The organism is Shewanella sp. 10N.286.52.C2 (genome assembly GCF_002874545.1).
GTDB lineage: Bacteria > Pseudomonadota > Gammaproteobacteria > Enterobacterales > Shewanellaceae > Shewanella.
In genome coordinates this window covers 1-57,671 of the sequence record NZ_MCTV01000022.1, presented here as the reverse complement: position 1 = coordinate 57,671, position 57,671 = coordinate 1, and the positions used below count along the sequence as shown (strand labels likewise).

Here is a 57,671-nt window from a genome sequence, read left to right as displayed (position 1 = left end):
GAGCTAAAAACATATTCTAAACCGAGTTTCATACTTGTGCTAAACAGGTTAGACTCGGTTTTTTTATTTGTATGGAACTCCCATGGCGCCTAAAGCTACCGTCTATAAAGCAACAATTCAAATCGCTGATATGGATAGACATTACTATGCCGATCATCAACTTACCATTGCCCAGCATCCTTCAGAAACGGATAGCCGCATGATGGTGAGAATTTTAGCGTTTATTATGAATGCGTCGGACTCGCTGCAATTTAGCAAAGGGCTTTGTGTTGAAGATGAACCTGAGCTATGGGAAAAAAGCTTATCTGATGAAATCAATTTATGGATTGAATTTGGCCAAGCTGATGAGAAGTGGCTGCGTAAAGCTTGTGGTCGGTCAAAGCAGGTTCAGTTAATCACCTACAGTGGTCGCAGTGTGCCTATTTGGTGGAAGCAAAATGAACAAGCACTGCAACGCTATAAAAACTTAAGTGTATTTAATATAGCTGAAGAAAGTGTTGCAGCAATGGAAGTGTTTGTTAACCGCAACATGAAATTGCAGGTGAGTATTACTGATGGCGAAATTTGGTTGTCTGATGAAGCCAATAGCCTGATGGTTCAACCTGAGCGTTTAAAGTAAGGTCAACCAAAGAGCTTATAATTGTTTTAAACCTTTAAATTATACATTTTGCACTATAATTTACAGGTTAACCTGTCTAAATTAAGCCGTCGTATACCACTATCAAGTTTGCCTATGCCAAAACCTGATAGTGGCAAATTAAACTATGAAGTCATTGCAAGTGATTATAATTTAGAAGCTTTAATTGTAATAAGCTTGATAACTTCCCTCAATTAGACTCGATAACACCCAGAAATATCGGTTGTTTTGTCAAAAAAGGAAGTTTTTAATGAAAACACTAAATTTATATTCAGTTGACAAAGTCGATGAGCTTGCCCGCCCTGAAGTGTCTGAGCATATCAATATTTATTCAGCCGCCGCTGCGGTGTTTACTGATTTTAGCCAGCTAAAACCTTTTGTAATTGAAATGAATACCGCTGCGGTAGACGTTGAACATTTAATGAAACAATCCCATGTCAGGTTAAAAATTGTCATTGATCAACAAGGGCATTTTATGGGGCTGGTGAGTTTACAAATGCTTCATAGCCAAGAAATGCTTAAGCAGGTCGCCGCAGGTTTTTCGCGAGATCAACTTTTATTGAGTGACTTTATGTTGCCAAAAAATAAGCTAAAAGCCATTGATTATGTGGAACTGGTTAAAGCGCGAATTATTGATGTCATTGAAACGCTGAAGCATTCCCAGCATCAGCACTGTTTAGTAGTTGACGAGCGAGCCCACGTTATTCGTGGCTTAATTTCGGCTAATGATATTGTGCGAACCTTAAAACTCCCCATTGATGTGAATTTAAATCCCAGCTTTATGGAGATTGCCGATAATGTCGAAAAACTGAAAGCCGCGAGTTAACCGCACTTAACGTCGATTAATCAAGGTCAATTAATCAAGGTCAATTTATCAAGGTCAATTTATCAAGCTTGATGTGTTGTTTTTATATCAGTAAAACAATAATGTGTAATGATTAAGCATGATATTTACACGGAGCAAGGATGCAGATCAGAAAAGCACAGCGCCATGATGCCACAGTGGCATTTGATATTCGAAACCAAGCAATACTAAGCCAATGCAAAGGGCATTATGATGACGCAATGCTGGTAGCTTGGACGGATGGTGAGCTGCCAATAACATTTGTCGATGCATTTTCGGAGCATGGCTATGTTGCTGTGGTCAATGATGCAGTGGTAGGTGTTGGCATGATTGACGTTAACCATGATGCCGGCAAAAGTTTCGCTGTTGCTACTGGCATGGTCGATGGGATGTTTGTGCACCCCAGTACTTTTGGTCTAGGTGTCGGCAGGGCGATGTTACAACAACTCGAAACCGTCGCAATTGAAGCAGGCTGTAAAAAATTAATATTGGATGCTTCTTTAAATGCAGCTGATTTTTATCGCGCTTGTGGTTTTAAAGGTGACAAGCATTCAATTTACCATTCCCCAAGAGGCCTTGAACTTGCTTGTATACCAATGGAAAAGTTAATCATTAAATGAGCTAATTAATCATCAGTTGGCAGATTTTACCCATTAAAAAGGGCTTCAATAGAAGCCCTTTTAATTGGGTGACTAACGATTAATCTACGATACGCAGTAATTCGTTAATACCCACTTTTCCGCGCGTTTTCGCATCAACCTTTTTAACGATAATAGCAGCATATAAGCTGTAAGTGCCGCACTTAGAAGGTAAGTTACCAGAAACAACAACAGAGCCTGCAGGTACACGCCCGTAATGTACTTCACCTGTTTCACGGTCAAAAATACGTGTGCTTTGGCCTATGTATACGCCCATTGAAATAACACTGCCTTCTTCAACAACTACGCCTTCAACGATTTCGCTGCGCGCGCCAATGAAACAGTTATCTTCAATGATAGTAGGACCTGCTTGTAGTGGCTCTAGAACGCCACCAATGCCCACTCCGCCAGATAAATGTACGTTCTTACCAATTTGTGCACAAGAACCCACAGTCGCCCATGTATCGACCATAGTACCTTCGTCAACGAATGCACCTAGGTTGACATAAGAAGGCATTAATACGGTATTTTTACCGATAAATGAGCCTTTACGAACCGTTGCAGGTGGTACAACACGAATTGCTTCTTCTTTGAAACGTTCAGCTGTGTAGTCAGCAAACTTCTGCGGCACTTTATCAAAGTACTTGGTATCACCACCGTCGATAACTTGATTATCAAAGATACGGAAAGAAAGCAGTACCGCTTTCTTTAACCACTGGTGTACATGCCATTCGCCATCAATCTTTTCTGCTACGCGAGCCTGACCTTTGTCTAGCATGCTAATAACAGTTTCGATATCTGCACGAACACTTGGCTCTACCGTGCTAGGTGTGATGTCCTGACGAGCCTCAAATGCAGCTTCTATGCGTTGGCGTAATGCCTCCATTACTTTCTCCCGATTAGTTTATTGTGGTAAAGGTGTTGAAAGCGCTCCTAAGAGGGCTTCAGATAGTTGCGCTTGTTGCGTTTCATTGAGCTCGCTGCCGGCATTATTTTGTAAGATAAAGAAATCTTCGGCGCGCTCTCCAATGGTGGTTATTTTAGCTGATAATAAGGTGATATCGCAGCGATGCAGCACTTCTCCGACGCTGGCTAATAAGCCCGGGAAGTCTAATGCGATTAATTCCATCATACTTGTATCATGGTTAGTCCCAGGTAGGAAACTTACTTGGGTACGAACATTAAAAGGTTTCATGATCCGTGACAGCTTTCTAAATTTTGACGGTTTAGGTTTTTGTGCTGCTAACGCCTTCTCAAGTGACTTTTTAATCGACTGAATGCGGGAAAGTTGGCTGATTGGTTCGCCATCTTGCTCTAGGATAACGAATGTATCTAAGGCGTAATCATCATTTGATGTCATAACGTTAGCATCATGAACATTAATGTTTTTATTGTCTAACACCGCCATAACAGTGGCAAATAACTTGGGTTTATCTTTGGCGTAAACAAACAGCTCGCTGCCACCACGGGTCGTATGCTTTGAAATAAGCACCAATGGTTTTTGCTTGTCGTGTTTCAACAAGGCTTCTGTATGCCATGAAACCTGATTAGGTTGATGACGTAAAAAGTAATCGTCTTTAAACCTTAGCCATAACGCATCAATATTTTTTTGTTTTACGCCACGTCGTAGCAGCTCTTTTTGCGCTTTTTGTTTGGTTTCTTGGACTCGCTCAGCCACATCAATGGGCTTTTCTTTGCCTCTGGCTAACACGCGCTGAGTTGAAAAATATAAATCCCGCAGTAACGAGCCTTTCCAATTATTCCATGCTTTGTGGTTTGTCGCGCAAATATCGGCCACAGTTAAGCAATATAAATAACTTAAATGCACCGCATCTTGGACTCTATCTGCAAAAACGGCCACCACATCAGGATCTGAAATATCACGGCGCTGTGCGGTGACTGACATCACTAAATGGTTTTCAACCAACCAAGCCACTAAACGGCCGTCATGATCGTTTAATCCATGAAGCTTACAAAAATCCAGCGCGTCTTTAGAGCCTAACTTACTATGATCGCCGCCTCGTCCTTTAGCAATGTCATGGAATATAGCGCCTAAAACTAATAAGCCTTTTTTAGGCAACTGATTAATTAAAATCGCGCCTAAGGGGAATTCATCTATCTGCTCAGTTTGCGAAAAGCGGTCAATGTTGAGCAGTAAGCGGTGAGTGTGCTCATCAACCGTGTACGCATGAAATAAATCAAACTGCATTTGACCTTCGATGTTACGCCATGCGGGTAAGTATGAAGATAATATGCCGTGTTTATGCATCAAGGATAAAGCTGTTATGCCACGAGGGTGCTTTAAAATACTCATTAAGCATTTTCTGCACTCTGGGTTATCTTGTAGTGGCCCCTTAAGGCCACGTCGTGCTTTACGTAAAAGCCGCAGCGTTGGGGCATAAATGCGTTGGATATTAGAATTTTTGGCCACTAACAAAAATAAATTAATAATTTGTTCAGGTTGTTGCTCAAACAGTTGATTATCGAGCACTTCAATGAAGTGACCACGGCGCTGATAGTTTTCATTGATTGGCTGAATGGTTAACGGCGCAGTTTGATGCAAGGTTGCACGCTTAAATAACTGCAGCAACATCTCATTTAATTCCATTACCCGTCTTACTGTGCGGTAATAGCGTTTCATCATTTGCTCGACCGCGAGCTGAGTCCCATCCTCATAACCCATTGCTGCGGCAACTTGTCTTTGTAAGTCAAACAGCAGCCTATTTTCATCTCTGCCAGCAATCATGTGCAGTGAAAAACGCAGTTGCCAGAGAAAATCCTGACATTCCAGTAACTCGGTTAATTCAATGGGCTCAAGAAAGTCGTAGCCGACTAATTCTTGTAATGACGCGGCGTCAAAGTGGCGCATAGCCACCCATGCTATAGTTTGAATATCGCGTAAGCCACCGGGACATGACTTGATATTGGGTTCTAAATCAAAGGCATTGGCTTTAGCATGTCGATATTGCTGTTCTTGTTTTTTTGCAAGAAAGAATGTGTCAGAAGGCCAAAAATCATGTTCACGAATCGCGTCATATAATTGATCAAATAAGCTTTCGTCACCTGATAACAATCTAGCTTCAAGCAGGTTAGTAGCAGTGCTGATATCGCTAAGGCCAAGCTCAAGGGTTTGCTCAATGGTGCGCACACTGTGACCGATCTCTAAGCCAGAATCCCAAAGGTAAGTGATAAATTGGCTGATAAGCTCTTGGGCTTGCAGGTTCTTGGCTTCGGTTTGGGTCAGGATCAGTAAATCAATATCAGAGTGGGGGTGTAATTCACCGCGGCCGTATCCACCCACCGCAATGAGCGCAATCGTCTGATCATTAGTATAAAACGATTGCCAAGCTTGTTTTAATAGCTCATCAACAAATACACATCGCTCTTTGACGAGTTCAGTTATTGGCTGCTTTTGAGCAAATTGCGCCAATAAGCGCTGGTTTAGATCGACTAGGGTGTTTTTAGCTACCAGCGCAGTGTTCATTGACGTCCTTTTTACCTAAAAATTAAAGCGTTCTTGGGAATTCTTCTTCATTACGTAGTGTGAGTACTTCGACTCCGGTTTTAGTCACTAGCAATGTGTGTTCCCATTGTGCTGATTTTTTACCATCTGAAGTGGTCACTGTCCAGTTATCTTCTTTATCTAAAACCGTTGTGTAGCGTCCAGCATTAATCATTGGCTCGATTGTGAAACACATGCCTTCTTTTAAAACCGTTTTGTCGTTGTTTTTATAATGGACCACTTGTGGCTCTTCGTGAAAGCCTTCACCGATGCCGTGACCACAATAATCTTGCACGATTGAGTATTTGTCTAAACCAGATTTACTGGCTTTAATGAACTTTTCGATAGCAGTGCCAATTTCACCTAACTTAGCACCCGGCTTGACTTTCTTAATGGCTAAATAAAGGCTTTCTTGAGCAATACGAACTAGACGTTTGTCTTTAGGGCTAACATCACCAATTAAAAACATTTTAGAGGTGTCGCCATGAAAGCCATCTTTGATCACTGTGATATCGATATTGAGCACGTCACCGTCTTTTAATATGTAAGGGCCAGGAATACCATGACACACGACTTCATTTACCGAAGTACAGATTGATTTTGGAAAGCCGTGATAGTTCAGCGGTGCAGAGATAGCTCCATGTTCTTCAGTGTATTTAGCACAGATTTCATTCAACTCATCTGTCGTTACTCCCACTTTTACATGTGGGGCTATCATTTCTAACACGTCAGCGGCTAATTTACCTGCTACACGCATTTTTTCGATTTGTTCTGCTGTCTTGATAACTATGCTCATGAATTTTCTCTTACCGTTGTCGCTGTCAAAAAAGCGCATTTAAAATGTGGCAAAATTTGTACTTTTTACCCAGTTATGATATAAAGCGCGCCGTTATGTATAAGTCTTAACGAAACATAAAAGTGAACTAAGCATCAAAGCTTTCTTCACTTATTGCTTCACTAAGAGTAAAATATGGCGGCCATTATACATGTTATAGATGGCAATTTAACTAAATACTAAATCACACACGTATCGACACATTCTTCGGGGTGCTCTTAGTCTATTTTAGGCAAGGGTCGAAGGTATGGGATCCGTGGAGGTCTAACCCCCCAAATTAAGGTATATAAAATGACTACTGTTTCAATGCGCGACATGCTTCAAGCTGGTGTTCACTTCGGTCACCAAACTCGTTACTGGAATCCTAAGATGAAACCTTTCATCTTCGGTGCACGTAATGGTGTTCATATCATCAACCTTGAGCACACTGTACCAATGTTCAACGAAGCTTTAGCTTTCATTAGCAATGTTGCTTCTAAGAAAGGTAAAGTTCTTTTTGTTGGTACTAAGCGCGCTGCTGGCGAAGCTATCAAAGAAGCTGCAATCTCTTGTGACCAGTACTACGTTGATCACCGCTGGTTAGGCGGTATGTTGACTAACTGGAAAACTGTTCGTCAGTCAATCAAACGTCTTAAAGAGCTAGAAAGCCAGTCTGTTGACGGTACTTTCGACAAGCTTACTAAGAAAGAAGCGTTAATGCGTACTCGCGAGCTAGAGAAGTTAGAAAAATCTCTTGGTGGTATCAAAAACATGGGCGGCTTACCTGACGTATTATTCGTTATCGGTGCTGACCACGAGCATATCGCTATTAAAGAAGCTAACAACTTAGGTATCCCAGTTGTTGCTGTTGTTGATACTAACTCTGCTCCAGATGGCGTTAACTACATCGTTCCTGGTAACGATGATGCTATGCGTTCTATCCGTTTGTACACTTCTTCTGTTGCTGCAGCTGCTAACTCAGGCCGTGGTCAAGATTTAGCTGTTCAAGCTGAGCAAGACGGTTTCGTAGAAACTGTTTAATAAGGTTGATGGTTACCATCTCCCTTATTTGCCAATAATTAATTGGTGAACAGGGGCCTTTAGGCCCCTGTTTTATAGATGAAATATTAAACGAATCAAATTTGAGGACTTAACAATGGCAATTACTGCTGCCCAAGTTAAAGAACTTCGTGACCGCACTGGCGCTGGCATGATGGACTGTAAAAAAGCATTGACTGAAACTAACGGTGATATCGAGCTAGCGATTGATAACATGCGTAAGAGCGGTGCTGCAAAAGCTGCTAAAAAAGCAGGCAACATTGCTGCTGAAGGTACAATTCTAATCAAGCAAGCTGAAGGCTACACAGCATTATTAGAAGTTAACTGCCAAACAGATTTCGTTGCTAAAGACGGTAACTTCTTAGCATTTGCTAACGAAGTACTTGAAGTTGCTGCTGCATCTAAAGTAACAATCGAAGAGCTAAAAGCACAGTTTGAAGAAACTCGTGTTGCTTTAGTAGCTAAAATCGGTGAAAACATCAACGTTCGTCGTATCGAGTACATCGATGGCGCTACTCAAGCGACTTACCGTCACGGCGACCGTATCGGTGTTGTTGTAACGGGTGAAGCTGACGCTGAAACACTTAAGCACATCGCAATGCATGTTGCTGCTTCTAAGCCTGAATTCGTTAATCCAACTGACGTACCTGCTGATGTTGTTGCTCGTGAGCAAGCGCTTCAAGTAGAAATCGCGATGAACGAAGGTAAGCCTCAAGAAATCGCTGAGAAGATGGTTATTGGCCGTATGAAGAAGTTTACTGGTGAGATCTCTCTTACTGGTCAAGCTTACATCATGGAGCCTAAGAAAACTGTTGGCGATATTCTTAAAGAGAAAGGCGCAACAGTATCTAACTTCATTCGTTTAGAAGTGGGTGAAGGTATCGAGAAGAAAGAAGAAGATTTCGCTGCAGAAGTTGCTGCACAAATCGCCGCTACTAAAAAAGCGTAATTCAACATCTCTTCATACCCTAAAGCCGCAGCAACCGCTGCGGTTTTGTTATAATTAGGAAAAAGTTATGAGCACCAATCCAAAACCTGCATTTAGACGCGTTCTTTTAAAATTAAGTGGTGAAGCCTTGATGGGCGAAGAAGGCTTCGGTATTGACCCTAAAGTACTTGATCGTATGGCTCAAGAAGTCAAAGAACTGGTTGAGTTAGGTATTCAAGTTGGGGTTGTAATTGGTGGTGGTAATCTATTCCGTGGTGAAGGCTTAGCGCAAGCTGGTATGAATCGTGTTGTTGGCGATCATATGGGCATGTTAGCAACCGTAATGAACGGCCTTGCAATGCGTGATGCACTGCACCGTGCCTATGTAAATGCACGTTTGATGTCAGCCATTCCTTTAAAAGGTGTGTGTGATGACTACAACTGGGCTGAAGCAATCAGTTTATTAAAATCGGGTCGTGTTGTGATTTTTGCAGCGGGTACCGGTAATCCATTCTGTACAACCGATTCAGCAGCCTGCTTACGCGGCATTGAAATTGAAGCTGAAGTTGTACTTAAAGGCACTAAAGTTGATGGTGTTTATTCAGCTGATCCAATGAAGGATCCAGAAGCGGTTAAATACGACACCCTGTGCTTCAACGAAGTGTTAGAAAACGAATTTAAGGTAATGGACTTAGCAGCATTTACGCTAGCCCGTGACCACAACATGCCAATATTAGTATTCAACATGAATAAGCCAGGTGCATTGCGCCGTGTTATCATGGGTGAAGAAGAAGGCACGTATATTAGCGCTAAAAAATCAAGCTAAATCAGGCTTAGAAATTTAACTTGAACGGGTATCGACATAGGGCAACCCGTGTACCATTATCAAGGTGCCGTTCAGGTATTAAGTGTTTGTGACCAAAAGGATATTTAACGTGATTAATACAATTAAAGAAGATGCTCAAGAACGTATGAGCAAATGTGTTGAAGCAACTAAAAACCAAATGGCCAAAGTGCGTACCGGCCGTGCTCACCCAAGTTTACTTGATTCAATTCAGGTTTCTTACTACGGTTCTATGACACCACTTAAGCAAGTTGCTAATATTGGTATCGAAGACTCACGTACGCTAAATGTAACTGTATTTGATGCTACTATGGTGCAAGCTGTAGAAAAAGCGATTATGAGCTCTGATTTAGGCTTAAATCCAATGACTGCCGGCAACTCAATGCGTATTCCATTACCAGCATTGACTGAAGAGCGTCGTAAAGATTTCATCAAAGTGGTTCGTGGTGAAGCTGAAAATGGCCGTGTTGCAGTCCGTAACGTTCGCCGTGATGCTATCAGCGAAATTAAAAAGCTTGAGAAAGCAAAAGAGTGTACTGAAGATGATGTTCGCCGTAGCGAAGATGAAATTCAGAAGTTCACCGATGCTAGCATCAAGAATATTGATGGAATTTTAGCTGTTAAAGAAAAAGAATTGATGGAAGTCTAATTCTCCTCATAGCAAAGCTAGAGTTGAAGCGCCGTGTAAGGTTATACTACACGGCGTTTGTCTATTTGAAAGGGTTGTAATAGATGTCATCCACTGTTGGATTTGAGCCAGAAACACAATTAGATACCGATATTGATTCATCAGAGCAATTGCCTGGGCAATTATCTGATGTGGTTAAACAGTCGTTGCCTAAACATGTTGCCATCATTATGGATGGCAATGGCCGCTGGGCTCAGCAACAAGGTAAACCAAGAGTGTTCGGCCACAAGGCCGGTGTAAAGGCCGTGCGTAGGGCTGTCAGTGTGGCGAGCCAGTTACAAATCGAGTCGTTAACCTTGTTTGCTTTTTCCAGTGAAAATTGGCGTCGTCCTGATAAAGAAGTCAGTTTGCTGATGGAATTGTTTTTCACTGTATTACAGCGCGAAATCAAACTACTGCATAATAATCAAGTGTGTTTAAATATTATCGGTGATATCAGCCGCTTTTCTGCACGTTTACAAAAACAGATCCATGAAGCACAACAAAAAACGGCAGGCAATACTGGTTTAGTGCTTAATGTTGCTGCTAACTATGGTGGCCGCTGGGATATTTTACAAGCGACACAAAAGTTAGCGGATAAAGTCGCCCAAGGTGATTTAGCATCCGATGAGTTAACTGAAGATTTATTAAATCAACAACTGTGCATGCACGGACAAAATGAAGTTGATTTGATGATCCGGACAGGCGGTGATTACCGCATCAGTAATTTTATTTTATGGCAGGCTGCATATGCGGAGTTAGTCTTTACTGACACCTTATGGCCAGATTTCAATGAGCAAGCGTTTAAAGATGCCCTTGCTGTATTTGCCAGTAGACAGCGCCGCTTTGGTTTGACAGGCAGTCAAATCGAAGAAATTCGCGCTATATAAAGAATCAAGAGGCTAAACTTTTGTTAAAACAAAGAATTATAACAGTATTATGGTTACTTCCTCTCGTTATAGGGGCCATTTTCTTTCTGCCTGCAGAGTATTTTGCTTGGGTTTTGGTGCCGGTATTCATGATCGGCGCAAAAGAGTGGGGCAGCTTTATTGACCCTGAGTGTAAAGTGACCCAGTGGACATTTACCGTCACAGTCACCGTTATTTTATTAGCGTTAAACTTTATCGTACCTGTGGATGCAATGTGGCTTAAAGGCCAGTTACACCCTATTTTTGTCTCTATTATTGCTATTGGTGCTTTTTGGTGGTTTTTAAGCGCACTTTTAGTTATTTCATTTCCTAAAACTGACAGCATATGGAAAAACAGCCCAATGCTGAAGTCGATGTTTGGTCAGCTAACACTTATTCCCTGTTTTGTTGCCCTCATTACGCTCAAATCAATCAGCAGTAATGTTGACCCTTATTTTGGCGGCACCTTAGTCTTTTTAGTCATGTTAGTTGTTTGGGCCGCTGATACAGGTGCTTATTTTGCTGGTCGCGCATTTGGTAAGCATAAATTGATGCCCAATGTTAGCCCTAATAAAACCCTTGAAGGTTTGATTGGTGGCTTATTAGCAACCTTGGTCGTCGCATGTGGGGTGATGTATTACTCACCAGAACAAGAATTAGCTTTAGTGATTACCGTTACGCTGATAACCGCTTTAGCTTCAGCCTTTGGTGATTTATCTGAAAGCATGTTTAAACGTGCTGCTGATATAAAAGATTCAGGTACTATTTTACCAGGCCATGGTGGAGTACTCGATAGAATGGACAGTTTAACGGCTGCACTACCGATCTTCACTCTTATCTACATCGCATTCTGGATTTAATACAATGCAAAATATGGTCATTTTAGGCGCTACTGGCTCCATTGGGTCAAGTACGTTAAGTGTTATTAGCCAAAACCCACTGCAATATGCGGTTTATGGTCTCGTTGCCAATGCCAGCGTCGATAAAATGTTGTCATTATGTATCGAGCATAAACCAGTATATGCACATATGGTCGATGAATCTGCAGCTAAGGCGCTGCAGCAGCGTATACCTGCTAATATTGCCACTAAGGTGACAACAGGTGAGGATGCGTTATTAGGTCTTGTCACGGCTTCTGAAGTTGATACGGTTATGGCCGCGATTGTCGGCGCAGCAGGTCTTGTTTCAACCTTTGCCGCAGTTAAAGCGGGCAAACGGGTATTGCTGGCAAATAAAGAAGCCTTAGTCATGTCTGGCGAATTGTTTATGCAGGCTACAGTGCAAAGTGGCGCGACCCTACTGCCGGTCGATAGTGAGCATAATGCTATTTTTCAGTGCTTACCTGCCGATATTCAAGCCAACCTTGGGCACTGTGATTTAACCGCATCTGGTATTTCGCATATTTTACTGACAGGCTCTGGTGGCCCATTTTTAACCGCCGATTTAGCCGCGCTTCAATCCATGACGCCAGCACAAGCGTGTAATCACCCTAATTGGTCAATGGGACCTAAAATTTCAGTCGATTCAGCCACCATGATGAACAAGGGTCTTGAGTTTATTGAAGCGCGCTGGTTATTCAATACTAAGGCTGAGCAATTGAAAGTGGTTATTCACCCGCAAAGTGTGATTCACTCTATGGTGCAATATCGAGATGGTTCAGTGCTCGCACAAATGGGTAACCCAGATATGCGTACACCTATTGCCCATTGTATGTCTTTTCCTGAAAGAATTAACGCTGGAGTTGAACCTTTGGACTTTTTCAAAGTCCGAGAATTGAGCTTCTGTGAACCTGACTTCAATCGTTTCCCATGTTTAGGCTTAGCAATGCAGGCTTGTGAGCAGGGACAAGAGGCGACAACAGTACTTAACGCCGCAAACGAAATTGCCGTAGCAGCCTTTTTAGCTGAACAAATCAAGTTCACTGACATCGCTAAAGTTAATGAAGCGTGTTTATTAAAAGTGCCGCAGTCGTCGTTATCGACGATTGAAGATATTGTACAGTTAGATGCACAAGCACGTGCTATTGCTCATGAAGCAATTAAATCAATTAACTAGTTCTTAGGAGAACAATGTTAGATTTTTTATGGAACCTAGGGTCATTTATTGTCGCATTAGGTATTTTGATTACAGTTCATGAATACGGACATTTTTGGGTTGCACGCCGTTGCGGCATAAAAGTCGAACGTTTTTCTATTGGCTTTGGTAAAGCCATTTGGCGCAAGGTTGGTAAAGACGGCACTGAGTACGTTGTGGCGATGATCCCGCTTGGCGGTTATGTCAAAATGCTTGATGAGCGAGTAGAAGAAGTCCCAGAGGAATTACTCGACCAAGCTTTTAATCGAAAAACCGTTTGGCAGCGTATTGCGGTTGTGGCAGCCGGGCCCATGGCCAACTTTTTGTTCGCCATTGTTGCCTTATACCTTATGTACATCATTGGCGTACCTTCTTTAAAGCCTGTTATTGATACCACCAAAGCCAATACTCCTGCGGCGCAGATAAGCATTAAAGAGCCAATGCAAATTTTATCGGTATCTGGTCAAAAAGTCAGAAACTGGGAAGAAGTTAATTTAGCGTTAGTGAGTCACATTGGCGGCGATTCGTTAGAGATCAGTCTTACACCGCTTAATGCGGCCGTTACAGATGCCCAGCTTGGTCAATCCCATACGCTTGATATTAGCCAATGGACATTTGACCCCGATAAAGAATCGCCAATTAGTGCAATTGGTTTAGGTATTTATCGCCCAGCCATTGAACCTATAATAGCCTTGATCACCAAAGGTAGCGCGGCAGAATATGCTGGTATGCAGGTTGGCGATGAAATTACTGCCATCAATGGTAAACCATACCGCGATTGGAATGCGTTTGTAGATGTGATACAAAAGTCTGCCGATAAAACGGTGCAGCTAAAAATATTACGTGATAATCAAGCATTAACCCTTAATGTCACCCCGCAAGCACAAACCAATGCTGCAGGCCAAATGATTGGCATGGTCGGGGTAAGTCCTACTCAAATTGATTGGCCGGAAAGTATGCGCTTCCAGCTTGAGTATGGCATAGTAGATTCCTTCACAGCAGCCGCTGATAAAACATGGCAACTGGTGGTTGTCAGCTTTAAGATGATTGGAAAACTGTTTACCGGCGATGTGTCGGTGAAAAACTTAAGTGGTCCTATTTCTATAGCTCAAGGTGCTGGTACCAGTGCAGACTATGGATTTGTGTACTTTCTTGGGTTTATCGCACTCATCAGTGTGAACTTAGGCATCATTAATTTAATGCCTTTGCCAGTGCTCGATGGGGGACACTTGCTGTATTACTTTATCGAAGTGATTACGGGTAAGCCTGTACCGGAGAAGGTACAGGACATAGGATTCAGGTTTGGCGCAGCGATGCTGTTATTGTTGATGAGTGTTGCACTCTTTAATGATTTTTCCAGACTCTGAGCAGGGAACACAAATAATTAGAAGTGCTCTATGAGATTGAATAAACTTTTTGCCTCGATGATTTTAGTCGGCGCGTCATTTTCAGGCAATGGTATGGCGGAAACTTTCCAACCATTTGAAGTGACCGACATCCAGATTGATGGTTTACAGCGAGTCGCACTTGGTGCTGCCTTGCTAAACCTGCCCGTTAAAGTGGGCGATACGGTAGACCAAGTAAAATTACAGCAAGCCATTAAAAGCTTGTATGCCTCAACCAACTTCGAAACCATCAGTGTTAGCCATGAAGATGGCGTATTGCTTGTTTCCGTTAAAGAGCGTGCCACTATCAGTGCTGTTACCTTTGAAGGTAACAAAGATATTAAAGATGAGCAGTTACAAGAAAGCTTAGACGGCTCAGGTATTAAAATCGGTGAGTCACTTGATAGAACCATGTTGTCAGGCATCGAAAAAGGCCTGCAAGATTTCTATTACGGTGTGGGTAAATACGGCGCGAAAGTTGAAGCAGAAGTCATTAACTTACCTCGTAACCGTGTTGAACTTAAATTTAACTTCACTGAAGGCTTAGCGGCTGAAATTCGCCAAATTAACGTAGTGGGTAATACCGTTTTTTCAGATTCTGAATTAATTGGTTTACTTGAGCTTAAAGATTACGTTGCTTGGTGGGACTTATTTGGTGAGCGCCGTTATCAAAAGCAAAAGCTTGAAGCTGATTTAGAAACGGTAAAAACCTACTATCACAACCAAGGTTATATTCGCTTTGCGGTAACATCAACCCAAGTGGCAATGACCCCTGATAGAAAAGGCTTGTACATCACCATCAATGTTGATGAAGGTGATAAGTACGAGGTCTCTGAAGTTAACTTAACCGGTGATTTAATGGGCCGTGAAGAGTTGATGAAGGCTATCTTGCCGATCAAAGAAGGCGATATGTACAACGGTGGTGATGTTACCTTCACCGAAGAAATGTACAGCAAGTATTTAGGCCGTTTTGGTTATGCTTATCCTGAAGTAAAAACCTATCCAGAAATTAATGACGAAACCAAAGAGGTTGCATTAAACATTAATGTTAACCCTGGTAAACGTGTTTACGTGCGCTCAATTAACTTCAGCGGTAACACAGTTACTAAAGATGAAGTAATGCGTCGTGAACTACGTCAAATGGAAGGTGCGTGGTTAAACTCAGCTCAAGTTGAGCAGTCAAAAGTATTGTTAAACCGTTTAGGTTACTTTGAAACAGTTGATACTGAAACCGTACAAGTACCTGGCAGTGATGACTTAGTGGATGTGGCTTTCAATGTGAAAGAACAGCCATCTGGTTCATTTAACGCCGGTGTGGGTTATGGTACTGAATCAGGCTTAAGTCTGCAGTTTGGTGTACAGCAAAGTAACTTCTTAGGTACGGGTAACCAAGCGGGTATTAACTTAAATACCAATAAGTATTCTAAGAACGTTAACTTCTCTTACACTGACCCGTACTTTACTAAAGATGGTGTGAGCTTAGGCGGCAGTATCTTCTGGAACGAGTTTGATGCAAACGAGGCTAACCTTGAGCGTTATAAGAATAAATCTTATGGCATCGCGGTAAACTCAGGCTTCCCGATAAACGAAAATAACCGTTTAAATGGTGGTATCGGCTATCGTCATAACGCGATTTCAGAAATCTCTGCTTACGAACAAGCATTACGTTTCTATAATGTTTACCGTGAGTCTGATGACCCGAATTCTGATTTAGCCTTTGATAACTTTGAGATAAATGGTGGTTGGTATCGCAGTACATTAAACCGCGGCACCTTCCCAACAGATGGTTCATCGCAGCGCCTAAGTGCGAAAGCAACCATTCCAGGGTCGGATCTGCAGTATTTTAAAACTGACTTTGATACCAACTTTTACTTACCATTAACCCGTAACCACAGCTTTGTGTTACTAACGCGAGCGCGCTTAGGTTATGCCAATGGTTATGGTAAGTTTAATGATAATGATCAAATTTTGCCTTTCTGGGAAAACTATTACTCAGGTGGTAGTAGCTCATTACGTGGCTTTAAGTCTAATTCTGTCGGCCCTCGTTCGTTCTATTTATATCGTGGTAGTGAGCCATGTGCGCCAGATCCATCAGGTGACGGCTGTACACTGCCAGGTGATCCTAACCGAATTCAAGTGAGTTCTGGTCGTTCTATTGGTGGTAATGCCATTGCGACTGCCAGTGTGGAAATGATTGTTCCAACGCCTTTCTTGGATGAGGCTTATTCTAATTCAGTACGTACTAGTTTCTTTGTTGATGCTGGTAACGTATGGGATACCGAGTTTGATTATGACTCGTATAGATACCTTCCAGCGGATGAGTTTGACAAACTGGAAGATTATAGCGACCCAGGTCGGATCCGTGCCTCTTGGGGTATGAGCGTCCAATGGTTATCACCAATGGGACCTATGGTGTTTAGCTTGGCTTGGCCGATTAAAGAGTACGAAGATGATGAAACAGAGATATTTTCGTTCAACATTGGCAAAACGTTCTAAAACAAATACACTCAGCAAGTTTTGCTGATAATAACAAGGAGTCTATTTTGAAAAAGATGTTAAATCGCGCGTTAGTAACAATGGCATTTTTAAGTGCACCTATGATGGCACATGCTGAAAAAATTGCTGTGGTTGATATGGGCGAAGTATTTGAGCAACTGCCTCAACGTGAACAAATTTCACAGTCACTAAAAACTGAGTTTGGTGATCGAGTTGCTGACGTACAAAAAATGCAAGAACAAATGCGTACATTAGTTGAAAAGCAACAACGTGATGGCGCGTTAATGAGCGAAAGTCAAAAAACTGAGCTTGGACGTGAAATGGAATCACTAAAGTCTGATTTCCAATTAAAAGGCAAAGCACTTGATGAAGATATGCGTCGTCGTCAAGGTGAAGAGCAAAACAAGCTTTTAGTTAAAGTACAAGAAGCGATTAATACTATTGCTGCAAAAGAGTCTTATGACATCGTATTGCAACGTGGTGCAGTTATCTACGTTAAGCCAGATGCTGATATCAGTGATAAAGTTGTTCAAGCGTTAAGTAAAGGCAACTAATGAAAACCGTGACTTTAAAAGAGCTTGGTCAGCTATTAGGCGCATCTGTTAAAGGCGACGACACTTTGGTGATCACCAGTGTTGCGACCCTAGAAGATGCCGCCTCAGATCAACTTTCTTTTTTAGCCAATAGTAAATATCGTGCCCAGCTTGAGACCTCTCAAGCGGGTGCGGTGTTATTGAGTGAAAAAGATGCCGAAGATTACAGCGGCAATGCTTTAGTGTTAAAAGACCCATACGTGGGCTTTGCACGCGTAGCACAACTTTTAGATACCACCCCAAAAGTTACCAAAGGTATCCACCCCTCGGCACAAATCGATGCCTCAGCGCAACTGGGCGAGAATGTCGCTATAGGGGCTAATGTTGTCATCGATGCCAATGTCATTATTGGTAATGACGTACAAATTGCTGCAGGTAGTGTTATTGGCGAGCAATCTATCATAGGTTCTGGCTGTATTTTAAAAGCCAATGTGACTTTTTATCATGATGTGATTGTTGGTCAGCAATGTATTTTTCATTCTGGTTGCGTGATTGGTTCTGATGGCTTTGGCTATGCGAACGAGCGCGGTAACTGGATCAAAATCCCACAAACTGGTGGTGTAAGAATTGGCGATAATGTAGAAATTGGCGCCAATACCACAGTAGATCGTGGTGCTTTATCTCATACAGAAATTCATGATGGCGTTATCATCGATAACCAAGTTCAAATTGCCCATAATTGTGTTGTCGGCCAAAATACCGCTATTGCGGGAACCTCATTCCTAGCCGGTAGTGCGACTCTTGGTAAGTACTGTATTATTGGTGGCGGTAGCGGTATCGCAGGCCATTTGAAGGTTGCAGACGGCACCCATGTCTCTGGCAGCACCAATGTGACAAGCGAAATTCGTAAACCAGGTTTGTATTCATCTGCTACAATTGCAATGGATAACAAATCATGGCGTCGCAATACTGTTCGTTTCCGTCATTTAGATGAATTATTTAATCGCGTCAAAGTGATTGAAAAGAAAATACAAGATTAGAAGTCATGGCATGATTGCCATTGCGAGGAATTAGCGTGTCAAACCAATTAAATACCATGGATATTGAAGAGATCCTTCAGTATCTTCCTCATAGATACCCTTTTTTGTTAGTTGACCGTGTTCTAGATTACACCGTAGGTGAGTCTTTACATGCGATTAAAAATGTCACCTTTAATGAGCCTTTTTTCCAAGGTCACTTCCCAGTTAAACCAGTAATGCCTGGTGTATTAATCATTGAAGCGATGGCCCAAGCAACAGGTTTGCTTGCATTTAAAACCATGAGTCCAGATCCATCACCAGATGTCTTATATTTACTTGCTGGTATTGATAAAGCACGTTTTAAGCGGGTGGTATCTCCAGGTGATCAGATTCATTTCCACGTTAAAATGATTAAAGAGCGCCGAGGAATTGGTGTATTTGAAGGACAAGCATTCGTCGATGGCGAGCTAGCCTGTTCAGCCGAAATCATGTGTGCACGCAGAGAGATCAACAAGTGATTGATAAGTTAGCATTCGTTCACCCAGACGCAAAAATTGGTAACAATGTCACGATTGGCCCTTGGAGTTATATTGGCGCTGACGTTGAAATTGGCGACGATACTTGGGTTAGTTCACATGTCGTTATCAAAGGCCCAAGTGTCATTGGTAAAGGCAATCGTTTCTTCCAGTTTTCTTCAATTGGCGAAGAATGCCAAGATAAGAAATATGCTGGTGAGCCAACAACTTTAATCATGGGTGATAATAATATCATTCGTGAAAACGTGACTATTCACCGCGGTACCATTCAAGATAATAGTGAAACCCGTATAGGTTCAAATAACCTACTTATGGCTTATGTGCATATCGCTCATGACTGTGTGTTAGGTGACAATATTATCATGGCAAATAATGCTTCTATTGCAGGCCATGTACATGTTGGTGATTGGGCTATTTTAGGTGGCATGACTGGTGTACATCAGTTTGTACATATTGGTGCCCATGCGTTTACTGCAGGCTCTTCAACCATCTTTCAAGATGTGCCGCCATTTGTGATGGCAGCCGGTAGCCCAGCTATCCCAAGAGGTCTGAACGTTGAAGGTTTGAAGCGCCGAGGTTTCACTAAAGAAACCCAACATGCTATTCGTCGTACCTATAAATCGCTATATCGTAAAAATTTAACGATTGAAGAAGCATTAGCTGAAATTACTGAAGACGCTGAAGCCGATGAATACGTTAAAGGCATGGTTGAATTCATTAATGGTTCATCTCGCGGGATCATTCGATAGTATTGATAATGACAAATAATACCCCTCGTATATTTGCTATGGTCGCCGGAGAAATCTCCGGCGATATTTTAGGCGCAGGCTTAATTAAGTCGCTACAAAATCACTACCCAGATGCGCGCTTTATTGGCATTGGTGGTCCTCAAATGGAGGCTCTTGGTTTCGAGAGCTTTTTTTCGTTTGAAGAGCTTGCCGTTATGGGGATTGTTGAAGTGTTAGCAAGGCTGCCGCGTTTACTTAAAGTGCGCGCCAGTTTGATTGAGCAAATTTGTGCAGCAAAACCTGATTGCTTTATTGGTATTGATGCGCCAGATTTTAACCTTGGGGTTGAACTCAAGTTAAAAAATAAAGGCATAAAAACGGTCCATTATGTGAGTCCGTCGGTCTGGGCTTGGCGTCCAAAACGTATTTTCAAAATCGAAAAAGCCACCAATATGGTGTTGTCGTTATTACCTTTTGAAAAAGCGTTTTATGACAAACATCAGGTGCCATGTACCTTTGTCGGTCATACTTTAGCGGATGATATTCCGCTTGAAAGCGATAAGTTAGCTGCCCGTAAACTGCTGGGTTTAGACCCTAATGCAGAATATTTAGCCATTTTGCCTGGATCTCGCGGTGGTGAGCTAAAACAGTTAGCTGAACCTTTTATTAAAGCGGCGCTGATTGTTAAGCAAGCTTATCCAGATATTAAGTTTGTCACGCCACTGGTTAATAAGGCCCGTAAGGAGCAGTTTATTGCCGCCCTTGAGCTGTATGCACCAGATTTGGTTATCGATTTAATTGAAGGGCAATCAAGGGAAGTCATGGCCGCAGCTGACGCTATTTTACTAGCATCAGGCACTGCAGCACTTGAAGCCATGCTGGTTAAAAGGCCTATGGTGATGTCTTATCGGGTTAATGCGCTGACTTACAAAATTGCTAAACGCATGATGTTAGTTGAGCATTACTCTTTGCCAAACTTGCTCGCGGGCAAAAAGCTTATTCCTGAAATTGTTCAAGATGAGTGTAATCCTGAGAATATTTCAGCTGCAGTGATTGAGCAGTTAAATGCAGATTTTACGCCGCTTAAGCAAGAGTTTGAGCAAATTCATCGCAGTTTACGCTGCAATGCCAGCGATAGAGCTGCTGACGCGGTAATTAACTTACTCGATTAATATCAGTAATTTTTAAAGCCTGATTGAGTGATGTTATTCGCTCAAGCAGGTTTTTTTATGGCAATTTTAGAGGTGATTTGTGAGTCGTATTCCTGCAGTAATAAAGGGTATTACCCCCGAACAAGTTGAATACATTAGCCGCGGCGTGGTCGCGGGTGTTGATGAAGTTGGCCGAGGCCCATTAGTGGGTGATGTGGTTACCGCAGCAGTTATTTTAGACCCTAATAATCCGATATCAGGCTTAAATGACTCAAAAAAATTAACTGAAAAACGCCGTGAATTGCTATTTACTGAAATCAGTGAAAAAGCCTTATGCATTAGTGTCGGCCGTGCATCCCCATTAGAGATTGATGAACTTAACATTCTCCATGCCACCATGCTGGCTATGCAGCGGGCAGTGCAAGGCTTAACTATTACCCCAGAGCGAGTGTTGGTGGATGGGAATCGTAGTCCAGAGTTTGGAATCGTTAGTCATGCCATTATCAAAGGTGATGGCTTGGTGGCAGCAATAAGCGCCGCATCGATTATTGCCAAGGTAACCCGCGACAGGGAAATGGCTGAGCTTGATGCCAGATATCCACAATATGGGTTTGCCAATCATAAAGGTTACCCAACTAAAGCCCATTTTGAAGCATTAGCACAACATGGGGTATTAGCTGAACACCGCAAAAGTTTTAAACCAGTCATGGCAGTACTGGCAAAATCTGAATCTTAAACCGCTTTGGTTATAACAATATAGCATTAGACAGCATCGCCAAGGATTGCCTACGGCATTGGCGCTGTTTAATCGGCTTATTTAGCGATGATAGCCCTAATCTGTTCTATTAAATTTGGGGTTAGTTTGTTAATCTGGCTAGCAGTTTTTTCCTTTTAATCACGCATTTCAAAGATACTATAATCTATGTCCGATCCTCGTTTTGTTCATCTTCGCGTTCACAGTGATTTTTCCATGTCAGATGGCGTGGCAAAAGTTAAACCTATTATTGCCAAAGCCGAAGAGCTTGGAATGGGGGCGCTAGCGATAACAGATCAAAATAACTTTTGTGGTCTGGTAAAGTTTTATGGTGGCTGTCATGGGGCAGGGATCAAGCCGATTGTTGGCGCTGATTTTTGGATGAAAGTCCCAGGTTTTGAAAAAGAGTTTTGCGCCTTAACTATCATCGCCTTAGATAACGACGGTTATCAAAATTTAACCCAGCTCATCAGTGAGGCCTATTTACGTGGCCAAATAGATGGGCGAGTGGTTATCGATCAAGAGTGGCTGATTAAGTTTAATAAAGGCATTTTGATTATTTCTGGGGCGAAAGAAGGCGATGTTGGTAAGGCATTATTAAAAGGTAACCAAACCCAAGTTGATCAGCTGATAAATTTCTATCAAACCCATTTTGAAGATCGTTACTTTTTAGAGCTTTTGCGAACTGGCAGAGCTGATGAAGAACGCTATCTGCACATGGCGGTAAAATTAGCTTCTGATCGCAATCTACCTGTTGTGGCGACCAATCAGGTGGTCTTTTTAAAGGCCGATGATTTTGAATCCCATGAAATACGGGTGGCGATCCATGACGGTTTTACTTTAGCTGATCCTCGCAGACCGAAAAAATACAGTAAAGAACAATACTTACGCACAGAAGAAGAAATGTGTGAGTTATTTGCTGATATTCCATCAGCACTGGCAAACAGTGTGGAAATCGCCAAACGCTGTAATGTGACTATACGTTTACACGAATATTTCTTGCCTAACTTCCCAACGGGCGATTTGACCATTGAAGACTTTCTCGTCGAAGTGTCGGAAAAAGGCCTAGAAGAGCGGCTGGAATTTTTATTCCCTGATGAACAGGTACGTTTAGAAAAGCGTCCGGAGTATGATGAACGCCTAGATATTGAGCTAAAAGTGATTAACCAAATGGGCTTCCCTGGTTACTTCCTTATTGTAATGGAGTTTATTCAATGGGGTAAGGATAACGATATTCCTGTTGGACCGGGTCGTGGATCTGGTGCGGGCTCATTAGTGGCATATGCACTAAAAATTACCGATCTTGACCCACTAGAGTACGACTTACTGTTTGAACGTTTCTTAAACCCAGAACGTGTCTCTATGCCTGATTTCGATGTCGATTTCTGTATGGATAGACGTGATGAAGTTATCGATCACGTTGCTGAATTGTATGGCCGAGATGCGGTATCACAAATTATTACCTTTGGTACCATGGCGGCAAAAGCTGTGGTACGGGACGTTGGCCGTGCACTCGGTCACCCCTATGGTTTTGTTGAACGGTTAACAAAAATGATCCCTGCAGAGCCCGGGATGACTCTGACCAAAGCCTTTGAAGTGGAGCCATCATTACCAGAAGCGTATAACGCTGATGAAGATGTCCGTGAGCTGATTGACATGTGTCGACGACTTGAAGGTGTTACTCGTAATGCCGGTAAGCATGCTGGTGGCGTGGTTATCTCACCGACAGTTATCACTGATTTCTCGCCCCTTTATTGTGATGCTGAAGGCTTAAACCCAGTAACGCAATTCGATAAAAATGATGTAGAAACCGCAGGGCTAGTAAAGTTTGATTTCTTAGGCTTAAGAACCCTGACCATTATTGATTGGGCGCTGCAAATGATTAACCCGCGCCTAGCAAAGCAGGGCAAAGAGCCCGTCAGGATTGAGGCCATTGACTTAACCGATCCTAAGTCGTTTAGATTACTTCAGCGCTATGAAACCACAGCGGTATTCCAGTTAGAATCCCGTGGTATGAAAGATTTGATTAAACGTCTGCAACCCGATTGTTTTGAAGACATGATTGCACTTGTGGCACTGTTTCGCCCAGGCCCATTGCAATCAGGCATGGTAGATAACTTTATTGAGCGTAAGCATGGCCGTGAAGCGGTCTCTTATCCTGATGCAGAATATCAACATGAGTCATTAAAAGAGCTGTTAGAGCCAACCTACGGCATTATTTTGTATCAAGAACAAGTGATGCAGATTGCGCAGGTGCTAGCAGGCTACACCCTAGGTGGCGCGGATATGTTACGCCGTGCAATGGGTAAGAAAAAACCTGAAGAAATGGCCAAACAGCGTGGTACTTTCAAAGAAGGGGCTATCAATAACGGTGTTGATGGCGACCTGTCGATGAAGATCTTCGACTTGGTTGAAAAATTCGCCGGTTATGGTTTTAACAAATCTCACTCAGCTGCCTATGCACTGGTTTCCTATCAGACCCTATGGCTTAAAACCCATTACCCTGCCGAGTTTATGGCGGCGGTAATGTCAGCAGATATGGATAACACAGATAAAATCGTTATCTTAGTCGATGAATGTGAACGCATGGGCATACCGCTTATTCCACCGGATGTGAATAAAGGCTTATTCAAATTTACCGTTGATGACGAGCTTAACATTGTCTACGGGATCGGTGCGATTAAAGGGGTTGGTGATGGCCCAGTGGAATCGATTCTCAATGCCCGAAAAGACGGACCATTTATTGATTTATTTGATTTCTGCGCCCGAATTGATCTTAAAAAGCTCAATAAACGCGTCATCGAAAAACTGATTTGCGCCGGTGCATTAGACAGTTTAGGTCCGCACCGCGCGGCGATGATTGCCACCTTACCAGAAGCGATTTTGGCCGCGGCCCAGCATGCCAAAGCTGAAGCTATTGGCCAAAACGATATGTTTGGCCTACTTAACTCTGAACCAGAAGACAATAAACAAAACTTTGTTGAATGTACTCCTTGGCCTGATAAAGTTTGGCTTGAAGGTGAGCGTGATACTTTAGGTTTATACCTTACAGGTCATCCGATAAATCAATACTTAAAAGAGCTGAAGCAGTACACTTCAGGGCGTTTAAAAGACGTCCATCCGACTGACCGCGGTAAAACCATGAAGGCCGCGGGGCTAGTTATTGCCACTCGAGTGATGGTAACCAAACGTGGCTCAAAAATGGGGCTGGTGACGTTAGATGATAAAAGCTCACGCTTAGAAGTGATGCTATTTACTGAAGCGTTTGAAAAGTTTAATCACTTGCTTGAAAAAGATAAAATTTTGATCTGTGAAGGTGAGGTCAGCTTTGATGATTTTGCTGGTGGCAATCGCATGACTGCCCGCAACATCATTGAAATTGGTGAGGCTCGTAGCCACTTTGCCAATGCAGTGGAAATAAACATTACTGCTGATGACATCAATCAAACTTGGCTTGAGCAATTTGAGCAAGCATTAACGCCATGGAAAAACGGCAGTGTGCCGGTTATCATTAATTATCAGCAGCAACAAGCAGCAGGCCAATTACGCCTTGGTGATGAATGGCGGGTGAATCCAACCGATGAACTGATGCTGGCAATTGAAAGTCTAGTGGGCTCTAAAAACGTCAAAATCGTGTTTAATTAATTTAGCAAACTGGCTTTGGTTTCGGGCTCACATTGCTGAGCCATTTGGGCAATAGAGGCATCCATTGAGCGTAGATATTTGCAAAGCGATACAAGCGCATGCGCTAGTGCTATTAAACGCACAGCCTCAGGCTAAGTTAGTATTAGCTTACAGCGGCGGGGTTGATTCTGAATGCCTTGCCTATGGTTTAAGCCAGTTTGCCCAGCAGCACCCTAATATCCCTTGCTTATTAGTCCATGTTCATCATGGGCTTAGTGACAATGCAGAGCATTGGGTCAATCATTGTCTCACTCAGGCTAAGCACTATCAGTTACCCATTCAGATAGAACGTGTAGCGATTAATAAAGCTGCGCGGCAAAGTTTAGAGGCGCTCGCCAGAGATGCCCGCTATAACGTTTTCAAAAAATACCTTAACCAAGGCGATATATTACTCACCGCCCATCATCAAGATGATCAACTGGAAACCTTACTGTTAGCCCTCAAACGTGGTCAAGGGCCCAAGGGCTTAGCGGCCATGGGCGCCATGCAGCCATTTAATCATCAAAGTTGGATTGTTAGGCCGTTACTTGATGTTACTCGCCAGCAAATTGAAGCTTTTGCCAGTGATAACCAACTTAAGCACATTGAAGATGAAAGTAATCAAGATGAGCAATTTGACCGTAACTTTCTGCGCCATGACATCATTCCGAGATTAAAAGCTCGCTGGCCAAGTATTGCCACCACCGCATCACGCAGTGCTAAATTATGCGCTGAGCAGCAGCAAGTGATTGAAGATGAAGTTGATACGCGCTTACCCGCATGGCTTGATACAGCAACACCATTTGAGTTGCCCGCTTTTAAATTACAGCAATTGTCAGACCAAACACCTCAATGGCAAGCCCTGTTGCTGCGGGGCTTTATTCAATCTTTAGGGTTTAATTTGCCGTCTCAATCGCAGCTGGAACAAATTTTACAGCAGCTGATCTATGCCGCTGATGATGCCAAGGTGGATATTTTTTGTGGTGATTACTCAATAAAGCGTTTTGCTGGCAAGGCATTTGTGGTGCCTGTTAGTAATGAAAAGCCAGATGATGTTGAGTTGATTGGCAATATTCAGTCATTGTGTACTGGCAAGCAATTGAGTTTAACCGTGCAGATGAATCAGCTAGCTGACTGCGCTATTGGTTTAACGCAAACGGGAGTAAGACTAAGGTTAGCGACAACGGAGCAAGTGACTATCTCATTTGGCGCCAAAGGCAGTATTCGCTGTCAGCCGCATTTTCGTGATAAAGGCCGTGAGCTTAAAAAAGTTTGGCAGGAGCTAGCCGTGCCACCTTGGCAAAGGCATAAAATACCGCTTATTTTTTACAATGACACCTTAGTTGCCGCCATTGGTTTTTGGGTTGATAAACGCTATCTTGCCAGCCATAACGAGTTAGGCGTTTGTTTGCATACTTAATTTAAAGCCGTTTTTACCCGCGGCTTTTGCTGCATACAACGCCATATCTGCAGTTTCATAAAGTTTGTCTTGGGTTTGTGGTGGTAAAAACTCAGCCACCCCAATACTGCATTGCACCTTAAATGCACTGGTTAATGGGTGGCTATTTATTGCCGCAATAATACGTTCACACAAAGGTGTCATCGTATGTTCTTTTCCTTGGGCTATAATTATAAATTCATCACCACCAATTCGAAATGCTTGGTCAGTATTGCGGATAGCATCATTTAATAAATCAGCAAACTCTTTTAATACCGTATCCCCCAGTTTATGACCATGTTGATCATTGAGGTTTTTAAAGTTATCTAAGTCCAGCACAATCAGAGAAATATCAGCTTGTTTTCGGTTAGCTCTTGCCAGTGCACTCTTAATACTTTGCCGATAATAATAGCGATTACCTAGCCCAGTCAGGGCATCAAACATCGCTTGGTTCGACATCTGCGCATATTGGTAGGCATTATGTAATGGCTGATTGAACAGTTCTTCTAAGGTGTTTAACAATCTTGTTTGACTTGGTGTCAGTGGCGTAGATAAGTAATATTTAATGCTATAGGGCTCACCAAAACCGGTGATCACTCGCTGAATACTGAGTCCCTGGCAACGACCCCAATTCAGTTTTAATTGGTGATTAAGCTGGATGCCGCGGATCGGCAAAACTTGTCCGATGCTTTTGCCATAGCGGGCAAAAACGCTTTCAGGGTCTAAATTTGAGTGTAATTGCTGTAATACTGCCAGTAAATTAAGCCTAGGTTCTTCATCGGTTATTTTATAATAAGCTTCTGATTTACTTATAGTTAACTTCGGGTATGGTTGTGACGTTACTGCGTAGTCCATAGCTATTATCCCAATGATGATTTCAAGTTTCTAATTGTTATTCGTTTGATAAATTTATTAAGCAATAACTATGCCTGTTATTTTTTGTTTACCATTTTCATAAGGTTATTGTTAATTTGCCACTTTGTTAATAGACTGTTTATCTAATCGTTATTTTATTGACTCGGAGAACATGCCTTTATGGAGCACAGTATTTTCATCCATATTCTCTCAATGCTAGTCATTGCGATTGTGGCAATTTCTTTGTTACGCCGAGTTGGGTTACCGCCAATCTTAGCTTATCTGCTAACCGGGGTTTTCAGCGGGCCTAGTGGCTTTCATTGGTTTACTCAAGCGCAAATGCATTCAGTGGCAGAATTGGGTGTGGTGCTGCTGATGTTTAGCCTAGGGTTAGAGTTTTCGGTTCCTAAGCTCTGGTCTATGCGCCGCACAGTATTCGGTTTAGGCAGTGCTCAGGTGACATTCACCGCATTAATTGCCGGTTTAGTCGCCTACTTATTCGGTCAAAATATGGTTGCTGCGGTGGTGATTGGCTCTGCTGTGGCGCTATCATCAACGGCGATTGTGCTAAAACTGGTTAATGATCAAGGCTGGATGCGTCGCCGACATGGCGAGCTCTCTGTCAGTGTGCTGTTATTTCAAGATATTGCCGTGGTACCGCTACTGATTGTATTACCTTTGTTATCTCCTAGCAGTGAAGCCATGGGCGCTGTTGAAATCGCTTGGGGGCTGTTCACTGGTATTTTGGCCTTTTTAGCATTGATGTCATTTGGTAAATGGATTTTACCGCGTATTTTTGATGAAGTAGCCCGCTCTCGCTCTAACGAATTGTTTGTATTATCAACCTTAGTGGTGGTGTTAGTTACTGGGGCGTTTACCCAGTGGCTGGGATTATCCATGGCGTTAGGTGCCTTTATAGCGGGGATGCTGTTAGGGGAAAGTCAGTATCGACGTCAGTTAGAAGCGGATATTAGACCATTTAGAGATTTACTGATGGGACTGTTTTTTATCTCCATTGGTATGCTATTAAATTTTGCTATTGTTGTTGAGTTTTGGTGGCAAATTTTATTAATCCTCATTGCAGTGTTAATGACCAAAATCTTAGTGGTGTTTGGTTTATTAAAGCTTGGGGGCGAGCAATTTAAAGTGGCATTAAGTACGGCTATCAGTTTGGCTCAAGTGGGCGAATTCAGTTTTGTGGTATTAGCCTTGGCGGTTAATTATCAGCTATTAGAAACTCAAATGAGTACCATTTTAGTGATGGTGGCGGTGTTATCCATGTCCATCGCACCTTGGTTAGTCAGGCATTGTGTTGATATTGCGGCAAAAATTGAGGGTAAAACCAATAGTAAAGATCAAATGGATGAAGAATTCATTTTACCCAGCCCTGATGATGGCGACTTGGTATTAATATTAGGTTATGGCCGTGTAGGGCAAACCATTGCGCGTTTTTTAAAAACCGAAGCGGTGCCATTTGTGGTGCTGGACTTAGATCCCAAACGTGTTTCTGAAGCCCGCGCTGCAGGCGAGCCGGTCTATTTTGGTGATGCCTGTAAAATGGGCTTGTTAAAGCAAATTGGTATTCGCCGAGCCAGCATGGTGGTGATCACCTTTGGTGAGTCAAGGCAAGTTGAAGACTGCTTAGCATTATCACGTAAATTAGCCCCTGAAACTAAAATTATTGTTCGCACTACAGATGATGCTGAATTAGAAAATTTAACAGAAGCTGGCGCCACTCAAGTTATTCCAGAAAAGCTCGAAGGCAGTTTAATGCTGGTGTCGCAAGTGCTGTATAAATGTGGCGTGCCGCTACCAAGAATTATTAAACGTTTAGAGTCTGAGCGCCGTAATCACTACCAATATTTACATGGTTTTTTCACTGGCGCCGAAACCGACTTTACCTTGGAACTGCTGCATGCTGTGGCGTTAGATACAGGTGCAGATGCTATCGGCAAGAAACTCACCGATATTGACTGGTCGCAGTTTAGTGTTGAAGCACGAGCTGTTAGACGTAAAGGTGAGGAGATAAGTCCACCGCCGGATGATTGGGTGTTTGAGCGCCGTGACATTGTGATGGTGGTAGGAAAACCCCGTGCAATTGAAGCCATTGAAGAGCACTTATTACAAGGCTAGTTGCAAGGCTAGCATCAATTAGCTTACGCACTCTATGATATTAGCCTTAAAAAAAATAATTAAAGCGCATGTCACGGTAGAATTTTACAGGCATCTTCCATAGAATGGATGGTTACGCTCGTTGTTGTGTAGCCATCTTTTGCTACTGCTCGTATGGAATAATGCATGTCTGCCAAATTGTTTAATCTTCCAATAAAAATTACCTTAGAACTTGTTGCTAAGCTATTTTCATCTACTCAACTGCAAAAGGCGCAGAATTATTTGATTGAAGGGCGGGTACTCGACGTTCACGCCAGTCAAGATAACCACAATGTTGAATCCTATGTGGTAGGAACCGCCACCGAGCCTTATCGTCAAGACATCAGCTTGGTCAATGTCAATCATAAAATCGTGATGAAATCTCATTGTACTTGCCCTGTTGCTAGCAATTGTAAGCACGTTGCCGCAGCGTTACTGGCGTTAGTGGATAAAAAGCCAGTTGAAGAGCAGCGTCTTAGCCAATGGATTTTACAATTAGATAAGCAAGATACCCTCACACAGACCGAAGATGATGAAGATAAAGAACGGATAATCTTTGTGTTATCAAGCGATCATCATGGTATTTTTGTTGAGTTTAAACGCAGTAAATTAAACAAAAAACTGCAGTACAACAAAGGCAGTAAAGTTGCGTTAAATGATGTGAAGTATCATCTTCCATGGTGGATTAACGCTGAAGATAGCCAAATCATCAGCTTATTATTATCGTCTTCAAAAAGTGCCTCAAAAATCTATCTTGAAGGTGAAATTTGCGCACTGGCATTAAATAAGATGATCCAACTTGGCAGTTGCTTTTGGGAAGAAAGCCGCACCCCAATTCAGATGACCCGCGCATTAACCCCAGACTTTATTTGGCAAGAAACTGATACCCGTCATACGCAAATCAGTATGACCATGCCTGAGCTTGAAAACTGGGAGTTTATTGCCACCAATCCACCGATGTTTATGGATTTAGACTATCTAAAGATTGGTCATTTGGATACTGACTTAAGCGTTGAAAAATTAAAGCTATTGCAACAAATGCCGCCAGTGCCATTAGATAAAGTCGACGATATCAGCGATAAAATGTTGCGTCACTTTTCCCCTAAAAGTGTCCCTGTACCCAGTGAAATTGAATTTTATGAAATTGAGCAGCCATTAGTCGCAAAGCTGACTTTTACCATGGTGCAATTAAGCGACAGCGCAGTTATGCAGCCGGTATTACAGCTGCAGTTTGGCTATGGCGATATGCTGTTGTCAGGCAAATTAGCTCGCGAAAAAATCACCTTGATTAAGCAAGGTAAAGTCCAGTATCAAATTCATCGTGATCCTGAGCAAGAAGCGCAAGTGGTGCAGATACTACAAAGCTTGCAATTGCAACTTATTGATAACAGCCTGCTGACTTATAATCATGCCAGTAGCTTTTACAGTTTAGGCTTAATGCCTGATATGGTGAATGAGTGGGCCCAGCTCACCACCTTTGGGGTGATGACCTTAGAAGACTTAGGCTATAACGTAGAGTTTGCCCTAGAGTTTGACCTTAATATTGTTGAAGCCGACATTGAAGTTGACCTTGACGATGATGAAGACAGCGGCTGGTTCTCACTGTCACTTAATGCTGATATTGATGGCCAAAGTGTACCTTTATTAAGTTTAGTTGCCCGTTGGCTGCAGCAAAATGGCGAGCCAGATGACGAGCAGGAGCTCATTCTGCCAGGGCCTAATGGCCGCTTTGTGAAGATTAAAGCCAAAACCATTAAACCGCTTATTTCGGTTATCCAAGAGTTATTCCAGCGTGGTGGTGGCGACCAACTAGAAGTCCCTCGCAATCGGGCTGACTTATTGAATGAGTTATCAGAAAGCGATATTCGGTTACTTAATGGTGAGCGCGTTAGACAGTTAGCCAATAAACTTACCGAGTTTAAAGGCATAGAGTCAGCGCCGCTGCCAGAAGGGCTTAATGCCACCTTACGTGACTATCAAAAGCAAGGTTATGACTGGCTGTGTTTCTTAAAAGAATACCAATTAGGCGGTATTCTTGCAGATGATATGGGGCTAGGTAAAACCCTGCAAACGCTCGCTTTTTTACTTAAAGCGAAACAATCAAAGCAACAAAGCAGCGCAGTTAATCCACAGGCATTTAGGCCCAGTTTAATTGTTTGTCCCACCAGTTTAGTGGGCAACTGGTTTAAAGAAGCACAAAAGTTTACCCCAAGTTTAAAAGTGCTGGTGGTACACGGCAGTAAACGTCAGGCATTACTTGAGCAGATTGCAGATTACGATGTGATTGTGACCACTTATCCTTTGATCTTGCGTGATGAATTGTTCTATAGCGAATACAGCTTTGAGCATATTATTTTAGATGAAGCACAGCAGATTAAAAATGCCCAAGCAAAAGTCACTCAAGCGCTTAAAACCTTCAAAGGCCAATTTAGATTATGCTTATCAGGTACGCCACTTGAAAACCATTTAGGCGAGTTAAAATCACTAATGGATTTTTGTTTACCGGGATTATTAGGTCAGCATAATTACTTTAATAAAGAATTTAGAGGCCCGATTGAAAAGCAAGCTGATACTGAAAAATCGGCGATATTGCTCAATCGTATTGCGCCGTTTTTACTGCGCCGCACCAAAAGCGAAGTAATGTCGGAGCTACCAGAAAAAACCATAATCATTCAAACCTTAGAGTTAGAAAAAGATCAGCGTAATTTATATGAAAGTATCCGTTTAGTGATGGAGAAAAAATTACGTGAATTGTTTGCTAAACAAGGTGTATCAAGCAGTCACATTGAGTTTTTAGATGCATTGCTTAAACTACGCCAAGCCTGTTGTGACCCACGCTTAGTGAAGCTAGAGCAAGCGCAGTACGTCAAAGATAACGCCAAACTCACTTGGTTGACTGAAAATGTACCCGAGATGGTTGAAGAGGGCCGTAAAATCCTTATTTTCAGCCAGTTTACCGGTATGTTGGCGCTAATTGAGCAAGAGTTGATTGATTTAGGCATAAGCTATAGCAAGCTTACAGGGCAAACCCGTAACCGTCAGGTTGAAATTGACGCCTTCCAAGAAGGTGAAATTCCGGTGTTTTTGATTAGCCTAAAAGCGGGCGGCACAGGGCTTAATTTAACCGCCGCCGATACCGTGATCCATTTTGACCCATGGTGGAACCCGGCTGCCGAAAAGCAAGCCACAGATAGGGCGCACCGTATCGGTCAGCTCAACCCTGTATTTGTGTATAAACTGATTGCCCAAGGGACGGTAGAAGAAAAAATTCAAGAGATGCAGCAGCACAAACAAAGCCTAGCTGATAGCATTCTTGCAGGCAGCGCTAAAAGCCAGTGGACAGGTAATGCAGATGATTTACTGTCACTGCTTCGCTAGTCGCTTGTTAGTAAGTCATTGATGGGGTTTTATTTAGCCTTAACAAATTCATCCAAACAATCAAACACATTGATATGTTGATATTGCCAATAGAGCTGAGATAACTCAGCTCTATTTTTTTTATGCTCAGCTTGCTGACTAGCATCGTTTTTATCCAACGACGTAGCAAGGTAAGCCATAAGTTGGCTAAATTCAGTTATCACCCTACCCGCAGCAGGAATAGACGCTGCATAGTCATAGCATTGGCGGCTGTCAGTACTATATTGCTGCTGATCAAATTGATAAAACACAATATCCGCTTGGCTTTGCAGCATATCGATATACAAAGACGAATAATCGGTAATTAATAGATCAACCTCATTAATAATTTCATAGGTATCTTGCCAATCACTGATATTAATAATGTTAGGGTAATTGGATATATCATTGCCAAGTTGGGCTTCATTAGGGTGAAGCCGTAATAAAAATAGCTGCTTATTAGCAACTAAATAAGCCGATAACAACTCAAAATCAAATGCTTGCAAATAAGGATTCGATTGTTTTTCAGCAAGGGCAGAGGCGTCACGCCATGACGGGGCATAAAGAATAATACTGTCAGCGTGATTAATTTGCTTAAGTTCATCAGCTAAGGAATTTGATTCGGGGTAGTGGCTGTAATAATCAGTGCGCGGATTACCGCAATTGAGCATTTGGTTAAGGTTGATGTTAAAGGCGCTGGCAAAAAGGTTGGCCACTAAATCACTGGGGGCAATCATATGATCAGGCTTTACTTTTTGCTGGTGGTATAAACTTGCAGAGTTAAGCTTTTCGCTCAGGCTTTTAGGGTGATAAATCGTTAATAAGGGGCCGTTGTTAATATCATACTCAATACGTTTTAGCGGCGAGCCATGCCATAAATTAACCTTGGTGGCACCTTTAGCAAAATACTGATTAATATCACCAATATAACTAGTATAGAAATAAAACTCAGCGGTTAACGCATGATAAATCCCTTTGGCGCTCCAGCGGTGATACGCCTCATAGCCTTGTTGGTTTAATGCGCTGATAACATCGCCATCGCCACTTATCCAAATCGCGCGGATCGTTTTTGTGCGCTGCCAATGTAAAAACAGGTATTTGCTATTATCGGCAAATTTATTTTTATAACACCCCATCACTGCTTTGCGCGTTCTTGGCGTTAAGCCAGATAAAAAATATACGCTTTGAGTCATGACATATTTGATGCTATTGGCAATAAATTGGCTCATGCAATGTCTCCTTGACTGTAAATTCCTTTAAATACAAAGTTTAGCACTAAACTGCTAATAAGCTTAGGCCGCTTTAACAGATTTAACCGCGAGGTTATTTTTAATCTCAGTGGTTGAAATATCGTCGGTACGGGTGAGGTACATGACTTCGCACTGGCTTTTTAAGAAATCAAATTCACCTTGCCAATCATCGCCGATGGCAAAAATATCAACATCAAAACGGCTAACATCAGCTGATTTTTGCTGCCAGTTATGCTCAGGAATGACCTTTGATACATATTTACAAGCCGCCACAATTTCTACCCGTTGCTGGTAGCTAAAGAAAGCTGCCTTGCCTTTTAGGGCATTAAATTCATCGGTAGAAACCCCAACAATCAGTTGATCGCACATTTTGCTTAGGCGCTGAAATAATCTCACATGGCCAAAGTGGAATAAATCAAATGTACCGTATGTAATGATGGTTTTCATAATGAATATCCTTTTTAATCAGTAATTAGCTGCAATCTCTAATTTAAAATCAATTTAGCTTTTAATGATGATGTCAGCTTGTTTGCTGTGAAACTTTTGCTGCAATATGTTTGCTAGGTAAAGTGGCTTTTGCGCTTGGGCAAATTCCATTTCAACCATTTGTATTTCTTCATCAGGGGTGTGCTGGTCAAAGTTCAATTGCACCGGACCATAGACGCCATAAGTGGTGTTGCTGTCATGCAAATGCTTATGTTTACTGGATGCGCCAAATAGGGCTAAATCGCCTTTGGCTGCTAACCAAAGTTGTGGCAGTAGTGAAAAAAACTTGTTGTTAAAATTAAACTTGTGCGCTTTAACGGCTTTATTGTGGTTGTTAATCACGGTTTCAGTCAGCAGTGGTTTATTGGGCTTGATGATCAATGCGCCCACAAATAAGGTCAGTAATAGTGGTGACAGTAAGATATAAAACATCATCATTAGTCCACGCTGCATTAGCGTGTGGTAATTACTGGCGCTTTGGGTCGATGTGGCGATTAAACTTTGATCTTCAATTTTGCTCCAACTGCTGGTTTGTGGGTCTATCATCAAGTCTTGGGAAATGATTTTATTGTTAACCGATAATTGCGGCCCAACATAGGTATTAGGCAAAATAATACTGTTTTGGATCTGGCTATCTTCAATAAAGCAGTATTTTCCCACCACCACCGCATCAGTTAATTGAGCTTTATGAGACACTTTGGTGTATTCACCAATTGCGCCATACACCTCGGCGCTATCTAATTGCGGCAGCTCGCATTGGGCTTCAACCATAAGGCTTTGGTTGCTTGAGCCTGTTTGGTGTTTGCGACCTTTACTGCTAAATATTTTGCTACAAATCACAAATTCAGTGGCTGCCACATAGCCTGATAAGCTGTCTAAATAAAAGCACTGACCATGAAGCACTTGGGCGATACTATCATCATGATCTACCGCTGTGGTTTGCAGTGGCCAGTTAAGCAATTGATTGTGTTTCCAGCCAGCGGGTAGCATCATCATTCCAGGGTTACGCTGCTCCATTGTTGCGTGAACAAATTTGGTGGGTACCATGCTGGAAAATGCCACAAAACGCTCTAGGCAAGGGCTTCTTAATATATCGCCTCGAACCACTAATGCCTGGGTGGTGTTATCGATATGCATTCTGGCAAGCACGCTATTAACTGCTTCTTGTGGCTTACTTAAAAAATACTCAATATTCAAACCCCATTGCTGGCCATTACCAATTTGGGCTTCCAGTTGTTCTGCATCAGCGCAAATCACCATTTTGACTTGGCTTATGCCTGCATCCGCTAAATCTTCTAGGGTGTACTCCACTAGAGGCTTGTTTGCTAGCGGTAATAGCGCTGGGCAATATTGCTGGTTTAGCGGCGCTAATTCATTTCCATTGCGGTTGGCAAATACGATAGCTTGCATAAGGTCTCCTAGTAGGCGCCACGCGCCAAAAGTACAGCTGGAATAGTTTTTAATAACAGTGTGATATCTTCTTTAAGCGATTGTTTGTAGATGTAATCAATGTCCAGTTCTACTTGCTTATCAAAAGGAATATCTGAGCGTCCGCTAACTTGCCAAATGCAGGTGATGCCAGGTTTTACCCCTAATCTGCGACGGTCGCTTAACTGATATTGGCTTACTTCATTAGGTAGTGCAGGTCTTGGGCCAACTAGTGACATATCACCAATTAACACGTTCCAAAGTTGTGGTAACTCATCGATTGAAGCTTTGCGGATAAGTTTTCCTATGGTGGTAATACGCGGATCTTGCTTCATTTTGAAAATGACGCCACCTTGCATTTCATTGTTTTGTTTGATTTTTTCTAACCTTTGCTCGGCATCAATATACATTGAGCGAAACTTCCACATGGTGAATGCTTGGTTATTTTTGCCACTGCGTGTTTGTGAAAAAAAGATCGCCCCTTTCGACTCAATTCGGATACTTAATGCGGTTAACGCAAATAATGGCGCTAATAAAATTAGCAAAATGCTAGCAGCAACAATATCGAATGTGCGTTTTGCAAATTGGCCACATTTGATTTTAAAGAAGTACCAATGACGGTTGTGATTTGAAATAGCTGATAGCGGCTGAGCCTTAGCTTGGCTGGTGGCTGAGCCCAAATTTAGCTGTTGTTTTTGCTTTAACACTCGCGCTAAAAATAGCGGGTTACCCACCACGTAGCGTTTCCACATGCGTTGTGGCTCTTGTGCTAAGCGCCATATCCATTCCATTCCTACTTGTCTGACAGCAATAGGTGCACGAGAAACATTATTGGCGAAGTAATCAAACAGTCCACCAACCCCAACGGCTGCGCCCACCTTTAATTGATATTTATGTTGCTCAATCCAATGTTCTTGCTTTGACGCCCCCATGCCGACGAGTAGTAGCTGCGCCCCTGATTGATTGATTTGCTCAATCACCTCTTGTTGGTTGCTTTCATTTAAATAACCATGATGACAGCCCACTATCTGTAAATCAGGGTACTGCTGTTTAAGGTTGGTTGCCGCCTCTTCAGTGGTGCCAGCAGTTGCCCCCAGGAAAAACAGTTTTATCCCTTGCTCACTGGCGCGTTGACACAGTAACGGCAGCATATCAGTACCATTCACATTGTCTTTAAGGCCGATACCGTGTAGCTGGCAAGCAATACGAATACCGCTACCATCAGCAAAAACTTGCTGGCATTGATTGAGAATATTTTTATAAGAGCTGTCTGTTGAGGCAATGTTCAAGCAGTCTGCATTTACAAAGGCAAAATGTTGGGTTTCATCGCCCACAGAGTGCTGCGCTGCTTTAACCAGTTTTTCAACACTGTCAGCCATTTTATTATTATCAATATTGACTCCAAGTAAGTTGAATTGCTCAGGGTAATTCAGCTCAGTAGAGACAACAATTAAACGGCAAATTAGGCACTTACTTAGGTTAATTAGGTAATGAAATAAGCTGCTAAATTCAGGGGCTGCATTATTGATATGTTCAATCCCCATATTGCGCTGCATTTTTTCAATGGAAAAAACACCAGGGCGGCTATTGGTTGAACTTGGCTCAAACACGCAATACTCAAAGGCACTGCCTAAAAAACCAATATCGCCTTTAATGATCCCCAATAAAAACGGCAGTCTTGAAAAGCGCCCTTGGCTAAATTGATACAGCGCAACTTGGCGATCTGATACATGAATGTAGATAGCATCAAAAATAGCTTGCTTTGAGCAGGCAAGTATTAAGGTTTTAAACACCATTATTGGTAGCATTAAAACCAGTAATATTATCGCCATAAAGCAATCAAAAGCGCGGACTGACAATAAGGTTGAGTCTGATGCCTGCGACTGGGTTTGAGTGTTTACTGATTGATGAGCGTCCATACCGTACCTCATAAAATGCAATGATTAATCGTTCGATACCTTGTTAAAGCACGAACTATTCCATATTTGTTAAGTATCTAATTAATAGTGTGTTATTGTGTTTTTAACTGTTTTTTTCGGTGGGTTTTTAGCAAGGGGCTTGCAATAAAAAGCTGACTTTGCAGAATGCGAATCGCACTGCAAAGCCAGAACAGGGAAGATGAGATAAGAGCTGCGGGTTACAATTTACTTTGTTGCATAAATTCACTTGAAACGCCGTCACGTGAAATACGTAGTTTTTGTAAAATGCCGATAAATTTTTGCCCAACAGCTTCGATAGCGATATAACCCCAAGCAGGTATTATCCACTGCGCATATGCGGCAATCATGGTGGTGACGGTTTTAAAGGTTTCACTTCTTATAATGCTAGGTGATGCTTTCATCGCGCGGTTAAACAGCTTTACAGCAGCGCTGCCATCACCAATGCGAATAGCTTGTCTCGATAAATAACGTAATTGGAACCCGCGAGCAGACTCTTCATGTTGCTTTAATAATTTAGGAGCAAAACCACGGGCTTTTTCAATCATTTTCTCCCATGAGGCATATTGCTTCTCAAGGTTTGCTGATAAGCCACCATGATTAAGGCGGTAGTAAGTTAATGGCTCTGGTAGCCCTTCAATTTCCCAAGAGGTGGTTGCAGCAATACGTAACCAACATTCAATATCTTCTGATTGGCGGAAGTTCTCATCAAAGTAGCAGCTGTGGCGATTTTTACTGCTTGCTGGCTGAAAGCGTATGTCGTTTATGGTGCTGCGGCGAATAACCGGCGCTGAGCCATTTCCTACAGGGTTACGGCATAATAAATGGGCAGCATCAATGTCAAAAAGTTTTGGCATTTGATAAAAATCGATAAACTTACCTTGATAATCAATAAAGCTTGAGCGTGAAAAACTTAATCCAACGTTGGGGTTCTTATCTAAATGCACCACATGGCGCTGTAGTTTTTCAGGGTGCCATAAATCATCAGAATCAATAAAGGCCACAAACTCACCTAATGAATGACGGATGCCGGTATTTCTTGCCGCTGCTAAACCTTTGTTGGTTTGATGACGGATGATATGTACTCTTGGATCGCCGATAAATTGTTTACATATTTGCATGCTATTATCATCACCGCGATCATCAACAATCAATAGCTCGAAGTTGTCATAGGTTTGCTTTAATACTGATTCAATAGCCGATTTAACAAACTGTTCAACGTTATAAACTGGCATTACTACTGAGATTCTAGGAGACATAATGTTTTCCTTAACTGTTTGTAACAGTTGGTTGATTAAATGAGATACGGCTGCTGTACCAGCAAAGCCAAGGCATAATAATTAAGTAAGTCACCATCACACTCAGTGCGACTGTGCTTAAGCTGAACTGACTTGCAACACTGATCACCAGGGTTAACAAAGCGGTGATAGCTAAATTGAGTTTGAAATTTAAACGGCTATGGCCGTGGGCAAGTAATAACTGACTGGCGGCTTCTGCCATTGGGCGAACAAGGCCGCTTAAACATAAGAAGATGAACACTGAAATGGCATCGGTTGTTAACCATTGCTCACCGTATACAAATGGCACGTAAAGGGGCGCAAGTGTTGTTTGTAAGATGATGATAGGGGCGGTAATCGCGCTAATGGCCATCACACTGTGACGAAACTTCTGCTTAGCAACTTGTTGGCTATTTGCTACATTGCTCGCGATTTTATCGTCGCTACAAAGGTGCGAGTAAAACGCGGTACCAAAGCTTTGAACTAGCCCTAAACTGATCCCCAAGCTGACGTTGTAAGCAAAGAAGTAAACCCCCAGAGCCTCAACCCCCATGAAGTAACCAATGACCAGATAATCAATGCTTTGTCTTAGGGTGTTAATCAAATCGCTTGAGCTCACCGGAATGCTAAAGCTAAGGATTGATTTAACATTTTTAACGGATGCTTTTTGGGTAAAAGTCGGTAACGGATTGCCATTTTTATGCAGGTAAATCCAGACCAATACCATCACCACTTTAGGGATAATAATGGCCCACAAGCCAAAGCCGCTCAGTGCAAGTATTGCAGTTAAGATGCCATCGCCCACGGTTTGCCAAAGGTTGGCGCTAGCCACTTTACGCATATTGTTGTTACGTAAGTTCACCGTGGCGTACAACATGCCAAATGGCAGTAATAAATAACTACTGGCAACAAACAAGATAGGCAGAACAAGTTGGCTGTCTTGGTAGTAATAAGCCAGTGGTAAGCTGATTAAACTCATTAGTGCAAAGGCAATAAGGCAGGCGCCGAAGTTAATCACATTGGCGCTGGCTAAGTTGTCTTTAAACTCGGTATCATTCATGCGAATAAGTGCTGCTGAAGTAATGCGGCGAGTTGGAGTACAAATTAATTCAAATAGGGTTAAGGTAATGGCCACTTGACCGAAGATTTCTGGTGTCAGTAATCTCGCGGTTATCACGCTAGCTGCTAATCTCACAATACGGCCACTAAACTGAGCACTCGCCAACCACATTAGGTTTTTACCCAATGTACGAATGCCTTGATTCAGCATTTGATTGACGGTCGTTTTAGGACCTAGTGAGTTAGTGGTTGTTTGCATTATTTGTACCCTTGATCTTGTTAGCTAATTTGATCTTGTTTGCAAATTCAAATTAGGACTAGCTGACTGCATACAAGGGGAGTTACACTTATCGTGCCAACTTTTATATGTATGTTTTAATTGGGTTTTATTATTTTATGGGGTAAGTGCTGCTGAGGTGTTTTAGCAAATTGAGATAGGGCCGTTGCAGTTTGCAATACTTTAACTGAGAGCATCAAAGCGCTTTTCATTGGTTTGCTTTGATGTATGGCGTTAACCCGTTTAGGATTGATTTAGCTATTCACTTTAGCTATTCACTCTAGCTAATAGTGGTGCCAGCGTGTATTGGCAAGTGAGTGAAAGGCAAAACTAACAGGATGGACAAATGAACAAATCGACCTCTTTATTGATGAGCATGGGTTTGCTGCCAGCGAGCTTAACCTTGTTAGCTGGATTAACTTTATCAGGCTGTAGCCAAGATGTGCCAAAGCAGCAAACTGAGCAATCGACTATGCAATCAAGTGCGCAATCAAGTGCGCAATCAAGTGCGCAATCAAGTGCGCAATCAACTGCAGCAGTTGAAAGTAGCTTGTGTACTCAAGCTTGGTTTAAGCAAGTAGATCAACAACTGATTTCAGGCGATGGTCAAGGTCATGGGCCTGACTTAGGCTCAGATGAATGGCAGTCGGTGATTGAATTTAAGCTAGGTGTAAGGGGCGACACTGATGTGCCAAATCGACACTCTAAGGCTTGGTGCGCGTATGTGCAGCAGAAGTTATCTCAGTAACCAGCTGCCATTATCTATGTGAGTGTTATCCATTTTTATCAGCTCTTATCAAGGGCTGACTTCTGCGTCACTTTAGCGGTTAGCGCTTAAAGAGGGGTGATAGCTGTGCATGCTATGGGGTTTAATCATCTATTACCAAAAAATTGTTGATAATGTAACAACTATTAGCCCCTTTAAGCATAGGGATCTAGCGACTATAATCAACGTTCTTATGTCGTTAGGAAGTTATTTTAATTCTGTTTGCTATGGCGGGGTTAAATAAGCTTATAATCATATAAAGTGCTTAATTAATAAAAGTTTTTTACATAAAAAGTTAAAAGTAACTTATTAAATAAGCATTTGTTTTGAGTTTATTTAGCTTAGCTAAGCAAAGTAATGATTTTATTGAATACTTTATAACTTATGGCATTCGGCAGTTGCATTTCCCGTGGATGAAAGCCGGGAATATTAATGAAAGTGGAGACAGTAAATATGACACATCCAATTATTGAAGACTTAAACAATCGCTATACAGCAAAGCGTTATGATCCTTCAAAGCGTGTTTCAAAAGAAGATTTAGCGGTGATCTGTGAGGCGATGCGACTTTCAGCATCTTCAATTAATTCACAGCCTTGGAAGTTTATTGTGCTTGAAAGTGATGCAGCAAAACAAAGAATGCACGACACTTTCGCCAATAAATATCAGTTCAATCAGCCCCATGCTAAAGCCTGTTCTCATATTATTTTATTTGCCCATAACCCTCACTATACCCGTGACGATTATGCCAAAGTGGTTGATAAGGGCATTGAAGATGGTCGCACAAAACCTGAAAATCGTGAGCAAGCTTTTGGTGGTTACTCTTTTGCTGAATTAAATACCGATGCACAGGGCAATAACGAGGCCTGGACACGCTCTCAAGCTTATCTTGCACTGGGTAACACCTTGCATACTTTAGCCCGTTTAGGTATCGACTCGACCACAATGGAAGGGGTTGATAGTAAACTTATCGGTGATATTTTTGCCGAAGAATTAGATGGTTATGAATGCTATGTTGGTTTAGCTATCGGTTACCATCATAGTGATGAAGATTACAATGCCAGCTTACCTAAGTCGCGTCTTGCATTTGATCAAGTGATAAAAATTATTTAATGGCGTAAGCCATAGCCGCTGTGATGACAGTGTTTTGTTACCACTTAGGTAACAAAACACAATGATTAGTCCTTCAAGGCAGCGGCTTTTTTGAGTACGGCTTCAGGCTCTTCAGCTCGCAGCGTCATACCTAATACAATTAATCCCGGCCAAAATAAATAGGCTAGAATTTCTAAATTCTCGCCGAAGGTATATAAACTTAACATCAGTAAAATTGCCATGCCGACTCTGGCCATAGGCTGACTAAATAATCGGATCAATAATATCAAGAAGGTGACTAACATCGGAATTGCTAACGCTACAGCGCCGACAACGCCTTTAACAAACAATAATCCATACCAAGTATGATGCGAGCCTATGGGCATGTATTCCACCATGTGCGGCCCTCGCTCAACGATACCATGGCCAAAGATCACCGCTTCATTCATCCACCTTTCAACGGCAATATCAGCCAAAGCTTGACGAACGCGAGTTGAATCGGCGCGGGCAGCTTTTATGGCGGCAATACTGATTTGTATTTTGTTGATAGTTGCTTCACCGACAACCCCAATAAGTAACATTAACGGGCTAAGTAAAAAGTACAGTAAAGGTGAGCGCACAAGTTTAAATAGGGTGAAAAAGCCGATTAAGGCGAAATAACACACCAAGCCAAGACGGGATTGCGACATTAATACCATCAGTAAACTGCCTGCAATGCCCCACTTTTTCCAACGTGAACCCTTTTCTTGTACGGCAAAAATAAAATATAAGTTACCTAGCATGCCTAATGCCGGTGCCCATGGGGTAAACAGACGCCAGCGGGGAACGCCGCTGCCAGGGTCGATTTCATATAAACTGACGCTGAAAAACTCAGGCCCTGGGCCACCAATAATGCTCAGTGGCGACACATATAAGGTGCTGGGCAAGCCAACTTTCCAAGCAATTAAAAACAGCGGGAACAGCAAAATAGTATGTTTGCAGACTCTGCAGCAGGCGCGATAAATAATTTCAGGCCGAATAGATAAGCAGCCAATAAGCGGAAATATTGCCAGTAAGGCCCAGCCTTTGGCCCAGCCAATAGATGATTTAATTAATTTGCCAATACCTAAGCCAAAATCGAGGTGGCCGACCACTAAGGCAATAAGCATGAACAACATGCCAAACACCCATACATAATGGCTGATGCTAATTCTATATGTTTGCTGACCTGAAATTTTTTTATAAAGTAAGCGTGCAAATAGCACCCATGCAATCACAGGTGCAATGACATATAAAGCACCAAACAGCCAAAATAAATAACTATAAACAATGCTGTTGTATATTATTTTTTCGTCAACATTTTGCGCAACAATGGTTTGCGGATCCATAAAATGCTCAACCCTAGCAGTAACATGAAAGAAGCGCTTAACCCACCAAAGATAATTAGTATGCTGGCTAATTTATTGGGAGAATGAGCTAAACTCGGCGGCGAAAATAATTGCAACATGGGGTAAGCCGAGTAGATATCTGATTTACCCACATCCAATTTTGCCATCGCAGAGGTTAATACCGTAGTGGCTAACTGGTGTTCACGTTGTAAATCTGCAAGCTTGGCGGCATCATCGTTACTGTGCTGCAAGCGTAGCTCCCACTGATCAATTTGCGCGATCAGTGAATCTACTTCTGATTGCGTCGCTTGTCGTTTTGAGGCTATGGTAATGAACTCTTGCATCATCACTGCGCGGCCATCAACATCATCCACCGTTAGCATCATTAAAATTTTCTCATCTTGAAATCCAATAATGGTATTAAAGCGCTGCTTCATACTATCGAAGATACTGTCTAACTCTGCTTTTAGGGTGACTAATGTCGGGTGACGACGACCCAAGCGCCCAGCATTTTCAATGTAAGTGGTATTGGCGGTGTTGTGTTTTTCAAGTAACTGCTGAAACAGCTTATCATTGTTGAGTTTGAGTAAAATCGCAGCTTGTGAGTCATTAATGCCAAGGTGTTTTTCATAGAGTTCATAGCTGGCATTTAAACCTTGCAGTGACGCTGAAAGGGTCACTTTACTATGGCGTAAGCGCTCAATGGTGATGGCTAACTCTTTAAACTGATCAAGGGTTATTAGGCCTCGCTCAGATTGAAAATCCAGTAATTGCTTTTGAGTTTGCTTTACTCGGGCGTTATAGCTTTTCAGGCTACGTTGAATACCTCGCTCGCGCAGGCTATTTTCATCAAAACGCAGATCATCAAGAATGTCTTGTAAAGAACGATACATAGCCCAGCCACGTTTTTGAGCTTGCTCTGGCGATGCGCCATTAATACTAAACTCCATTAAGCCCGTTTGACTGGGGAGTTTAAGTTTGGGTTTTGGTATTTCATTGCTAGGCACTTTTAAATAAAACGCAGCGGTTTGCATCAGCAAGCTGCTCATGGAAATCGCTTTAAAATTCTCTCTTGGATCAATGGCCGAGCTCATATAAGGCGAGCTATTGGAGCTACTTGCTTGACCAAGGCTGTCAAGGCTTAGGGAAGACCCCGCTGCGACCCCAGGTAATATGACCACCCATTTACTTTCGTATTTGGTGGGGGTTAGCGCGATAAAAACAGCCACCAACAGCCAGACAATGAGCAGTGATATCAAGGCTGTTTTGATGTACAGGCGTTTACGGGCTTTAGGGGTTAAGTGGCTGCCTTCTAATGTGGCGCGTTTAATCCAATATAAATAGGCAAGTTCAGAAAAGCTGGCGTAAACTTGCTCTGTTTCGATGTCAGTGTTTTGTGCGCTTTGGGTTTCATTTTCAAGCTTAACGTCAGTATCAGCACTGGAGCTTGTGTGCGCCCCTGCCCCAGAGTCTGCTTGTTTCTGGCTCTGTTCGCCTTTGCCGCTTTTGCAGTTTCCTTGGCTCATTATTGTCTCCTTACAACCATCCGATAAGGGTTGTTGGCACGACCAATTCAGTTACTGTTCTGGCTATTTCACGGATATTAGTTACGCGAGAGTCATAACAGGCAAGTCCATCACCGGGGAGTAATACTGGGTTTGATTCATTATTCCAGGCCGTTTGAATTAAGCCATCAATTGAGCGTTCGACAATATCTATTTGATTAGATAATGGATTTTTAGTCACTAGGATAACGTAACGACTGGCATTGGTGGTTTGGGCACCACCGACACAGTTGGCCGCAATGGCGCCATTTAGCAAGCGGGTGCCGTAAGGAAAGCGTGTTGCTTCACGGTCTACTGCTGACTGACTATTTGAACTTGCAGGTTGCGTTAAGTTTGACATAAATACCCTGATCCCTGGTGTTGTCAACTGAGAAGGTCTGGCTAATTGATCATTAAATGAATGCGTCGAAGGAACATGTACATGATCGCCAGCCATTAAAGTCATGTTTGGTACTTTCTCTCCCGTTAGCATACCACGTAAATCCATATTGAAAACCTGACCATTACGGATGACCTTAATTGCTGAAATATCAGCATCTGGGCGCACCCCACCAGAAGACTTCACCGCGGCGGCTACATTACGCTGAATGGCTTGGTCACCAGCAAAGTTACTGCCATCATCTTTAAGTTCAATGGGGAGTTTTTTGTTGATCATGTGCTGACCTGGCTCAAATACTGCGCCAGAGGTGGTGATTTCAATAGGTGCCCAGCTAATAGGTAATATACTGATACGCACCGCATGGGCCAACATCAGATTTTCATCGATTAATATGTTTCTGATTTGATTGTTTAATTGATTAAGAGTCAGTCCTGTAACTGAAATTGGCGGTAAATAAGGCAGATAGATATTGCCGTCGGCATCTACTTCCACATCTTTACTAAATTCATCACCATTGAGTATTTTTACCGAAATTTTATCCCCTACAGATAATGACAACGCTTGCTGGGTATCAACCACCATCGACTTATTACCGAAAATTGGCGCAGTAGGGAAAGTCGTATGGTTTGAGGTCACAGCGCTGACCTTTCTGTTATAAGGCGTTTTTTGGCCAAAGTAATGGCAGCTAGTGAGTTGCTGCTCTAAATCACAAACATCTTGCTCAGCTGGTTGCATAGGGGTCACGCAAGCGGTTAAGCCTGCGATAATAGCGATAGAAAGTAGTGATTTGAATATGTTCATTTCTGTTCCCCTTTACGTCCGTGATTTAGTGGTTCCTGCTTAGCTTGCTAACTCTGAGATGATTTGTTCATCAAAGTCAGAGGGTTCAACAATGCTGCTATGACGCAAAAAATCTAACGCTAACGCCTCAGTTTCAAAAATCTCAAAAATATGGTGTAGGCGCGTTAATTCAATTAATGAACGTACCGCAGGACTAGGTGACAGTAATACGATGTTGCCTTGATAATTAAGCGCTTGATTACGGGCGGAGATAAGCACAGATAAGCCACTTGAATCGATGTACTCTAAATGCTGCATGTCGATAACTAAGCGGGTATGGCCTCTATCAATATAATCAACCAGTGCCGCTCGGTAAGTTGGGGTATGAGCCATAAACATTCTGATAGGTAATGTTACTACACTTGCATGTTGGGCTACTTTGATTTCAAATTTCATAACCTGCTCCTAAACATCTATTGATGCGCTAACTTTGATTAACTAAATCGTGATGAGATAAATGACGTCTAAAATTGAATGGGTGGATTAATCATTTATCCTCTGCTTAATCTATAGTTAGCAGGATGCGTGCCAATTATTTAGTTGTTATTAATCAGTGGTTTGAGGTTTTGTTTTGCTGTCGTCTGGCTGTGTGTTGCTTATTGCTAAGCTTTAATTGCGGTTTAAAACTATGTCGTTGCAGAATGCAAAAGCACTGATTACAACTTCACGACCTAGTATTTGCAATTCGCAGTATTGATTTAGTTTATATTGCAGGGAAGGGTCAGCCTAAGTACAGATAATATGAATTTTCGATAAAACGGCTTTGGTTTGATATGGATTGTTTGATATAGAGTGTTTGCTAACTTGTATTTGGGCAAAGACGTATTTCAAGTTGGTTTATGAATGTCTGGACATAACTTTAGCAACTAAATATCTACTAGGTTCTTTCCTAGTAGTGATAAAATATCCGCATTAGAATAACCGAGAAAATCTATGTTTATCCATCATGTTAACGGCATCGACTGGCTGGTGATTACAGCTTTTGAAGAACTTAAAACTTTATATATTGAAGAAGCTGGTGCGATCCCCTTTTGCTTCTCAACCGCCAGCGAATTGAACCTGATTGATCAAGCCAAGCGCACTTATGGATATTTGCCTGCACTCAGCGGCGTAATCACAGATACTGGCACTTTTCAACGTCAGGATAACGAAGAAGATTTGAACCCACAACTTGCCTGCATAGTTGAGGGGCGTGGTCGGGTATTTATCTATCACGGCGGCTTTGTGGCTTTTGTGGATGACGAGCAAACCTTTATTACCCGAATGGACTGAACATTATTCAGTAAGTTGAAATCGGCGAATTGGCATCCTTAGCCATGCAAAGCTGGATTAACTATGTTGTTATCGCTAATGCTTATCAAAGGTGTGTCGCTATTGGTTTAAATTCCGCCCAAAGCATTAGCCCAAGTTTATACTTAATCTCAAGTGAGTGCCTAATACCGTTGCCTGTTGCTGCACCTGATCCATCCATTGATGCATTATCCATAAGCCGCGGCCGTTGGCTTTGTGTTTGTTAGGACAAGTGCTAGGGGGGGCTAGTGGGGTAAAGTTTGAGTTATCTAATATATCAATAATCAACTTGTTATCGTTTTTCTGTAATAACAGCTTAATATCTTCAGCGTCATCAGCGCTGTGCTGTTGCACATTATTGGTGGCTTCGAGTGCACAACTGATGAGTTTGAAGCGTTGTAATGGCTCAACCTTATTGCTGATCAAAAACTGTTCTAGTTCGTCATAAACTTGATCTGCTGTCATTGAATTGATGCTTATGTTCAATTGAGTGTTATTCATATTAACTCCTTAAGCTGTGGGTCACTGTGGGTTAATTCAAAAATATAAGCTGTTAATTTAAGTGCTTATCTTCGTTCTAAATCTAACTCTATAATCAGCAATAATTGGCATACAGTTATCATCACAATGATTGCTATAACTTTTTAATCGGGTGCGGTAAATAGTAGCAGTGACATATCATCTTGGGGTTGCGACTGCTGCCAAAGGTTGAGTAAGTAACTTAAGTGACTCAATAAATTCGCCGCTGGCATGGCTTTAGCTGATAAGCAGCGCTGTTTTAAGCGCTCTAAGCCAAACATGCCAAACTTTGGATGATTAACTTCATACACGCCATCTGAAAACAGCAGTAGTTGCTCACCCGGGTAAAGTTGGTATTGACCACTTTGGTATTGGCAGTGTTTATCAATACCAATTGGCATACCTGTGGGCACATCGATGCTTTGCACATCGAGTTTAGAAATGATTAATGGTAATGGGTGACCTGCATTACACAGTTGTAATTCATGGGTGTTTATATTGATTTTACCTATCATTACAGTGGCAAACTGGCCCAAATTACCAGGATCATCAAAGAGATTGTTTAAGGCATTCATGACCTTTTCTGGCGATTGCTGCCAGTTCATCCTTTGGGGTGATAAGCCTTGGGCGAGGGTAAAACTGAGCATAGCAGCACTGGCACCGTGACCCGATACATCGATAACATAGAAGCCTATCCACTGTTCATCAATTTCAAAGCATTGCAAAATATCGCCTGCAAGTTCCTCTGCGGGTTCAAAATAATGTCGGATAGTCCAATTATTGAAGGCTAAATTATTTTTTGGCAGTAAGGATTGCTGCAAAATCGCAGCTTGGGTCAGTTCAGACTGTTTTTGAGAAAGTAAACTTTGCAGCTGTTGCTTACTTTCAAGTACCGACTTTTTTGCTTGAATGAGCCTTACTGCAGCTTGAATTTTGACTTTTAATACTGAGGCCAAAAAAGGTTTGGTAATGTAATCATCAGCACCTGAGTCCATAGCATAAATCATGTCTTGAGTTTGATCGTTACCGGTTAAAAGCAAGAAGTAACCGGGATCTGTTTTGGTCTTTAGTCTTTTACACAGCTCAACACCGTTCATCCTAGGCATGCGCCAGTCGCTGACAATTAAGTCAAACTGCTGGGTACGGCACTTCTCCAGTGCCGTTAAGCCATCTTCACATTGCACCATCTCAAACTGTACATTTTCCGGCTGAAAACTTTGAATTAAACTGGCAATGTAATAGCGTTCACTGAATGTGTCTTCCACTAACAGGATGGAGATAGTCGACGTTGACGCATTAGCATTTTGCATGGCGATTCTCTATTAAGTTTGTTTAATAACTTATTAAAGCAAAAGCTGTTCCATAATTTTTAAATAATAAAATCAGGTGGTTAAACAGCTTTCTAGTAAGATTTACTATTTGCATTTTCAGATTGGGAATAATTTTTTGCAAAATGCGAACAGGTAATTCATAGTGAGTAATAATGTAGTAAACATTTGCTTTGGAATAGATTTTTGACAGGGTTAAACAGCGCTGTTTGCAAAATGCATCAGGAGAAGGAATTTGTCATTTAGATTAAAAGCGATAATTGCCATTGGATTAATGCAAGTCGTACTATTACTGATGCTAATTGTTAATAGTTTAGCTGTTATCAAAGAGACCAATCAGCAAGAAGCAAGGCAGCAAGCTCAACTTGCAGCGCAGCTGGTGGCTAATAGTATTAACCCTGATAAGGCCCGCGAGTCCATCTTACTGCTTAAACAATCTTTAGAAGCCCACCACATTAGCCATATTGATTCAATCGAAGTATCCAAAGCAGATAAGCTATTGTATTCGGCTCAGCGTAATGGCCAAGGCATGTTTGAGATCATTAAAGCTGTGACCCCAAAAGAGCATACGGTTGAGGTGGTGGCAGTATCTAATAATGGCACTGGCATTCAAATAAGCGTACTTGTTAATACCGATGAATTTGATAATAGCGTTGAAGCAGTGGCGTTGAAATATAGCGCATTAATGATTTTAGTGATCATTTTGATTTCATTTTTATCTTGGTATCAGGGCCTTAAGCTCATCAGACATATTTTTAATATTCAGCATGCCTCAAAGCGGGTGCTTGAAGGGGAATCAGGGGTGCAAGTGGTTGAGCCCGGCACCCAAGATATCACCGATACGACTAACGCCTTTAATGCCATGCTTAAAAACTTGGATGAAAAACGCAGTGATTTACAAGGTGCCAATGTTCGCTTAAATACCATATTAGATTCAGCGGCTGATGGCTTTGTCATTATTGATGTTAACGGCGTGATTAATGAAGTGAATAATGCCGTCAGTAAGTTATTTGGCTATGAAAAAGCACAGCTTATTGATGAAAATGTGTCTATTTTAATGCCGATGGCAGATCGCTTTATGCATGATGGCTATATCAAGCATTATCTTACAACGGGTGATGCAAAAATTATTGGTAACAGTCGTGAGTTAAAAGCGCAGCATAAAGATGGCAGCTTATTTCCTATCGAGCTAACCATTTCAAAAATGCAAATTGATGGTGAGATTCTATTTTTAGGCTTTATCAAAGATTTAACCGAACTTAAAAAAGAGCAACAAACCGCTGCCAGAACTCAATCTATTTTGGTGGCAACCATTGAAGCCACCCATGATGCGTTAATCTCTATTGATATTAGCGGCAGAGTGGTTGAGTTTAATGCTGCGGCGGTCAAACTGTTTGGCTATGAGCGCGAAGAGGCATTAGGTGAAAGGCTGGAAGATTTAATTATTCCCGCAGGTTTCCATAGTGCCCATAAAAATGGCATGGAGCATCACCGCCGCACTGGTGAAGGGCCTGTGCTGAATAATCGCATCGAAGTTCCTGCCCATAATAAAGCTGGCGAGGAGTTTCCGGTTGAATTGCGGGTGATCCCCATTCAATTAGGTGATGAAATGTTCTTCACCGCTTTTTTACGCAATATTTCAGAGCAAAAATCCAGAGAAGAAGAATTAAGATTAGCCAAAGAGCAAGCAGAGGCGGGCAGTGAAGCTAAGTCACGATTTTTAGCCACTATGAGCCATGAAATTCGCTCACCACTGAATGCCGTACTTGGCAGTGTTGATTTGCTTTTAGACTCTCAACTTGAAAAGGGCCAGCGCATGTATGCTCGCGCGGCTAAAGAAGCGGGCTCAGTCTTGTTAAGTACCATTAATGATATTTTGGACTTCTCGAAGATTGAAGCTGGGCAAATGCAACTGGAAGCTAAAGAGTTTCAACCTGATAAGTTAGTCGCGCAAGTGTTACAGATTTTGTCCCATAAAGCCCATGATAAAGGAGTGCATCTTGGCAGTGTTATTGACCGAGATGTACCGCAAATTTTAATCGGAGATGCGCAGCGTATTAGGCAAGTGCTGCAAAACCTGGTGGATAATGCGATTAAGTTTTCAACCGATGGGTGTATTGCTGTTGAGATTGAGATTATCAACCGCGATAACGGCAAGGTGCAACTGAGCTGTAAGGTAAAAGATCAAGGCATTGGGATCAGTGAAATATCACAACAGAAGTTATTTAGAGAGTTTTCTCAGGTTCATGACACGCATACCACCAGTTATGCAGGTACAGGCTTAGGCTTAGCCATATGTTCTGAACTGGCTAAAATGATGGGGGGCAACCTCAGCGTTCAAAGCCAACTAGGCCAAGGAAGTGAGTTTACATTAACTGTGGTACTTGATGAACCTGCTGAAATAACAACTGTTGATATTGCTTTATCAACAGCGCCTCGGGTGTTAGTGATTCACCCCGATATGACCCTTTGTGAGTTAATTGAAAAGCAATACCGCCAATATGGCGTCGAGACATGCTTTGCGCATCAGCTCAGCGAGCTTGATAGTCAATCAAGCAACAACGGCCAATTTGATGTCATCATGCTCGATGAAAGCTGTATTTTAGACTGTGAACATCAAAGCGTAGAGGGCTTATCAAATCGCTATTTGACTAAGACAGGCTATATCACGGCTTTGTTATCTGGGGTGAATACACAAGTGCAGGCGCGCAGTACTGACTTAGGCATAGTCGAGTCTGTCAGCAAGCCGTTAAGCCGAGAGATATTACTAAGCTTAATCAGTAATGCCAGTAATGTAGAAAAGAGTGATAAGCAGATCATTGAAAGTAAATTAACCCTGCCTGATGGCTGTAAATTATTACTCGCAGAAGATAGCCCAGTAAACCAAATGGTCGCAGGTACGATATTGACCAATAGCGGCGCAGTCATGACCTATGCTAATAACGGTGTAGAAGCGGTAGAGATAGGGTTAAAGCAAGAGTTTGATTTAATTTTGATGGATATTCGTATGCCTGAAATGGATGGCCTTGAAGCGTGCCGTAAAATTTTAGCCAGTAAGCCTGATCAAATTATCTTGGCCATGTCAGCCAACGTATTCAGTGAAGAGGTTGCAGCATGTAAAGACGCCGGCATGCTTGGGTTTATTGGTAAGCCGGTTAAAAAGCAGGATTTGATCTCTGGGATAAATTACTGGTTAACTCAGGTGAAGGGCAATGCTAATGACGCGATGGAAATAACTCATGAGGTTAGTGACGAGGTTAGTTATATTGCAGCAGAGAAAGAAACTCACATTAAGCCAACAGCTGAGGTAAATGAAATCCTATTAGCTGACACCTCAAACGGCTTAATAGCTGAAACCACACATGAAACTATAACTGAAACCATAAATGAAACAATAGCTGATGATGTGTTGTTGGATCAGCAGGTGTTTGATGAGTTACTAAAAGCGGTAGGTGAAGCAAGCTTAGTTAAAATGATGAAGGTATTTCATAATGAAACTAAGATGCGTATCGATATTTTAAAAACCATCACTGCCAATGGAAGCCGAGCAGAGATTGAAGATCAAGTTCATACCATTAAAAGTAGTGCAGGCAGTTTTGGGGCGCAAAAGTTATCTGAAGTAGCCATTTTACTTGAGGCCGCAGCCAGAACCGAAGATGAACCTTTAGCCGCATTATTTGAGCAGATATTTGTGGTTGCTGAGCAAAGCTTGACGTTAATTGAGCAACGATTTGATATCGGTCATAAATAATTAAATAAGGAAGTTACCCATGGGATTTAGTGCCGTTCTTGTAGAAGATAGTATGTCATTAGGCGCATTGTACAGCGAATACCTTTGTGCCGAAGGCGCCGAAGTCACCTTGGTTAATTTTGGTGAAGATGCATTAAAAGAACTTGCCCGTAAACAACCAGACTTATTAGTGTTAGATATTAAATTGCCGGATATGTCGGGAATGGATATTTTGACCAAAGTGCAGCAAGACTACACGCAGATCACCGTCATTATGATCACTGCTTATGGCACCATTGATTTAGCCGTAGATGCCATGCGCGCCGGTGCGTTTGATTTTCTAGTTAAGCCTTTTGATAGTAAAAGGTTGGCGATTACTGTGCGTAATGCTCTGAAGCAAAAAGACTTATTGGCACTTGTGACCAATTATGAAAATAGCCTCCCAAAAACCAATTTTCATGGCTTTATTGGTGACTCCTTAGCCATGCAAACCGTATATAACACCATTGATTGCGTGGCCAACAGTAAAGCGTCAGTGTTTGTGATGGGCGAAAGTGGCACAGGTAAAGAGGTTTGCGCCCAAGCGATCCATCAAGCAGGAACACGAGCACAAGAAGCTTTTATTGCTTTAAACTGCGCCTCAATTCCGAAAGATTTAATTGAAAGCGAAATTTTTGGTCACACCAAAGGTGCGTTTACTGGCGCTGTGAGTAATCGTGATGGCGCAGCAACTCGTGCTGATGGTGGCACTTTGTTTCTTGATGAACTGTGTGAAATGGATTTAGAGTTGCAAAGTAAATTGCTACGCTTTATTCAAACTGGGGTATTTCAGCGTGTAGGCGGCACTAAAGAAGAAAAAGTTGATGTGCGTTTTATTAGTGCCACCAACCGAGACCCATGGAAAGAAGTGCAAGAAGGACGCTTTCGGGAAGATTTATATTATCGCTTACATGTTATCCCTATAGAACTGCCGCCTTTAAGACAAAGGGGCAAAGACGTGATGTCTATTGCTAAAAAGCTGTTGAAGCAATACAGCAAAGAAGAGGGCAAATCTTTTAAACGTTTCTCTACCGAAGTTGAACGTTGCTTTGTCAATTACCCATGGCCAGGTAACGTGCGTCAACTGCAGAATGTGATCAGGCAAATTGTAGTGCTTAACACAGCCGAAGAAGTGTCTTTGGCCATGTTACCTGCGCAAATGACTGCGCAAATGACTGCGCAAATGAGCACCGCAGTGTCATTGTCGATGACAGATTTAAACACCTCAGCCGCACCAGTAGAGGCAAAGGCGCATTATGCAAGCGAGTCAGGCTTTGAAAATGCGGCTCAACAGGCCCTACAAAAAACAACAGAAACAGCTCCTAATCAACAAACTCAGGTCGTTGATGATGATATACAGCCATTGTGGTTAATCGAAAAAATGACCATTGAAACCGCTATTGAGCAATGTGACGGTAATATTCCAAAAGCCGCGGGTTTATTAGATGTAAGCCCTTCGACTATCTATCGTAAAAAGCAGCAATGGGAAGATAAAGGTTTGTAGTTTAAAGAGTCTGTTTTAGCTTTAGTTACATAGGAAATACAGAAAAGCCCATCAAATGATGGGCTTTATTATATTTCAGTGTGTTAATTTGCTATTGTGATTAGCAATTAAAAATCGCGTTCCCAACCAGCGTAAACGGTGGTTTCCCAATCGCTGCTGGTATCAACTTCAGGATACTCACTGTAGCCAACAGTGCCGCCAAGTTTTAACTTACCTTCATAAAATGGTCGGTGGTAACTGGCATCAAGCTGCAACAAACGCTCATAACGGCCAGGGGATACCGGATTTCCACCAGTTGGGTTACCAGTGTCTACCCCATCAAAGTTAAGTTTGGCATAACGAAACTTAGTCGATAAGCTTTGGCTATGTTGTAGTTGAGTAATACCACCTAACACCACAACGCGAGAATCATTATCATAGGTGCTGCCTAAGCTGCGGCCATAGTAACGATAACCACTTTTATAAAAGCCGTGTTCATACATGCAGTTGTAGACGTTAGAGTCTTCGCCACAGGCAGCTGCAGTATCTGAGTATTCAGCAAAAAAACGGGTGTTAAGTGAGGCAATAAAAACATCAACCCCACCCATGTTTGAGGCGTTAATCAGCTTATGTTTGCCATTGTGATAGTCTTCGTGGATGCGCTCGTAGTAAATACCATAAGGTACGCCCCAAGCGGTATCAGACCATCTAAAATCGTAACCTGCGAGCATGTTTTCTTGACCGTTTTCAAGCTCACCTTCAGACATCCCGCCATTAAATAAGCCATCCCACCAATCAGACAAGCTGTTGCCGTAGCCTTCACCGCCCCATTGCATGGTCCAAGAAAAGCCAATTTCTAATTTTGAAATGGGTCTTAGGGTACCACGAGCGCCCCAATGCTGGGTGTCAGGCACATAGCGATCACTTTCCATTTGGCTAAAGCTGGTGGTAAAGGTCCACGGACCAACCCAGTTTAACCAAGGGGTTTCAAAGGCATTACTGTCATTACGAGAAAAGGTAATGCCTGGCATAGGTCTGGCATTGGTGGTTTGGATTAAACCTGAGTCCCAACTTGGGCCCCAATATTTTTGCACTGCGCCGCCAGTGACAATCCAGTTACCCAGTTTGACTGCTGCAAAGCTATTATCTAGGCGAGTTTCATTGCCATCTGCTGAGTCGTAATGGTAACTCGCTGCTAAGCGGCCACTAAACCAGTCTTGGGTGACTTCTGCTGTAAATTCAACTTCAGCTTTGTCGCGATAGTCATTACCGTAACCAATAAAGCGAGCTTTTTCATTGGCGCCACTTAAGCTGGCACCTAAAGTCACAGCTTGATGATCTTTATTGTAAGCGCGCATCACACGATGATAAGCATCTTTTTGATGCACCGACATTGGGCTGTCAGCAGCATTATCTAAATCTTTTTTTATCCCAGACCACATCAAAGGAAAGGTAGTCACAGGCTGAATAATAACGCCAGTATCAGAAAGTAATTGTATATCTGCTCTAAGCGGCAAGTCTGTAGGTTCCACCCACCAAGCGGCTTGGGTAGAAAAGCTAGTAAATAGTGCTATCCCTGCTAGTATTTTTAACTTCATTGAATGCTCTTTGGGGTGAAATGACTCACCAAATGATAAAAATTAGTTGTTAGCGCTATGATAACAGCCAATTGTGTAATTAACGTATTGAGAAAAGCAATTTTTACTGAATGTTACAAAACACTCAAGCCTCGCGGCACAAAGATAGCCAGTTAGTTACAAAAATTATTGATGCAGCCTGAGGATTAATTTTTTGTATTAATTGATAATTAGTCAATGATTAGCGCAAGCAGCGAATGGCTGCAGAGCAGTAGGCCTGCAAAATGCAATCCTGTAAGCTAGTAAAATTAAGCTGCCAGAACTGTTTGGCAGAGATTCGATATTTTGAAAACTGTGAAACTTTATATATGAAAATAGTGTTATTAACCCATGAGCGAGAGCTAACCAGAGCAACCAATACTGGCCAGTGGGTTACGCAAGTCTTGGCTGATGCTGCGCCGGTGATCACTTGGCAACGTAAATCCCCAAGTGATGAGTTATTGCAAATGATCGCCTCAGGAAAAGTGGCTTTAGTGTTCCCATCTGAAGAGGAGACAAACCCGTTAAAGGTTGATGATGAGGCTTTTTCAGAAAAGTCGTCTAAGGCTGCAGTTATCCCTTCATCTACTACTTCTAAACCGTCAGCTTTAGCTCAGTTTGATGCGCTAGTGATCATCGATGCCACCTGGCAAGAAGCGCGCAAAATGTATAACCGCAGCCCTTATTTACAGGCGCTTGAAAAAGTCAGCTTAACGCCGAAACATGCATCTTTATATCAATTAAGGCGCAATCAAGTAGAAGGGGGGTTATGCACTGCAGAGTGCGCGATTGAAATACTCAATGAGATTGGAGAAAACGAGCTGGCCGCTGAAATTACCGCGCTATTATTGCAGCAGTTGAATCTCAAGGCGTAAACTCAACAATATAATAAAAGGGTGAGAAACTTGAGTATACAGTAAAAACCAT

45 protein-coding genes are annotated in these 57,671 nt (G+C 42.2%); 28 read left to right on the top strand and 17 right to left on the bottom strand.

The genetic code is table 11. The annotated features are described in order from the left end of the window. The first annotated feature begins 82 nt into the window (after nt 1–82). From BCU94_RS08905 to BCU94_RS08895, 3 genes are all read left to right on the top strand, one after another. Entirely contained in the window at nt 83–619 is a 537-nt protein-coding gene (locus BCU94_RS08905; RefSeq protein WP_102439655.1) for a YaeQ family protein, read from the top strand. 268 nt (nt 620–887) lie between these two features. Beyond that, nucleotides 888–1,463 carry a CBS domain-containing protein gene (locus BCU94_RS08900; RefSeq protein WP_102439654.1) on the top strand — a complete coding sequence of 192 codons (576 nt, stop codon included), beginning with the start codon at nt 888–890 and terminating at the stop codon, nt 1,461–1,463. Nucleotides 1,464–1,603: 140 nt separating this feature from the next. Next, on the top strand, nt 1,604–2,101 hold the full coding sequence (locus BCU94_RS08895) for a GNAT family N-acetyltransferase (protein WP_102476177.1): 498 nt from the start codon (nt 1,604–1,606) through the stop codon (nt 2,099–2,101). Nucleotides 2,102–2,180: 79 nt separating this feature from the next. Here the strand turns inward: BCU94_RS08895 and dapD are convergent, their stop codons facing one another. Genes dapD through map form a run of 3 tightly spaced genes read right to left on the bottom strand, consistent with a single transcriptional unit; the run spans nt 2,181 to nt 6,417 of the window. Then, nucleotides 2,181–3,005 carry a 2,3,4,5-tetrahydropyridine-2,6-dicarboxylate N-succinyltransferase gene (gene dapD / locus BCU94_RS08890; protein ID WP_076542908.1) on the bottom strand — a complete coding sequence of 275 codons (825 nt, stop codon included), beginning with the start codon at nt 3,003–3,005 and terminating at the stop codon, nt 2,181–2,183. Between the two features lie 18 nt (nt 3,006–3,023). Further along, nucleotides 3,024–5,603 carry a bifunctional uridylyltransferase/uridylyl-removing protein GlnD gene (gene glnD / locus BCU94_RS08885; protein WP_102476176.1) on the bottom strand — a complete coding sequence of 860 codons (2,580 nt, stop codon included), beginning with the start codon at nt 5,601–5,603 and terminating at the stop codon, nt 3,024–3,026. Nucleotides 5,604–5,625: 22 nt separating this feature from the next. Next, on the bottom strand, nt 5,626–6,417 hold the full coding sequence (gene map / locus BCU94_RS08880) for a type I methionyl aminopeptidase (protein ID WP_076542906.1): 792 nt from the start codon (nt 6,415–6,417) through the stop codon (nt 5,626–5,628). Nucleotides 6,418–6,747: 330 nt separating this feature from the next. On the opposite strand from map, the gene rpsB reads away from it, so the two are divergent. The 17 genes from rpsB to tilS all read left to right on the top strand — a co-directional run bounded on the left by rpsB (nt 6,748) and on the right by tilS (nt 26,599). Further along, complete coding sequence (gene rpsB, locus BCU94_RS08875; RefSeq protein WP_076542905.1) at nt 6,748–7,476, top strand: 30S ribosomal protein S2; 729 nt, start codon at nt 6,748–6,750, stop codon at nt 7,474–7,476. Nucleotides 7,477–7,591: 115 nt separating this feature from the next. Then, nucleotides 7,592–8,443, top strand: coding sequence for a translation elongation factor Ts (gene tsf, locus BCU94_RS08870; protein ID WP_076542904.1), 852 nt, complete (start codon nt 7,592–7,594; stop codon nt 8,441–8,443). A 67-nt stretch (nt 8,444–8,510) separates the two neighbouring features. Beyond that, complete coding sequence (gene pyrH, locus BCU94_RS08865) at nt 8,511–9,248, top strand: UMP kinase (RefSeq protein WP_076542903.1); 738 nt, start codon at nt 8,511–8,513, stop codon at nt 9,246–9,248. 109 nt (nt 9,249–9,357) lie between these two features. Then, a complete protein-coding gene (frr, locus tag BCU94_RS08860; protein ID WP_076542902.1) occupies nt 9,358–9,915 on the top strand; it encodes a ribosome recycling factor in 558 nt (185 codons plus the stop codon). 83 nt (nt 9,916–9,998) lie between these two features. Continuing rightward, nucleotides 9,999–10,823, top strand: a complete 825-nt coding sequence (locus BCU94_RS08855) for an isoprenyl transferase (RefSeq protein ID WP_102476175.1) — start codon at nt 9,999–10,001, stop codon at nt 10,821–10,823. A 20-nt stretch (nt 10,824–10,843) separates the two neighbouring features. Next, nucleotides 10,844–11,701, top strand: a complete 858-nt coding sequence (locus tag BCU94_RS08850; protein ID WP_102439650.1) for a phosphatidate cytidylyltransferase — start codon at nt 10,844–10,846, stop codon at nt 11,699–11,701. Nucleotides 11,702–11,705: 4 nt separating this feature from the next. Continuing rightward, a complete protein-coding gene (gene ispC / locus BCU94_RS08845; protein WP_102476174.1) occupies nt 11,706–12,896 on the top strand; it encodes a 1-deoxy-D-xylulose-5-phosphate reductoisomerase in 1,191 nt (396 codons plus the stop codon). A 14-nt stretch (nt 12,897–12,910) separates the two neighbouring features. Next, complete coding sequence (rseP, locus tag BCU94_RS08840) at nt 12,911–14,281, top strand: sigma E protease regulator RseP (protein WP_102476173.1); 1,371 nt, start codon at nt 12,911–12,913, stop codon at nt 14,279–14,281. Between the two features lie 30 nt (nt 14,282–14,311). After that, nucleotides 14,312–16,795: an outer membrane protein assembly factor BamA gene (gene bamA, locus BCU94_RS08835; RefSeq protein WP_102439647.1), complete on the top strand. Its 2,484-nt coding sequence runs from the start codon at nt 14,312–14,314 to the stop codon at nt 16,793–16,795. Between the two features lie 56 nt (nt 16,796–16,851). Continuing rightward, on the top strand, nt 16,852–17,349 hold the full coding sequence (locus BCU94_RS08830; protein WP_102439646.1) for an OmpH family outer membrane protein: 498 nt from the start codon (nt 16,852–16,854) through the stop codon (nt 17,347–17,349). Beyond that, nucleotides 17,349–18,368, top strand: a complete 1,020-nt coding sequence (gene lpxD, locus BCU94_RS08825) for a UDP-3-O-(3-hydroxymyristoyl)glucosamine N-acyltransferase (RefSeq protein WP_102439645.1) — start codon at nt 17,349–17,351, stop codon at nt 18,366–18,368. The genes BCU94_RS08830 and lpxD overlap by 1 nt, the downstream gene beginning before the upstream one ends. Before the next feature lie 35 nt (nt 18,369–18,403). After that, nucleotides 18,404–18,865 carry a 3-hydroxyacyl-ACP dehydratase FabZ gene (fabZ, locus tag BCU94_RS08820; protein WP_076542894.1) on the top strand — a complete coding sequence of 154 codons (462 nt, stop codon included), beginning with the start codon at nt 18,404–18,406 and terminating at the stop codon, nt 18,863–18,865. Next, nucleotides 18,862–19,632 carry an acyl-ACP--UDP-N-acetylglucosamine O-acyltransferase gene (lpxA, locus tag BCU94_RS08815; protein ID WP_102439644.1) on the top strand — a complete coding sequence of 257 codons (771 nt, stop codon included), beginning with the start codon at nt 18,862–18,864 and terminating at the stop codon, nt 19,630–19,632. The genes fabZ and lpxA overlap by 4 nt, the downstream gene beginning before the upstream one ends. 8 nt (nt 19,633–19,640) lie before the next feature. Further along, a complete protein-coding gene (gene lpxB / locus BCU94_RS08810; protein ID WP_102476172.1) occupies nt 19,641–20,783 on the top strand; it encodes a lipid-A-disaccharide synthase in 1,143 nt (380 codons plus the stop codon). An 88-nt stretch (nt 20,784–20,871) separates the two neighbouring features. Further along, nucleotides 20,872–21,498, top strand: coding sequence for a ribonuclease HII (gene rnhB, locus BCU94_RS08805; protein WP_241900949.1), 627 nt, complete (start codon nt 20,872–20,874; stop codon nt 21,496–21,498). A gap of 186 nt (nt 21,499–21,684) precedes the next feature. Further along, nucleotides 21,685–25,161, top strand: a complete 3,477-nt coding sequence (gene dnaE, locus BCU94_RS08800; RefSeq protein WP_102476170.1) for a DNA polymerase III subunit alpha — start codon at nt 21,685–21,687, stop codon at nt 25,159–25,161. Between the two features lie 64 nt (nt 25,162–25,225). Then, nucleotides 25,226–26,599 carry a tRNA lysidine(34) synthetase TilS gene (gene tilS / locus BCU94_RS08795; RefSeq protein WP_102476169.1) on the top strand — a complete coding sequence of 458 codons (1,374 nt, stop codon included), beginning with the start codon at nt 25,226–25,228 and terminating at the stop codon, nt 26,597–26,599. Here the strand turns inward: tilS and BCU94_RS08790 are convergent. After that, a complete protein-coding gene (locus tag BCU94_RS08790; protein WP_102476168.1) occupies nt 26,576–27,472 on the bottom strand; it encodes a GGDEF domain-containing protein in 897 nt (298 codons plus the stop codon). The genes tilS and BCU94_RS08790 overlap by 24 nt on opposite strands. A gap of 180 nt (nt 27,473–27,652) precedes the next feature. Here BCU94_RS08790 and BCU94_RS08785 point away from each other — a divergent pair, with 180 nt between their 5' ends. Then, on the top strand, nt 27,653–29,605 hold the full coding sequence (locus BCU94_RS08785; RefSeq protein ID WP_102439639.1) for a monovalent cation:proton antiporter-2 (CPA2) family protein: 1,953 nt from the start codon (nt 27,653–27,655) through the stop codon (nt 29,603–29,605). A gap of 165 nt (nt 29,606–29,770) precedes the next feature. Next, the gene (locus BCU94_RS08780) at nt 29,771–33,001 is read left to right on the top strand and encodes a DEAD/DEAH box helicase (protein WP_102476167.1); all 3,231 of its coding nucleotides are present in this window, start codon (nt 29,771–29,773) and stop codon (nt 32,999–33,001) included. Nucleotides 33,002–33,030: 29 nt separating this feature from the next. Here the strand turns inward: BCU94_RS08780 and BCU94_RS08775 are convergent, their stop codons facing one another. The 6 genes from BCU94_RS08775 to BCU94_RS08750 form a co-directional block, all read right to left on the bottom strand. Then, a complete protein-coding gene (locus BCU94_RS08775) occupies nt 33,031–34,248 on the bottom strand; it encodes a CDP-glycerol glycerophosphotransferase family protein (RefSeq protein ID WP_241900947.1) in 1,218 nt (405 codons plus the stop codon). 63 nt (nt 34,249–34,311) lie between these two features. Beyond that, nucleotides 34,312–34,716: a glycerol-3-phosphate cytidylyltransferase gene (gene tagD / locus BCU94_RS08770; protein ID WP_102476166.1), complete on the bottom strand. Its 405-nt coding sequence runs from the start codon at nt 34,714–34,716 to the stop codon at nt 34,312–34,314. 54 nt (nt 34,717–34,770) lie between these two features. Beyond that, the gene (locus BCU94_RS08765) at nt 34,771–36,165 is read right to left on the bottom strand and encodes an NDP-sugar synthase (RefSeq protein WP_102439636.1); all 1,395 of its coding nucleotides are present in this window, start codon (nt 36,163–36,165) and stop codon (nt 34,771–34,773) included. A gap of 8 nt (nt 36,166–36,173) precedes the next feature. Continuing rightward, nucleotides 36,174–38,102 (bottom strand): WecB/TagA/CpsF family glycosyltransferase, encoded by a 1,929-nt coding sequence (locus tag BCU94_RS08760; protein ID WP_102476165.1) that lies wholly within the window; start codon nt 38,100–38,102, stop codon nt 36,174–36,176. A 218-nt stretch (nt 38,103–38,320) separates the two neighbouring features. Continuing rightward, nucleotides 38,321–39,379 carry a glycosyltransferase family A protein gene (locus BCU94_RS08755; RefSeq protein ID WP_102476164.1) on the bottom strand — a complete coding sequence of 353 codons (1,059 nt, stop codon included), beginning with the start codon at nt 39,377–39,379 and terminating at the stop codon, nt 38,321–38,323. A gap of 10 nt (nt 39,380–39,389) precedes the next feature. Beyond that, on the bottom strand, nt 39,390–40,715 hold the full coding sequence (locus tag BCU94_RS08750; protein WP_102439633.1) for an oligosaccharide flippase family protein: 1,326 nt from the start codon (nt 40,713–40,715) through the stop codon (nt 39,390–39,392). A 364-nt stretch (nt 40,716–41,079) separates the two neighbouring features. On the opposite strand from BCU94_RS08750, the gene BCU94_RS08745 reads away from it, so the two are divergent. After that, on the top strand, nt 41,080–41,481 hold the full coding sequence (locus BCU94_RS08745) for a hypothetical protein (protein ID WP_102476163.1): 402 nt from the start codon (nt 41,080–41,082) through the stop codon (nt 41,479–41,481). Between the two features lie 471 nt (nt 41,482–41,952). Continuing rightward, on the top strand, nt 41,953–42,609 hold the full coding sequence (locus BCU94_RS08740; protein WP_102439631.1) for an NAD(P)H-dependent oxidoreductase: 657 nt from the start codon (nt 41,953–41,955) through the stop codon (nt 42,607–42,609). Nucleotides 42,610–42,674: 65 nt separating this feature from the next. Here BCU94_RS08740 and BCU94_RS08735 read toward each other — a convergent pair whose 3' ends face one another. The 4 genes from BCU94_RS08735 to BCU94_RS08720 are packed head-to-tail and all read right to left on the bottom strand — an operon-like array spanning nt 42,675 to nt 47,135. Then, nucleotides 42,675–43,955 (bottom strand): capsular biosynthesis protein, encoded by a 1,281-nt coding sequence (locus BCU94_RS08735; protein WP_102476162.1) that lies wholly within the window; start codon nt 43,953–43,955, stop codon nt 42,675–42,677. Beyond that, the gene (locus BCU94_RS08730; protein WP_241904981.1) at nt 43,910–45,481 is read right to left on the bottom strand and encodes an exopolysaccharide biosynthesis protein; all 1,572 of its coding nucleotides are present in this window, start codon (nt 45,479–45,481) and stop codon (nt 43,910–43,912) included. Before BCU94_RS08730 ends, BCU94_RS08735 begins: the two co-directional genes overlap by 46 nt. A 10-nt stretch (nt 45,482–45,491) precedes the next feature. Further along, nucleotides 45,492–46,700, bottom strand: a complete 1,209-nt coding sequence (locus BCU94_RS08725) for a polysaccharide biosynthesis/export family protein (protein WP_102439629.1) — start codon at nt 46,698–46,700, stop codon at nt 45,492–45,494. A 39-nt stretch (nt 46,701–46,739) separates the two neighbouring features. Continuing rightward, nucleotides 46,740–47,135: an STAS domain-containing protein gene (locus BCU94_RS08720; protein ID WP_076542877.1), complete on the bottom strand. Its 396-nt coding sequence runs from the start codon at nt 47,133–47,135 to the stop codon at nt 46,740–46,742. 537 nt (nt 47,136–47,672) lie between these two features. On the opposite strand from BCU94_RS08720, the gene BCU94_RS08715 reads away from it, so the two are divergent. After that, nucleotides 47,673–48,011, top strand: a complete 339-nt coding sequence (locus tag BCU94_RS08715; protein WP_102476161.1) for a cytosolic protein — start codon at nt 47,673–47,675, stop codon at nt 48,009–48,011. A 126-nt stretch (nt 48,012–48,137) separates the two neighbouring features. On the opposite strand, the gene BCU94_RS08710 is transcribed toward BCU94_RS08715, so the two are convergent. Together BCU94_RS08710 and BCU94_RS08705 are read right to left on the bottom strand one after the other, a co-directional pair. Continuing rightward, nucleotides 48,138–48,530, bottom strand: a complete 393-nt coding sequence (locus BCU94_RS08710; protein ID WP_102439627.1) for an ATP-binding protein — start codon at nt 48,528–48,530, stop codon at nt 48,138–48,140. 143 nt (nt 48,531–48,673) lie between these two features. Beyond that, complete coding sequence (locus BCU94_RS08705; protein ID WP_102439626.1) at nt 48,674–49,858, bottom strand: SpoIIE family protein phosphatase; 1,185 nt, start codon at nt 49,856–49,858, stop codon at nt 48,674–48,676. 253 nt (nt 49,859–50,111) lie between these two features. Here BCU94_RS08705 and BCU94_RS08700 point away from each other — a divergent pair, with 253 nt between their 5' ends. Together BCU94_RS08700 and BCU94_RS08695 are read left to right on the top strand one after the other, a co-directional pair. Continuing rightward, nucleotides 50,112–53,627 carry a PAS domain S-box protein gene (locus BCU94_RS08700; protein ID WP_102476160.1) on the top strand — a complete coding sequence of 1,172 codons (3,516 nt, stop codon included), beginning with the start codon at nt 50,112–50,114 and terminating at the stop codon, nt 53,625–53,627. A gap of 19 nt (nt 53,628–53,646) precedes the next feature. Beyond that, nucleotides 53,647–55,149 carry a sigma-54 dependent transcriptional regulator gene (locus tag BCU94_RS08695; RefSeq protein WP_102476159.1) on the top strand — a complete coding sequence of 501 codons (1,503 nt, stop codon included), beginning with the start codon at nt 53,647–53,649 and terminating at the stop codon, nt 55,147–55,149. A gap of 107 nt (nt 55,150–55,256) precedes the next feature. On the opposite strand, the gene BCU94_RS08690 is transcribed toward BCU94_RS08695, so the two are convergent. Then, entirely contained in the window at nt 55,257–56,726 is a 1,470-nt protein-coding gene (locus tag BCU94_RS08690; protein WP_102476158.1) for a capsule assembly Wzi family protein, read from the bottom strand. Between the two features lie 263 nt (nt 56,727–56,989). Between BCU94_RS08690 and BCU94_RS08685 the strand changes: the two genes are divergently transcribed. Further along, complete coding sequence (locus BCU94_RS08685; protein ID WP_102476157.1) at nt 56,990–57,619, top strand: tRNA-uridine aminocarboxypropyltransferase; 630 nt, start codon at nt 56,990–56,992, stop codon at nt 57,617–57,619. Nucleotides 57,620–57,671 lie beyond the last annotated feature (52 nt).

Excerpts from the sequence above, each read along its gene's own strand:
- BCU94_RS08905 (WP_102439655.1), top strand. The coding sequence starts at position 83 with ATGGCGCCTAAAGCTACCGTCTATAAAGCAACAATTCAAATCGCTGAT.
- BCU94_RS08900 (WP_102439654.1), top strand. The coding sequence starts at position 888 with ATGAAAACACTAAATTTATATTCAGTTGACAAAGTCGATGAGCTTGCC.
- BCU94_RS08895 (WP_102476177.1), top strand. The coding sequence starts at position 1,604 with ATGCAGATCAGAAAAGCACAGCGCCATGATGCCACAGTGGCATTTGAT.
- dapD (WP_076542908.1), bottom strand. The coding sequence starts at position 3,005 with ATGGAGGCATTACGCCAACGCATAGAAGCTGCATTTGAGGCTCGTCAG.
- glnD (WP_102476176.1), bottom strand. The coding sequence starts at position 5,603 with ATGAACACTGCGCTGGTAGCTAAAAACACCCTAGTCGATCTAAACCAG.
- map (WP_076542906.1), bottom strand. The coding sequence starts at position 6,417 with ATGAGCATAGTTATCAAGACAGCAGAACAAATCGAAAAAATGCGTGTA.
- rpsB (WP_076542905.1), top strand. The coding sequence starts at position 6,748 with ATGACTACTGTTTCAATGCGCGACATGCTTCAAGCTGGTGTTCACTTC.
- tsf (WP_076542904.1), top strand. The coding sequence starts at position 7,592 with ATGGCAATTACTGCTGCCCAAGTTAAAGAACTTCGTGACCGCACTGGC.
- pyrH (WP_076542903.1), top strand. The coding sequence starts at position 8,511 with ATGAGCACCAATCCAAAACCTGCATTTAGACGCGTTCTTTTAAAATTA.
- BCU94_RS08855 (WP_102476175.1), top strand. The coding sequence starts at position 9,999 with ATGTCATCCACTGTTGGATTTGAGCCAGAAACACAATTAGATACCGAT.
- ispC (WP_102476174.1), top strand. The coding sequence starts at position 11,706 with ATGCAAAATATGGTCATTTTAGGCGCTACTGGCTCCATTGGGTCAAGT.
- rseP (WP_102476173.1), top strand. The coding sequence starts at position 12,911 with ATGTTAGATTTTTTATGGAACCTAGGGTCATTTATTGTCGCATTAGGT.
- bamA (WP_102439647.1), top strand. The coding sequence starts at position 14,312 with ATGAGATTGAATAAACTTTTTGCCTCGATGATTTTAGTCGGCGCGTCA.
- BCU94_RS08830 (WP_102439646.1), top strand. The coding sequence starts at position 16,852 with ATGTTAAATCGCGCGTTAGTAACAATGGCATTTTTAAGTGCACCTATG.
- lpxD (WP_102439645.1), top strand. The coding sequence starts at position 17,349 with ATGAAAACCGTGACTTTAAAAGAGCTTGGTCAGCTATTAGGCGCATCT.
- lpxB (WP_102476172.1), top strand. The coding sequence starts at position 19,641 with ATGACAAATAATACCCCTCGTATATTTGCTATGGTCGCCGGAGAAATC.
- dnaE (WP_102476170.1), top strand. The coding sequence starts at position 21,685 with ATGTCCGATCCTCGTTTTGTTCATCTTCGCGTTCACAGTGATTTTTCC.
- BCU94_RS08790 (WP_102476168.1), bottom strand. The coding sequence starts at position 27,472 with ATGGACTACGCAGTAACGTCACAACCATACCCGAAGTTAACTATAAGT.
- BCU94_RS08785 (WP_102439639.1), top strand. The coding sequence starts at position 27,653 with ATGGAGCACAGTATTTTCATCCATATTCTCTCAATGCTAGTCATTGCG.
- BCU94_RS08780 (WP_102476167.1), top strand. The coding sequence starts at position 29,771 with ATGTCTGCCAAATTGTTTAATCTTCCAATAAAAATTACCTTAGAACTT.
- BCU94_RS08775 (WP_241900947.1), bottom strand. The coding sequence starts at position 34,248 with ATGAGCCAATTTATTGCCAATAGCATCAAATATGTCATGACTCAAAGC.
- tagD (WP_102476166.1), bottom strand. The coding sequence starts at position 34,716 with ATGAAAACCATCATTACATACGGTACATTTGATTTATTCCACTTTGGC.
- BCU94_RS08765 (WP_102439636.1), bottom strand. The coding sequence starts at position 36,165 with ATGCAAGCTATCGTATTTGCCAACCGCAATGGAAATGAATTAGCGCCG.
- BCU94_RS08760 (WP_102476165.1), bottom strand. The coding sequence starts at position 38,102 with ATGGACGCTCATCAATCAGTAAACACTCAAACCCAGTCGCAGGCATCA.
- BCU94_RS08755 (WP_102476164.1), bottom strand. The coding sequence starts at position 39,379 with ATGTCTCCTAGAATCTCAGTAGTAATGCCAGTTTATAACGTTGAACAG.
- BCU94_RS08750 (WP_102439633.1), bottom strand. The coding sequence starts at position 40,715 with ATGCAAACAACCACTAACTCACTAGGTCCTAAAACGACCGTCAATCAA.
- BCU94_RS08745 (WP_102476163.1), top strand. The coding sequence starts at position 41,080 with ATGAACAAATCGACCTCTTTATTGATGAGCATGGGTTTGCTGCCAGCG.
- BCU94_RS08740 (WP_102439631.1), top strand. The coding sequence starts at position 41,953 with ATGACACATCCAATTATTGAAGACTTAAACAATCGCTATACAGCAAAG.
- BCU94_RS08735 (WP_102476162.1), bottom strand. The coding sequence starts at position 43,955 with ATGGATCCGCAAACCATTGTTGCGCAAAATGTTGACGAAAAAATAATA.
- BCU94_RS08730 (WP_241904981.1), bottom strand. The coding sequence starts at position 45,481 with ATGAGCCAAGGAAACTGCAAAAGCGGCAAAGGCGAACAGAGCCAGAAA.
- BCU94_RS08725 (WP_102439629.1), bottom strand. The coding sequence starts at position 46,700 with ATGAACATATTCAAATCACTACTTTCTATCGCTATTATCGCAGGCTTA.
- BCU94_RS08720 (WP_076542877.1), bottom strand. The coding sequence starts at position 47,135 with ATGAAATTTGAAATCAAAGTAGCCCAACATGCAAGTGTAGTAACATTA.
- BCU94_RS08715 (WP_102476161.1), top strand. The coding sequence starts at position 47,673 with ATGTTTATCCATCATGTTAACGGCATCGACTGGCTGGTGATTACAGCT.
- BCU94_RS08710 (WP_102439627.1), bottom strand. The coding sequence starts at position 48,530 with ATGAATAACACTCAATTGAACATAAGCATCAATTCAATGACAGCAGAT.
- BCU94_RS08705 (WP_102439626.1), bottom strand. The coding sequence starts at position 49,858 with ATGCAAAATGCTAATGCGTCAACGTCGACTATCTCCATCCTGTTAGTG.
- BCU94_RS08695 (WP_102476159.1), top strand. The coding sequence starts at position 53,647 with ATGGGATTTAGTGCCGTTCTTGTAGAAGATAGTATGTCATTAGGCGCA.
- BCU94_RS08690 (WP_102476158.1), bottom strand. The coding sequence starts at position 56,726 with ATGAAGTTAAAAATACTAGCAGGGATAGCACTATTTACTAGCTTTTCT.
- BCU94_RS08685 (WP_102476157.1), top strand. The coding sequence starts at position 56,990 with ATGCAATCCTGTAAGCTAGTAAAATTAAGCTGCCAGAACTGTTTGGCA.